This window comes from Butyricicoccus pullicaecorum (assembly GCF_002160355.1).
In the GTDB taxonomy this organism is placed as follows: Bacteria; Bacillota; Clostridia; order Oscillospirales; family Butyricicoccaceae; genus Butyricicoccus; species Butyricicoccus pullicaecorum.
Genome location: NZ_NFKK01000019.1, coordinates 1 through 57,671 on the forward strand (window position 1 = coordinate 1; position 57,671 = coordinate 57,671).

The 57,671-nt window shown below is 54.9% G+C and carries 57 protein-coding genes and 2 pseudogenes; 6 read left to right on the top strand and 53 right to left on the bottom strand.

Annotated elements, in window-relative coordinates; translation table 11 throughout:
* The 17 genes and pseudogenes from B5F17_RS12155 to B5F17_RS12240 form a co-directional block, all read right to left on the bottom strand.
* On the bottom strand, positions 1–433 hold a 433-nt coding region (locus tag B5F17_RS12155), incomplete at its 3' end, for a DNA cytosine methyltransferase (RefSeq protein ID WP_143287738.1).
* Positions 421–1,056 (bottom strand): hypothetical protein, encoded by a 636-nt coding sequence (locus tag B5F17_RS12160; RefSeq protein WP_087374206.1) that lies wholly within the window; start codon positions 1,054–1,056, stop codon positions 421–423. The genes B5F17_RS12155 and B5F17_RS12160, both read right to left, overlap by 13 nt.
* A gap of 2 nt (positions 1,057–1,058) precedes the next feature.
* The gene (locus B5F17_RS12165; protein ID WP_087374208.1) at positions 1,059–3,500 is read right to left on the bottom strand and encodes a VirB4-like conjugal transfer ATPase, CD1110 family; all 2,442 of its coding nucleotides are present in this window, start codon (positions 3,498–3,500) and stop codon (positions 1,059–1,061) included.
* A complete protein-coding gene (locus B5F17_RS12170) occupies positions 3,451–3,852 on the bottom strand; it encodes a PrgI family protein (RefSeq protein ID WP_087374210.1) in 402 nt (133 codons plus the stop codon). Before B5F17_RS12170 ends, B5F17_RS12165 begins: the two co-directional genes overlap by 50 nt.
* 5 nt (positions 3,853–3,857) lie before the next feature.
* A complete protein-coding gene (locus B5F17_RS12175; RefSeq protein ID WP_087374212.1) occupies positions 3,858–4,415 on the bottom strand; it encodes an MT-A70 family methyltransferase in 558 nt (185 codons plus the stop codon).
* Positions 4,416–4,427: 12 nt separating this feature from the next.
* Positions 4,428–5,294 (bottom strand): VirB6/TrbL-like conjugal transfer protein, CD1112 family, encoded by an 867-nt coding sequence (locus B5F17_RS12180; RefSeq protein WP_087374214.1) that lies wholly within the window; start codon positions 5,292–5,294, stop codon positions 4,428–4,430.
* Between the two features lie 66 nt (positions 5,295–5,360).
* A pseudogene (locus B5F17_RS12185) lies at positions 5,361–5,444 on the bottom strand (Maff2 family mobile element protein); the annotation flags it as partial.
* A gap of 91 nt (positions 5,445–5,535) precedes the next feature.
* Entirely contained in the window at positions 5,536–7,206 is a 1,671-nt protein-coding gene (locus B5F17_RS12190) for a recombinase family protein (RefSeq protein WP_087374215.1), read from the bottom strand.
* On the bottom strand, positions 7,207–7,404 hold the full coding sequence (locus B5F17_RS12195) for a hypothetical protein (RefSeq protein WP_002592708.1): 198 nt from the start codon (positions 7,402–7,404) through the stop codon (positions 7,207–7,209).
* A gap of 241 nt (positions 7,405–7,645) precedes the next feature.
* Positions 7,646–8,983, bottom strand: coding sequence for a virulence-associated E family protein (locus B5F17_RS12205; RefSeq protein WP_002584323.1), 1,338 nt, complete (start codon positions 8,981–8,983; stop codon positions 7,646–7,648).
* Complete coding sequence (locus B5F17_RS12210) at positions 8,952–9,596, bottom strand: CHC2 zinc finger domain-containing protein (RefSeq protein ID WP_002584324.1); 645 nt, start codon at positions 9,594–9,596, stop codon at positions 8,952–8,954. The genes B5F17_RS12205 and B5F17_RS12210 overlap by 32 nt, the downstream gene beginning before the upstream one ends.
* Positions 9,597–9,661: 65 nt before the next feature.
* Positions 9,662–11,242, bottom strand: a complete 1,581-nt coding sequence (gene mobQ, locus B5F17_RS12215; RefSeq protein WP_002584325.1) for a MobQ family relaxase — start codon at positions 11,240–11,242, stop codon at positions 9,662–9,664.
* Between the two features lie 196 nt (positions 11,243–11,438).
* The gene (locus B5F17_RS12220; protein WP_002584326.1) at positions 11,439–11,984 is read right to left on the bottom strand and encodes a P-loop nucleotide/nucleoside kinase family protein; all 546 of its coding nucleotides are present in this window, start codon (positions 11,982–11,984) and stop codon (positions 11,439–11,441) included.
* A 214-nt stretch (positions 11,985–12,198) separates the two neighbouring features.
* Entirely contained in the window at positions 12,199–13,659 is a 1,461-nt protein-coding gene (locus tag B5F17_RS12225; RefSeq protein WP_002584327.1) for an Lsa family ABC-F type ribosomal protection protein, read from the bottom strand.
* A 746-nt stretch (positions 13,660–14,405) separates the two neighbouring features.
* A complete protein-coding gene (locus B5F17_RS12230; protein ID WP_002584328.1) occupies positions 14,406–14,702 on the bottom strand; it encodes a DUF3847 domain-containing protein in 297 nt (98 codons plus the stop codon).
* Positions 14,695–15,036 carry a replication initiator protein A gene (locus B5F17_RS12235; protein ID WP_002584329.1) on the bottom strand — a complete coding sequence of 114 codons (342 nt, stop codon included), beginning with the start codon at positions 15,034–15,036 and terminating at the stop codon, positions 14,695–14,697. The genes B5F17_RS12230 and B5F17_RS12235 overlap by 8 nt, the downstream gene beginning before the upstream one ends.
* The gene (locus tag B5F17_RS12240) at positions 15,033–15,221 is read right to left on the bottom strand and encodes a hypothetical protein (protein ID WP_002584330.1); all 189 of its coding nucleotides are present in this window, start codon (positions 15,219–15,221) and stop codon (positions 15,033–15,035) included. Before B5F17_RS12240 ends, B5F17_RS12235 begins: the two co-directional genes overlap by 4 nt.
* Positions 15,222–15,704: 483 nt before the next feature.
* Between B5F17_RS12240 and B5F17_RS12250 the strand changes: the two genes are divergently transcribed.
* A complete protein-coding gene (locus tag B5F17_RS12250) occupies positions 15,705–16,511 on the top strand; it encodes a helix-turn-helix domain-containing protein (RefSeq protein ID WP_002584331.1) in 807 nt (268 codons plus the stop codon).
* Between the two features lie 118 nt (positions 16,512–16,629).
* Here B5F17_RS12250 and B5F17_RS12255 read toward each other — a convergent pair whose 3' ends face one another.
* The 23 genes and pseudogenes from B5F17_RS12255 to cls all read right to left on the bottom strand — a co-directional run bounded on the left by B5F17_RS12255 (position 16,630) and on the right by cls (position 36,042).
* Positions 16,630–17,121 (bottom strand): nucleotidyltransferase domain-containing protein, encoded by a 492-nt coding sequence (locus B5F17_RS12255; RefSeq protein WP_002584332.1) that lies wholly within the window; start codon positions 17,119–17,121, stop codon positions 16,630–16,632.
* 51 nt (positions 17,122–17,172) lie between these two features.
* Complete coding sequence (locus B5F17_RS12260) at positions 17,173–17,550, bottom strand: TnpV protein (RefSeq protein ID WP_002584333.1); 378 nt, start codon at positions 17,548–17,550, stop codon at positions 17,173–17,175.
* Complete coding sequence (locus B5F17_RS12265) at positions 17,510–17,872, bottom strand: helix-turn-helix domain-containing protein (RefSeq protein ID WP_319017596.1); 363 nt, start codon at positions 17,870–17,872, stop codon at positions 17,510–17,512. Before B5F17_RS12265 ends, B5F17_RS12260 begins: the two co-directional genes overlap by 41 nt.
* 71 nt (positions 17,873–17,943) lie before the next feature.
* Positions 17,944–18,096, bottom strand: a pseudogene (locus tag B5F17_RS12270) (Maff2 family mobile element protein); the annotation flags it as partial.
* A gap of 32 nt (positions 18,097–18,128) precedes the next feature.
* On the bottom strand, positions 18,129–19,898 hold the full coding sequence (locus B5F17_RS12275; protein ID WP_087374217.1) for a VirD4-like conjugal transfer protein, CD1115 family: 1,770 nt from the start codon (positions 19,896–19,898) through the stop codon (positions 18,129–18,131).
* Positions 19,895–20,377, bottom strand: coding sequence for a PcfB family protein (locus B5F17_RS12280; protein WP_087374219.1), 483 nt, complete (start codon positions 20,375–20,377; stop codon positions 19,895–19,897). The genes B5F17_RS12275 and B5F17_RS12280 overlap by 4 nt, the downstream gene beginning before the upstream one ends.
* A 5-nt stretch (positions 20,378–20,382) precedes the next feature.
* The gene (locus B5F17_RS12285) at positions 20,383–21,282 is read right to left on the bottom strand and encodes a DUF6017 domain-containing protein (RefSeq protein WP_087374221.1); all 900 of its coding nucleotides are present in this window, start codon (positions 21,280–21,282) and stop codon (positions 20,383–20,385) included.
* A 272-nt stretch (positions 21,283–21,554) separates the two neighbouring features.
* The gene (locus B5F17_RS12290) at positions 21,555–21,758 is read right to left on the bottom strand and encodes a helix-turn-helix domain-containing protein (RefSeq protein WP_087235317.1); all 204 of its coding nucleotides are present in this window, start codon (positions 21,756–21,758) and stop codon (positions 21,555–21,557) included.
* A gap of 521 nt (positions 21,759–22,279) precedes the next feature.
* Entirely contained in the window at positions 22,280–23,350 is a 1,071-nt protein-coding gene (locus B5F17_RS12295; RefSeq protein WP_087374223.1) for an FUSC family protein, read from the bottom strand.
* A complete protein-coding gene (locus B5F17_RS12300; protein ID WP_087374225.1) occupies positions 23,337–23,783 on the bottom strand; it encodes a MarR family winged helix-turn-helix transcriptional regulator in 447 nt (148 codons plus the stop codon). Before B5F17_RS12300 ends, B5F17_RS12295 begins: the two co-directional genes overlap by 14 nt.
* Before the next feature lie 171 nt (positions 23,784–23,954).
* Positions 23,955–24,446 (bottom strand): FUSC family protein, encoded by a 492-nt coding sequence (locus B5F17_RS12305; RefSeq protein ID WP_016147954.1) that lies wholly within the window; start codon positions 24,444–24,446, stop codon positions 23,955–23,957.
* Entirely contained in the window at positions 24,443–24,949 is a 507-nt protein-coding gene (locus B5F17_RS12310) for a YbhB/YbcL family Raf kinase inhibitor-like protein (protein WP_087374227.1), read from the bottom strand. Before B5F17_RS12310 ends, B5F17_RS12305 begins: the two co-directional genes overlap by 4 nt.
* Before the next feature lie 84 nt (positions 24,950–25,033).
* Positions 25,034–25,399: a winged helix-turn-helix transcriptional regulator gene (locus B5F17_RS12315; protein WP_016147956.1), complete on the bottom strand. Its 366-nt coding sequence runs from the start codon at positions 25,397–25,399 to the stop codon at positions 25,034–25,036.
* A 79-nt stretch (positions 25,400–25,478) separates the two neighbouring features.
* The gene (locus B5F17_RS12320) at positions 25,479–26,078 is read right to left on the bottom strand and encodes an ABC transporter ATP-binding protein (protein ID WP_087374229.1); all 600 of its coding nucleotides are present in this window, start codon (positions 26,076–26,078) and stop codon (positions 25,479–25,481) included.
* Entirely contained in the window at positions 26,075–26,995 is a 921-nt protein-coding gene (locus tag B5F17_RS12325) for an ABC transporter ATP-binding protein (RefSeq protein WP_087374231.1), read from the bottom strand. Before B5F17_RS12325 ends, B5F17_RS12320 begins: the two co-directional genes overlap by 4 nt.
* 14 nt (positions 26,996–27,009) lie before the next feature.
* Positions 27,010–27,834, bottom strand: a complete 825-nt coding sequence (locus B5F17_RS12330; protein WP_087374233.1) for an ABC transporter permease — start codon at positions 27,832–27,834, stop codon at positions 27,010–27,012.
* A complete protein-coding gene (locus B5F17_RS12335) occupies positions 27,831–28,826 on the bottom strand; it encodes an ABC transporter permease (RefSeq protein ID WP_087374235.1) in 996 nt (331 codons plus the stop codon). Before B5F17_RS12335 ends, B5F17_RS12330 begins: the two co-directional genes overlap by 4 nt.
* Before the next feature lie 12 nt (positions 28,827–28,838).
* On the bottom strand, positions 28,839–30,434 hold the full coding sequence (locus B5F17_RS12340; RefSeq protein WP_087374237.1) for an ABC transporter substrate-binding protein: 1,596 nt from the start codon (positions 30,432–30,434) through the stop codon (positions 28,839–28,841).
* Complete coding sequence (gene larC, locus B5F17_RS12345; protein WP_087374240.1) at positions 30,431–31,801, bottom strand: nickel pincer cofactor biosynthesis protein LarC; 1,371 nt, start codon at positions 31,799–31,801, stop codon at positions 30,431–30,433. The genes B5F17_RS12340 and larC overlap by 4 nt, the downstream gene beginning before the upstream one ends.
* Positions 31,802–31,803: 2 nt before the next feature.
* Entirely contained in the window at positions 31,804–32,565 is a 762-nt protein-coding gene (larB, locus tag B5F17_RS12350) for a nickel pincer cofactor biosynthesis protein LarB (protein ID WP_087374241.1), read from the bottom strand.
* 16 nt (positions 32,566–32,581) lie between these two features.
* Positions 32,582–33,337 carry an ATP-dependent sacrificial sulfur transferase LarE gene (gene larE, locus B5F17_RS12355; protein ID WP_040332846.1) on the bottom strand — a complete coding sequence of 252 codons (756 nt, stop codon included), beginning with the start codon at positions 33,335–33,337 and terminating at the stop codon, positions 32,582–32,584.
* A 554-nt stretch (positions 33,338–33,891) separates the two neighbouring features.
* Positions 33,892–34,404: a GNAT family N-acetyltransferase gene (locus tag B5F17_RS12360; RefSeq protein WP_162608176.1), complete on the bottom strand. Its 513-nt coding sequence runs from the start codon at positions 34,402–34,404 to the stop codon at positions 33,892–33,894.
* A 111-nt stretch (positions 34,405–34,515) separates the two neighbouring features.
* Positions 34,516–36,042, bottom strand: a complete 1,527-nt coding sequence (gene cls, locus B5F17_RS12365) for a cardiolipin synthase (RefSeq protein WP_087374246.1) — start codon at positions 36,040–36,042, stop codon at positions 34,516–34,518.
* A 216-nt stretch (positions 36,043–36,258) separates the two neighbouring features.
* Here cls and B5F17_RS12370 point away from each other — a divergent pair, with 216 nt between their 5' ends.
* Positions 36,259–37,458, top strand: coding sequence for a M24 family metallopeptidase (locus B5F17_RS12370; RefSeq protein ID WP_087374274.1), 1,200 nt, complete (start codon positions 36,259–36,261; stop codon positions 37,456–37,458).
* Between the two features lie 377 nt (positions 37,459–37,835).
* Here the strand turns inward: B5F17_RS12370 and B5F17_RS12375 are convergent, their stop codons facing one another.
* Positions 37,836–39,623 (bottom strand): Na/Pi cotransporter family protein, encoded by a 1,788-nt coding sequence (locus B5F17_RS12375; RefSeq protein WP_087374247.1) that lies wholly within the window; start codon positions 39,621–39,623, stop codon positions 37,836–37,838.
* Positions 39,624–39,808: 185 nt separating this feature from the next.
* On the opposite strand from B5F17_RS12375, the gene B5F17_RS12380 reads away from it, so the two are divergent.
* Genes B5F17_RS12380 through B5F17_RS12390 form a run of 3 tightly spaced genes read left to right on the top strand, consistent with a single transcriptional unit; the run spans position 39,809 to position 41,735 of the window.
* The gene (locus B5F17_RS12380; protein ID WP_162608177.1) at positions 39,809–40,483 is read left to right on the top strand and encodes a gamma-glutamyl-gamma-aminobutyrate hydrolase family protein; all 675 of its coding nucleotides are present in this window, start codon (positions 39,809–39,811) and stop codon (positions 40,481–40,483) included.
* Positions 40,480–40,824: a hypothetical protein gene (locus tag B5F17_RS12385; protein WP_087374251.1), complete on the top strand. Its 345-nt coding sequence runs from the start codon at positions 40,480–40,482 to the stop codon at positions 40,822–40,824. The genes B5F17_RS12380 and B5F17_RS12385 overlap by 4 nt, the downstream gene beginning before the upstream one ends.
* Before the next feature lie 38 nt (positions 40,825–40,862).
* The gene (locus B5F17_RS12390) at positions 40,863–41,735 is read left to right on the top strand and encodes an EamA family transporter (RefSeq protein ID WP_087374253.1); all 873 of its coding nucleotides are present in this window, start codon (positions 40,863–40,865) and stop codon (positions 41,733–41,735) included.
* Positions 41,736–41,789: 54 nt separating this feature from the next.
* Here the strand turns inward: B5F17_RS12390 and rpoD are convergent, their stop codons facing one another.
* The 5 genes from rpoD to hflX all read right to left on the bottom strand — a co-directional run bounded on the left by rpoD (position 41,790) and on the right by hflX (position 47,879).
* Positions 41,790–43,013 (bottom strand): RNA polymerase sigma factor RpoD, encoded by a 1,224-nt coding sequence (rpoD, locus tag B5F17_RS12395; protein WP_087374255.1) that lies wholly within the window; start codon positions 43,011–43,013, stop codon positions 41,790–41,792.
* A 3-nt stretch (positions 43,014–43,016) separates the two neighbouring features.
* Positions 43,017–44,783 (bottom strand): DNA primase, encoded by a 1,767-nt coding sequence (gene dnaG, locus B5F17_RS12400; protein ID WP_016147974.1) that lies wholly within the window; start codon positions 44,781–44,783, stop codon positions 43,017–43,019.
* 27 nt (positions 44,784–44,810) lie between these two features.
* Positions 44,811–45,803, bottom strand: coding sequence for a deoxyguanosinetriphosphate triphosphohydrolase (locus B5F17_RS12405; protein WP_087374257.1), 993 nt, complete (start codon positions 45,801–45,803; stop codon positions 44,811–44,813).
* 169 nt (positions 45,804–45,972) lie between these two features.
* Entirely contained in the window at positions 45,973–46,617 is a 645-nt protein-coding gene (locus B5F17_RS12410; RefSeq protein WP_087374259.1) for a YigZ family protein, read from the bottom strand.
* Positions 46,614–47,879 (bottom strand): GTPase HflX, encoded by a 1,266-nt coding sequence (gene hflX, locus B5F17_RS12415; RefSeq protein ID WP_087374261.1) that lies wholly within the window; start codon positions 47,877–47,879, stop codon positions 46,614–46,616. The genes B5F17_RS12410 and hflX overlap by 4 nt, the downstream gene beginning before the upstream one ends.
* Positions 47,880–48,055: 176 nt before the next feature.
* Between hflX and B5F17_RS12420 the strand changes: the two genes are divergently transcribed.
* Complete coding sequence (locus B5F17_RS12420) at positions 48,056–49,810, top strand: S-layer homology domain-containing protein (RefSeq protein ID WP_087374263.1); 1,755 nt, start codon at positions 48,056–48,058, stop codon at positions 49,808–49,810.
* Positions 49,811–49,919: 109 nt separating this feature from the next.
* Here the strand turns inward: B5F17_RS12420 and rpmE are convergent, their stop codons facing one another.
* From rpmE to B5F17_RS12455, 7 genes are all read right to left on the bottom strand, one after another.
* Positions 49,920–50,123 (bottom strand): 50S ribosomal protein L31, encoded by a 204-nt coding sequence (gene rpmE, locus B5F17_RS12425; protein ID WP_016147979.1) that lies wholly within the window; start codon positions 50,121–50,123, stop codon positions 49,920–49,922.
* 103 nt (positions 50,124–50,226) lie between these two features.
* The gene (locus B5F17_RS12430; RefSeq protein ID WP_016147980.1) at positions 50,227–50,685 is read right to left on the bottom strand and encodes an S-ribosylhomocysteine lyase; all 459 of its coding nucleotides are present in this window, start codon (positions 50,683–50,685) and stop codon (positions 50,227–50,229) included.
* A 75-nt stretch (positions 50,686–50,760) separates the two neighbouring features.
* On the bottom strand, positions 50,761–51,471 hold the full coding sequence (locus tag B5F17_RS12435; RefSeq protein WP_087374266.1) for a lysophospholipid acyltransferase family protein: 711 nt from the start codon (positions 51,469–51,471) through the stop codon (positions 50,761–50,763).
* 13 nt (positions 51,472–51,484) lie between these two features.
* Entirely contained in the window at positions 51,485–52,864 is a 1,380-nt protein-coding gene (locus B5F17_RS12440; RefSeq protein ID WP_087374268.1) for an MATE family efflux transporter, read from the bottom strand.
* Positions 52,865–52,997: 133 nt separating this feature from the next.
* Positions 52,998–54,314 carry a chloride channel protein gene (locus B5F17_RS12445; RefSeq protein ID WP_087374269.1) on the bottom strand — a complete coding sequence of 439 codons (1,317 nt, stop codon included), beginning with the start codon at positions 54,312–54,314 and terminating at the stop codon, positions 52,998–53,000.
* Between the two features lie 191 nt (positions 54,315–54,505).
* Positions 54,506–56,014, bottom strand: coding sequence for an IMP dehydrogenase (locus B5F17_RS12450; RefSeq protein WP_087374271.1), 1,509 nt, complete (start codon positions 56,012–56,014; stop codon positions 54,506–54,508).
* A gap of 168 nt (positions 56,015–56,182) precedes the next feature.
* Positions 56,183–56,722 carry a hypothetical protein gene (locus B5F17_RS12455; RefSeq protein WP_087374273.1) on the bottom strand — a complete coding sequence of 180 codons (540 nt, stop codon included), beginning with the start codon at positions 56,720–56,722 and terminating at the stop codon, positions 56,183–56,185.
* Between the last annotated feature and the right edge of the window lie 949 nt (positions 56,723–57,671).

Consider the following 57,671-nt stretch of genomic DNA (forward strand, 5'->3'; position numbering starts at 1 on the left):
CGAATGGGAGAACAGCGTATCCCGCTTTTGCCAGGTCAAAAATCGTTTTGTCGAGCCCCATATTGATGAAGCCAGCAACATTTTCCCCAAGCACCCAACGGGGCCGCAGTTCGGCAATAACTCTGCACATTTCCGGCCACAGGTAGCGTTCATCCGCAAAACCCTTCCGTTTTCCCGCGGTGGAGAAGGGCTGACAGGGGAAACCGCCGGAAATGATGGTGACTGTTTCAAGTCCTGTTTTCTCAAAAAACGCCTCCTTCGTAAATGTGGTGATGTCCCGGAACTTCGGCACATCCGGCCAGTGCCGCTCCAGGATAGAATAGGGGTAGTCCGCCCATTCACATTGGCAAACGGTCTCAAATCCGGCTGCCTCCGCCGCAAGGTCCAGACCGCCGATGCCGGAGAACAGGCTCACATGAGTCAGTCGCTCCATACCTCATCCCCTTCAAGGCCGTCATCCTGGGGTTCGTCCTCCACTTCCTCCAGGGGGATCAGGTTATGGCGCTTGATGATGGCCTCCTCCAGGGTATCATGTGCGACGCCGCTGCCCTCCGGGAGCCCCAGGCTGCGGTAGATCCGCTTCATCTCTTTCTCATAATTGACGGCCCGCTTTTTCAAACGGAGAAAATCCTTCTCCGTCTCCGCCTCCGACAGGCAGCGGGCCAGGGAGTGATAGAGAACGATCAGGTTATGGATGTCGCCCACCAGCATACGGAAGCCGCTGCCGGGGATAATGTACTCATCCTTATACTTCTTGGGCTTCGGCTCCTCCTCAGGGACGGCCTCCACCTCGTCCAGTTCCTTGTCCATGAGCCCCTTCAAATCCTTAGGGTCGCCGAACACCAGGTAGCGGCCGGGGATGCCCCAGCTCTGGAACTTCTCCTCGGCGATCTCACCGTACCGCTTCGCCGTATCCAGCACATGGAACACATCCTCCTCATCCTTGATGCGGCCAGCCAGAAAAGCGAGCTGGTGGAGGAGCCCATACAGGTGGACCTCATCGTTGATGTGGGAGAGATAGGTCTTGCCGTTGATGACATACAGTTTGTTTTTCATATTCACGCCTCCGTTTCCGCCGCGTGCTCCACCTCGCTGGGTTTGGTGGTGAGCAGCTTGTAAAGCTCCGTGTCCTTGGGGAAGTCGTCCGCAAAGGGCAGGATCACATTGTTGAAGAACAGCAGCCCATGGCCCGGCTCGGAATTGGTCACATAGGCAAGCTGTTCCGCTGAAATGCCCAGCCGCTCCGCCAAAATCTTGCGGTCGCCGGCGGCCTGGTTGAGCATATAGATGAAATCGCTGTTTTCCAGGATGTTCTCGATCTCCGGGGAGGAGAGCAGGTCCTTGGGGTTCTGGGTCGCCCCGGTGGGCACCCCGCCCCATTTTCTAAACCGTTTCCAGATCTCCGCCGAATAGGCCGCCGTCTGCTCCTCCTTCAGCAGGAGGTGGAACTCGTCCACGAAATACCAGGTGGAGCGCCCAATGGCCCGGTTGATGGTGACGGTGTTCCACACCGCATCCTGGACAATGAGCATCCCCGGCTTTTTCAGGTTTTTGCCCAGACCCTTGATGTCAAAGCAGACCAGCCGGTTGCGGATGTCCACGGTAGTGCGGTGATTAAAGAAGTTCAGCGAACCGTTCACATACAGATCCAGCGCCTGGGCCACCCGGTCGGCCTCCGGGATGCCCTGCGCCAGCAGCGCCTCCATCAGGTCGCCCAGGATGGGCATATTCTCCGGCCGGGGGTCTGCGAAGTAGGGCTGGTAGATCTTCTGCACCGCCCGGTCGATGACCGTTTTCTCGATGGCCTCCAGCCCCGTCTTGCTCCCCATGATGAGCTCGCAGAAGGACAGGACAAAATCACTTTTCAGCGCCAGGGGGTTCTCCTCGTCTGAATAGTTGAGGTTGATGTCCAGCGGGTTCACATAGTCGGTGCTGGACGGGGACAGCCGGATCACCTGCCCGCCCAGCCGGCGCACCAGGGGCGAATACTCGTCCTCCGGGTCGCAGATGATGACATTATCTTTTGTGGTCAGGATGATGAAAGTGATCTCCCGCTTGCAGCTCATGGACTTGCCGCTGCCCGGCGTGCCGAACACCAGCCCGTTGGGGCTTCTGGACTGTTTGCGGTCCAGAAGGATCATGTTGTTGGAGAGGGCGTTCAGGCCGTAGTACATGGCGTCCCCGCCCATAAACAGCTCCTGGGTGACGAAGGGGACGAACACCGCCAGCGCCGAAGTGGTGAGACTCCGCTCGATTTTGATACGGTTGAGCCCCAGGGGAAGGCTGCTCATCAGTCCGTCCTCCTGCTGGAAGTCCAGCCGGGTGAGGAGGCAGTTGTAGGTCTGCGCCACGCTGGCCGCCTGGGACACGGCAATCTCCAGCTTCTGCTTGGTCTCCGCCATGTGCATGACCAGGAAGGTCAGATTGAACATTCGCTCATTCCTGCTTTGCAGGTCCTGGAGGATGGTCTTTGCCGCGCCGCCGTAGGTGGCAAGGTCGCTGGGGAGGATGTCCATGTCGTAGCCGCTGCGTACCGCCCGCTTCTGCTCCGCGATCTTCATGGCGTCCAAATCCGTGATCTTGCGCTTGACCATCTTGATGGCCTCGTTCTGGTTGATGCCCCGGATGTGCATGGTCACCAGAATGTTTCCCTCGGTCTCCATGAACTCCGCCAAAATGCGGTCGTGGATCTCCGGGGCGGTGATCTGCAAAAAGCTCACCGCCCCGTACATCTCGCCGATGCGGAAGGTGCGGGTCTCCCCGAAGTGGAAGGAGGACGGGGCGATGAAGTCCTTGACCGAAAGGCCGCTGGGCGCCAGCCAGTCCCAATCAAAAGCGAACTTCCCGCCCTCCGGACGGCGGCCGTCTGCCGGGTGGAGGATGCCGTGAAGCAGCTCCAGCCGCTCCTTCCCGTCCAGCACATGGGCGGCGGCCCCCATGACCTTGAAGCGGTTGAGGGTGTCGGTCTCGATGCGGGCGAAGCGCGCCCGCGCCGCCGCCAGGTTTTCCGCCTCGATGGTCAGGGTCACATACTTGGTTTTCACATAGCCGTTGCTGCCCCGCTCATACTGGAAGCGGAGTATCCCGGCCGCGTCCTCCCGGACAGGGTCCAGGTCGTCCCCCTGGGGACGGATGCCGAACAGGTCCTCCTCCGGCCCATGCTCCACATACCGGCTGCTGAGCGACACCTGCACCCCAATGGTGGGGTCGTAGCCATTGTAGAAATCGCAGAGGTGTTCAAAAATATCCCGCTGATCCTCCGGCGAAGCCAGACGGTAGTTGACGCCCTCGAAGGCGATGGTCTTGGAGAAGGCCCCGCCATCCAGCCGGCACAGGCCGTCGGGGAATATATTGCGGAAAGGGATGCTGTCCTGCACCGTATGGGCTTTCCCATCGCCCTTTGCCTGCCGGATCACCGCCTCGATCTGCCTGCGCTCGTCACGGGTCAGCTTACGTCTGAGCTTTGCCGTTTTTCCGGGTCTTGCGGTTTTTGCCTGCAATCGCTCTCACCTCCTGTTCCAATTCGTGCTGCCGCACCAGGGCGGAGTACAAGTTGTTGGTTTGGTAGATCCGCACCTTTGGGCGGATAAACTTGTTCTGAATGAGGTGCCCAAGGAACACCTCCAGGGGCTGCCCGTTCCGCTCGTACATGGCGAACAGGAAGAAGGGCAGCATGACCAGGATCATGCACAGAGCCGCCGTGGTGGTACCCAGCGCGCCCTTGGCTAAGAAGAAAAGCGGCACGCCAATCAGCGCCGCCGCTCCGAAACAAATCACCTGCCGCTTGGTCAGCCCGAACAGGACCTTGCTCTGCACCTTGCTCAGGTCCTTCGGGATCGTTACATAGGCCAATAAAATCAGCTCCTTTCCGCAAGTTGAATGTCGCTTGCTACTTCATTTCCCCATACATCCCAGCCGGGGGTCGCCTGCCGGGCGAACAGCTCGATCCGTGGGACATCCCCCATCAGGGCCTCGATCCGGCGCCGCGCCTCGTCAGGCTTTTTGCTGTGCTCCTCAACATGAGAGAGGATGACCTGCTTGATGTCCCTGGCCGCCCGTTTCGGGTGCCCGCGGGTCGCCAGCAGGCAGATCTCCGCGTTGGCGCGGGTCCAGTATCCCATCCCGGTGAAAATGTTGTCTGATTTGCGGCACTGCTTTACCCACACGAAGGCCACCGTCTTGAAGGTGAAGCCCCAGGCGTCCATAACGGCCCAGCCCTCCCGGAGCATGGGGAAGGTGATCCAGAGGAACAGGGCGCAGTCCCTGGCCGCAAGCCGGGACACAGGCAGCGCCTTGATGGCCTCTATACTCATGGTGGGATAATGGCTTTCTGCGCTCCGGCCCGCGCCTTTCTTGCTCCATACTTTGTAGGACCAGGGTGGGTCCGCGTAGATGACATTGTATTTCTTCTCCATACCGGCCCCTCCCTAATGCGCCCCGAATAGGGACTTGGCGAGGCTGCCGGTCTTAAAGAGGGTGAAGCACAGGAGAACCGTGTACCCCATGCACCCCCAAATAGCGCCGGAAATGTTGTCACCGCTGAGCGAAATACCTTCCACCAGCACCGCATAGATGCCCACACAGATCATAATGAGGAACGCCTGGAAGCCCAGGGCCAGCAGGGAGCGGAGATAGTTCTGCCCCGTGTTGCCCCACTCCCGGTTCACCATTGTGGCAAAGGGGATGGGACCTATTGAGGTCACCAAATACACCTCTACCATCCTTCCATAGATCACCAGGAAGATGCAGATGGAGAGGATCTGCGTACACAGCCCCACGAAGATGCTCTGGAACCACAGCCCCAGCAGGGCGCCGATGCTCCAGTCCGCGAGCTGGGTTTCCAGGTCGGCGGTCACGCTGGATATGTCGATGCCCGCATCCGAAATAATGACGCCGGCGCTCTGGCTTACCACGTTCTGCGCCACATCGAACACAGCCATGACGATGTTCCAGGTGTTGGTGACAATGAGCACCGCGCAGAAGGTCTTGAAGATCCACTTGAAGAAGATCCAGGTGTCAAAGTCGTGGAGGTTGTTCTTTTCGATGATGAGCTGGATGAGCTCATAGCACATGACAAAGGTGAGGACGATGCTGGCGATGGGAATGATGACGGTCTCCGAGAGGTTACGGACCATGTTGAAGATACCGCTGTTCCACGCGGCGGGCGTCATGCCCACCTCCCCGGCGATCTCGCCTACCTTGGTATTCAGGGTATCAAACATCCCGGTCAGGTTGGATATGATACCGTCAATGAGCAGTTCCTGGAACCACTCCTGTATCGCGTCAAAGATCAACGGGGATCACCTCCTTTGCGGGAGGCCCCGTGTACCGGGACCTCCCGCGGGTGTTATGGGGAGCCATCAGCCCAGCAGGCCGGACAGCAGCGGGATCAGGGTGATGCCGATGAGGGCGACACCCCCGCCGGCCATGAGCTGTTTCATCCCCAATTAGGTGTAAAAACTCTGCTCGATGGCGGGCGGCGGCGTACAAAAAATCTATATGGTGTTGTTAAGAGAACCGTCCCGGCGGGACAGGTCAGGCAGTGACCTGTTCCACCTCCGGGATGGGTTTGAGATTAAAATGAATTTCGATAGAAATGTGTCTTGTTTTATCTTCGTCAATGCGCTCATGCACAACGATTTCTTTGATTAAGCGGTTGAGGGTGGCTGCGTCCAGCTCTGTGATGTTGGCGTATTCCTGAATGGCTTCCACCCATTGTTTTGCATCATTGGCAAGCTGGACTTCATCGGACAGCCGCTTTCTGCCCTCGGACACTTTTGTTTTAAGCTCCGTCTGCTCGGTCTGTGTCTTTTCCAGCATGGTGTTGAAATTCTGCTCACTGATACGCCCTGCAATCATATCCTCATAAAGCCGCATGACCATTTTGTCCAGAACCTCAATCCGTTCCTCGTCCCTTGTAAGGGAGCGTTCCATTGCTTCCCGCTGTTCCCGCTGCTCGGCTTCACAGGTATTGGTCAGGCGGTCGGCAACCGCTTCCCCGTCCATCAGGGCAGCTCTGGCACATTCCCGGATTTTCCGCAGCACATGGCTGTAAAGGGTGTCATAATCAATCCGGTGCTGGGTGCAGTGGTTCTTTCCAAAGGCATTGTAGGTCTTGCAGGAGTAAATCCGCTGGGGATGTTTAGCGTTTGTGTAGCGTACCGTCAGCGACTTCCCACACTCGCCGCATTTTAACAGTCCGGCAAACAGGCTGATTTCATTGGTCTGCCCCGGACGCTGGCGGGATTTCAGCTTGTTCTGCACAATGTCAAAGCTCATGCTGTCAATCAGCGGTTCATGCTGTCCCTCCACCACAATCCAGTCCTCCGGCTTCTTTTCCCCAATCGTGCCGATTTTGAAGCGGTAGTCCTTTTTCTGGGAAGCAATCGCCCCGGTGTAGACGGGATTCATCAAAAGGTCTTTGATAACGGAGAAGTCCCACATATACCGCCCGTTTTCTGGGTCTTTCTTTTCCCATTTGGTGCGGGTATTGCGAAGCCCCCGTTCCCGGTTCCACCATGTAGGGCAGGGGATTTTTTCTTTCTCCAGCCGTCTGCGGATATAGTTCGGACCATGACCGTTCAGGGCATATCTGAAAATCAGCCGCACAATCGGGGCGGTTTCCTCGTCAATGAGCAGATGGTTTTTGTCCTCCGGGTCTTTCCGATACCCAAACGGGGCAAGACACCCGGTAAACTGTCCTTTCTGCGCTTTCAGAAGATAAGAGGAATGGACTTTCTTGGAAATATCCTTGCTGTACATCTCGTTCAGGATATTCTTGAACGGGGCAATGTCGTTGTTATCCCGCAGGGTGTCGATGCCGTCATTCATGGCGATATAGCGGACACCGTTTCTTGGGAAAAAGTCCTCAATCAAATGCCCGGTTTGCAGATAATTACGCCCCAGTCGGCTGAGGTCTTTCGTGATGACAAGGTTGATCTGCCTGCGCTCAATGGCTCTCAACATTCTCTGTAGGTCAGGACGCTCCATGTTAAGACCTGTGAAGCCATCGTCCTGATAGACTGCCACAACCTCCCATCCCTGCTTTTCGCAGTATTTTTCCAGCATATCACGCTGGTTTGCGATACTGGCACTTTCGCCTTGCAGGTCATCGTCCTTTGACAGCCTGCAATAGACCGCCGCACGATAACCCCCGGCAAGTGCCGAACCGATTGTTCTGTATTCCATTTCGTTCATCATAGCCATTTACCCACACAATCCAGACGGTATCTGGCTCTTTTGAACCTCATCTTCATTATAGCCTATATCTTTCTTTTTAGCAAGATATTCTTTTGCATTTGTCTTTCCGTATTTCTGGGAAATCAGGCTGACGAACACATCAGTGGCGTCAAGCTCCCCGTCAAATACAGTGGTCACATGAATCTCTGTTTTGTTTTTTGCCATAGGCAGTTATCCTCCATACATGAAAATAGCCAGACAGAGGGTGTCGGCAACGAAGTCCGGCAACGGACTTCAAAAGACCTTGCAAACAATCTCAATCTGGCGATGGTTACTATTTATACTTTTCTTTTATTTTTTTGTTGTTTTGGTTGTTATAAGGGAGAAAAGCCCGGAAATAAGGGGTTTTTCCCGGCAACCGGCTCGGCAACGGGATAACAACAGGGGGTGCAACGGGCTGTCCTTTTCAGAATGGAAGCTCCATCTGTTCTGTGACCTCCACAAAACCGTCCATCGTTTTTTCAGACGGGTTGCCGGAGTCCGTTGCCGGGTTTTCACGCTCCCAGCCCTTTTGTCTGCCATATTCGGAAAACATTCTTGGGTTTGGGAAGTACCGCCAGCTGGAAATGCACTGGTTCATAATCTCGTTGATTTCCCGGATTTCCCATTGCTTCGGCTCGTCAAAAGCATGGTTCAAGGCTTCCTTATAGAGCTGCTTGGAGCAGACCATGCTCCCGGTGTATTTATCAAGATACGCCTGTATCATCCCGGCTTTGGTGTCCTCCGGCATAAAATCCCGCTGGTGTTCTTTGAGATACCGCTGCATGGCGGGGCTGAAAGCCAGCTTGAACCTGCCGCTTTTATAAATCTCCATCGCTTCCGCCCACATCTGCCCGATATAGGCTCTGGAAGCGGCTTCATCCTCCAAAATGTGAACTTCCGCCTGCTCCGGGTACACCATGACCGGGATAAAGCGGCGGTTGCCGGAACGGTCAAGGGGCAGGAAGTCAAGGGCATTGGAAGTGCCGCCAAACACGCACTGACGGGGGCGGTCTGCCGGGTGGGTTTCATAAGGTATCTTGTAGACCTCTTTCTGCCGGCTTAAAAATGACTTGATTTCCTCAATGCTCTTGGCGTTGGCGGTTGCCATCATTTCCGACATTTCAATAATCCAGTGACCTTGCAGCTTGCGGTACACATTGTCATCGTCCAGCTTCCGCAAATCATCGGAGAACCACTCGTCCCGGACTGCCAGCAGCCGGAAGAAGGTGGACTTTCCAGCCCCCTGACCGCCTACCAGACAGAGCATGATTTCAAACTTGCACCCCGGCTGAAAGGCTCGTGAGATTGCACCCAGCAGGAACAGCTTCAACGCTTCATAGGTGTAATCGTCTGCGTCAGCCCCCAGAAAGTGCCGCAGGCAGAAGCGGATTCGCTCTGTCCCGTCCCACACAAGGGTATTGAGATAGTCCCGGATGGGATGGTACTTGTTTTCATTCGCCACAATCCCGATGGCGTTATCAATCTTTTTCTCATTGGTAAGCCCGTAGGTTTCTTCCAGATAAAGAAGCAGATACTTCATGTCCGTATCGTTCAGGGCGGTGCTTTCTCTGTGAAAACCGATGGGCTTTATGATGTCCTTGCGGTCAGTCAGGATGTTGTATGCGATAGCCCCTGAAAGCAGAGGGTCACGTTGGAATACGGTCAGGCAGTTCCGTATGCTCTGACGGACACCGCCTTTCTCGGTGGTTTCCAGCCCCGCCTTGATTTCCTCAACGCTCTGGGGCGGCTGCATGGCGTTCATAGTGTTTTTTAGTTCTTGCTGCGTCTGCGGCTGCAAGTTCTGCCATTCGCTGTTCAAGCTGTATCACATCCTTTCCGTAGTCCGTAATCAAATCCGCTTTTTCCTCTGTTTCCCCGAACAGCAGCACATCCAGCAGATATTCCACTTGGGCTTGCTTCTGTAAGGCTTCCACAAACCGGGGATGAAAGGCTTCCTCCGGGGAGTGCGGGGCGTAGTCCGTTCTCCATGCCATCAGCAGATGGAGATAATCGGCAAGAATACGGAAGCAGCGATTCTTTGCTTCCTGAAACTGTTCCTCCGGGGATTTCTGCCGGGTCTTGGGCTTTTTTACCTTTCCCGGCGGTTTCCAGTCCTCATAGGAAAGCCCGAAGTCCTGTGCCAGCTGTACGGCGGCTTCTTTCTTTCCCAGCCCATACAGGGCGGCGGCAAAATCAATCACATCCCCATCCGCACCGCAGCCGAAGCAATGGTAACGCCGATCCAGCTTCATGCTTGGGGTTTTATCGTTATGGAACGGGCAGCAAGCCATCCCGTTCCGACCTACATGGATTCCATAATACTCCGCAGCCTGTCTTGTTGTGACGGACTGCTTCACAGCTTCGAATACATTCAAATCTATCCCTCCTTGAAAATAAGAAAAGCACCTGACATTCTCTAATTGAAAATGGCAAGTGCCTGTTAAAGTTCCATATCCTGTTGTCTGTGTTTCTCCTGTGCCGGGGCGGTTCTTTGTGCTTTTTTCTCGTCAGTCTTATCCTGCAAGACTTCTTTGATGGGCTGCTTCTTGGGCGGCTCTTTGCTTTCCTCTGTGCCGGGTGTGGCTTTCCGTACCCAGTAGCGGATGTCCCGCAGCTTCTTCAAATCCTCCTGTACCTCGGTCAGTGGTACTTTCAGCTCTGCGATTTCGCTGAGAAGCGTTTCCTGCTCCTGTTGCAACTCATTTTTCGTTTTATCCTTATCGTCCGGGTGCTTGGCAAGGTAGTCAGCGGCTTTCTCATACCGGGCAACCTCCGGGTGTTCCTGTTTGAATTTCCCCTTTATTTTCTTAAAAAATATCTTCTGGTACTTCTCATAGACAGCCTTACATTCCTTGCAGTCTGTCCGGCTGGCAAGAATCCCGTCAATCACTTTGCTCCGGGCTTCCTTTGGCTTCATCTGATTGCGGTAATCTGCGGCTGATTTCCCGGAAGATTCCAGAAACGCTTCTAAGTCCTCCACAGTGGAAAGCCCCTTTTGCCGGAGATAGGACAGGGCTTCGCTGACTGCCTTTAAGTCCTGTGAAGTTCCCCGGTTCTGTCCAGCCCTTGTCCAGTCCTTCCGTTCTTCCTTTCGTATCTCCATATACTTCATCAGCAGATTGGGAAGAAGTGTCGCTTCCTCCGCCGCCTTTTGTGCAAGCAGCTCCTTCCGTTTTTCTCCCAGCTCGGTAATCCAGCCTTTGAGGTTTTGGATAAGCTGCCGGATGGACTTCATCAGGCGGTTGGCGGCTCTGATTTCCCGGTTCAGGTTGCCGATATTCGTCTGGATACCTCGCTTTTCCATCTGCCGGACAGCAGTCCCCTCATGGACAGTGGGGACTATATCAAGCCCCTGTCTGGCATAGGAACGCAAGTCCACACGCTCCGGGCGGTCATTGGCGTCCAGATAGCGGTTCTGGATAACCTCCCATTCATGCCGCCAGATTTCACAATACTTCTGGTCGTTCCAGTCCACCGTATCCTCCTTGTGGCTTTTCCACCTGCCGGACGGCAGCTTTATCCGTTCCCCATTCTCGTCAAGGTCATAAACCTTGCGGCTCTTGGGAAGCCATTTTCCATGTTCATCCATTGCCCGCATGGTCAGCAGGACATGGGCGTGGGGATTGTGTCCCGGCGGATGGGGGTCATGGATGGCAAAATCAGCAATCATGCCTTTGGAAACAAACTGCTGTTCACAAAACTCCCGTACAAGGACAGCGTACTGGTCGGGCGGTATCTCTCTGGGAATGGTAAGCACCCACCGCCTTGCAAGCTGGGAGTTCCATTGCTTTTCCACCGCTTCGGCGGCATTCCATAAAGTATTGCGGTCTGCATATTCCTGTGGAGCATTTGCCGGGAGCAGGATTTCATTGTGGACGATACCACGCTTTTCCGGGTAGTGCTTTACTTGCTGGTCGTATTCACAGAACAGCTTTTCGCCGCTTTGGTAAGCAGCGGCGGCAACCGCAGACTGCCGCTGGCTGCGCTGAACAATCGTGATTTCGTTGTGTGGACAAGGCATTTCGTGTCCCTCCTTTCGCTAATTGGTGGATGGGGTGGCGTTTTACCACCTCATTTTGGGCAGAAAAAAAGCAGGAGACCTTTTTCAGATTTCCTGCTCGGTGTGCCACTGTGTGAGCGGCGGGTATTTAGTTGTAAAAGTTCGGGACAAGTTGACCCGATGTAAAGCTAACAAACTGGAATTGCACCAAAACAATCTAAGACAACAACGCTGCCCTACTTGCGATTTTTTCTTGTACTGCGGAAACAGTTTCTTGAATGGAATAAGTGGTCGTATCTATAACATTCGATTCATATATTCCCAGATTGCAAAATTGCTCCCACATGGTTTCTACCAATTCGATATTTGTCTTTCGGTCTAACTTTGAGCGTTCAACAGCTCGCTTCAAGGTTTCTTCCTTACTTGCCCTTAAAATAATATAATGCACCTCATAATGTTCCCGAACAAGACTTTGCCACGGCTTTAAAAACCACGGTCCGATAATACCGTCAACAATTACATCATATCCACCACGAGCATATCGCTTCGCAGCTTCTAAAAACGCTTCAATGACAATCAAATTTTGCTCATTTGATTCTGGCAAATGCGGTGGTATTGCCCCTTTACTCAAATAATGATAAAAGTCATCTGTGTGCATATGCACAGACTTTTCCAAATCTGATTCTTTTGCAACAGCAGATGCCGTTGTAGTTTTTCCTGTCCCCGGCGCACCTGTGATTACAATAATTCTACCTTGATTCATCTATATTTTACCTCCACAAATTACGATTTTCTTAATTCTACAAACTGGAATTTGAGTCTCTGTAAAGCTGGAATTAACCCATACAATTATTTTAATTTAGAGGTTCTTACGCAATTATCCGTATTTTGTAATTTTTCAATACTGGAATGCCAGTGTAAATCAGCATTCTCCATTTTTATTAAAGCGAAAAACGTAAAATTGCGGAAGAACCAATTTAGATATTCACAATTTTACTTGCCACAGTATCTCGAAAAACACTGTCATGTTCTACCAGGAGCATGGTCGGGGCAAACTCCGTTATGAGTTGTTCAATCTGCATACGTGAGTACACATCAATAAAGTTGAGCGGTTCATCCCATACATACAAGTGTGCCTTTTCACAAAGGCTTTTCGCAATTAGGACTTTCTTCTTTTGCCCGCCAGAAAAGTCTTTAATATCCTTTTCAAACTGTACACGCTCAAAGTCCATTTTCCTAAGAATTGCCTTGAACAAACTTTCATCAAGGTTGTTTTCTTCTGCAAACTCGGAAAGGGTTCCACATAAATACGATGTATCCTGTGGCACATAAGAAATTACAAGCCCAGAGCCAAGTGTTACTGTACCCGTATAATCTATGGACTGCCCGACTACCAACTTTAACAGGCTACTTTTGCCACTGCCGTTCTTTCCATCAAGCACAATGCGTTCTCCCTGTCTTATTTCAAACGAAACGGGTTCACAAACTGAAATGCCATCATAATAAACTACTACATTCGATAATGATGCAAGCAAATCTGTATGGTAATTAAGCGGTTGTATCTTGAGGGCTTCTGCGGTTTCCATATTTTTCAGCAATGCTGATTTTTGTTCGATTGTCTGTTGTTGTCTCGCTTCTATAGATTTTGAACGCTTCATCATTTTGGCGGCTTTATGACCGACATAACCTTTATCTGCTGCCCCAATTTTGGAAGCTTCTACACGTTCAGACCATACTGCAGCGCGTTTTGCCGACTGCTGTAATCGTCTGATGTCCTTTTGCAAACGTTCGTTCTGAGCCAGTTCAAATTCTTGCTGTCGCTCAAAATTTGACATCCATGATGAAAAGTTTCCTCTTTGCACTTCGATATTCGCTCGGTTAATCGATAGAATATAGTCAACACAATCGTCAAGAAAGCGACGATCGTGAGAAACTAAGATGAATCCCTTTTTCTTTTTCAGATATGCCGCCACACTTTTTCTCGCTTTGGCATCCAAATGGTTGGTAGGTTCATCAATCAGTAGGAAATGCCCTTCATTAAGAAAAAGAGCGGCAATCAAAACCTTTGTCTGCTCTCCGTTGGAAAGTGTTTCAAAAGGTCGCCAAAGCACATCGACATCAACATCAAGATAAGAAAGTTCTCGCATAAGTTCCCATTCTTCCGCAAGTGGGCAAATCTCCTGCAATATATCCTCTGTAATACGATTCTTATCTGAAACGGGATAAGGAAAATAATCAAACTGTACGGATGATAGGATTTTTCCACTATACTCATATTTCCCAAGCAGAAGATTCAGAAAGGTTGTTTTACCTCGTCCGTTTCTGCCCACAAAACCAAGCTTCCAATCGGTATCAACCTGGAAACTGACATTTTCAAAAACATTATCATAACTTGTCGGATATGAAAACGTAAGGTTTTCAATTTTAATCATTGACATAAATATTATCCTCCTTTGCATGTCATACGATACAAAGTCGGTTCGGTGAATGTTTACTACGTATAGATTTCACCAAAAGGAACCGACACTATACGGAGTGAATCATGTGTAACTATCTGTTCTGCACTATTCATAAAGCACCTCCAAAACAAAATAAGAGCCACAAGAAAGTTTATCCTTGCAGCTCGTCATAGCATAAAATAACACCACTAAGCAAAAGTGGCAACAGCACTATATTGAGTAAGATAGACATATAACTTTCTTGCAATAGACACAATAATGCCAAAGTATAGCACTACCGCATATTTTGATTTTATTTGCAAGAAAAGTTAATCATCTTCCCACCTCTTTCTAAATTTCAAAATATTATACCATAAATCGCAGGCAAATACAAGTGGTTATAAAAATTTAACAAATCGCTTATAATACAATCATATAACTTTACGCATTCCTTACTGACCGTAAAATTCCGATTTATTGCTGACTTTATTATACTTTATTGCCTATCGAAAAGATAGCATATTTTATGAAACTTGTCGGCTGGGAACAGCTTGCAGCGCAAGGTCTCCCCAGATGGCAAGTCCACAAAAGGGTAGCTGGCGGCAGCCAGCGCAGGGGAAGCGTAGCGTCCCCTGTTTGATTTGGAGCAGACCATGACTGCGGAAAATCACAGCCCCCCGGCGAGGAGCCTTCGGAGAACGCAATGCACCAACCTCTGGGTGGTGTATAATTGCGCCCTTAGTAAACTAAGGGGTTTCCGGCTTCTCACGTTCCAGCAGTTTCTTCAATAGTTCCTGCGTGTCCTGCCTGTGAAAAATGAGTGTCAACAACAGCATGACATCATCATCTGTCAGGCGTTCCGGCTCTTGCAGAAAACTTTCCAGCATACCGCCACGAGTACAGAGCCGGTGTGTCCGTTCTTTTCGGGTAAGCTGCTTTAGCTGGTGCTGCAATGCCTTTTCATCATTGATGGCTTTCCGCAGTTTCTTTTCACTCTTTTCCAACTCTCGGTTGAGCTTTTCCAGCTTTGAGGTATCAGGCAAGGGCAGCGTCCTCCTTTCCCGGTATCAGCACATAAATCCTGTTTGGTTCTCCAACGCCCTGACGCACTCGCATGATCAGTCCGGCGGTTTCCAGTTCATTCAGAGAACGCTTGACCGTCATGGGGCTGCGGGACAGGACTGCGGCAATGGCTGTGACAGGGAAGCAGATAAACAGGATTCCGTTCTCGTCCTCCTGTCCGTTGGATAGCATAGCGTCCAACATCCGGCAGTACATGACCTTTGCGGTGCTGCTGACTGGAAATCCTGTCAACGCTCTGGGAAAGGGCATACAGGGCGGCAACGGTGTGCCTATCGTCATAAATTCAAAATTCATTCGGTGTGTTCCTCCTTTTTCTTTGCTCTTTTGGATAAATAACGGGGGCAGTCAACCACAACCGCCCGGAAGCTCTGCTTGCACCCATGCTTGCATTTCCGGCATAATTCGTTGTAAGTGACACGCCCCCGGTCATTGAGGTAAAAAGAAAGCTCATGCTTCCTCTTTTTGCTCATTCTCGGCATATTGCGTTTCCTCCCGTTTTAGTGTATAGTTTCGGGGCGATTTTCGGCAAAATTACGGTCATAGAGCCGTCTAAAATCTCCAGAAGTATCAGCAATAGGGTAGACTATCCCCCTATCAGATTGTCGTGTTTCGGTATCATTTCGGTATCAGTTCGCCAGTTCTCCCCGGTGTCGTTCCTCCCCTGAATCTCACAGCGGCGTATTGCTCCCTTTGGTACGCTCGTTTCGGTCAGGGTTCCTCCATATCCCTGCCAAAAGTCATGGCGCTACATCGCCGGGGAAGCATATCCCACACAGGCTGGTCATTCGATTGGAATAATCCATCGATGAACTACCTGTATCATAGAACATTTTTGTGCCCTGTGCCGTATGTCCACAAAGTAGGAATTAAGGGTAAAAATCAGAAATTTCCACGATTGCGGAAAGTATGATATAATCCAGTTAAGCGGCAGTAATGAAACCGCCGGAAAGGAGCGTGCGCCCATGAAAGGAGCGACAAGCATACAGGAACGCCTTTGGGAACTCCGCAAGGACAAAGGCTTAAATCTGGAAGAATTATCAGAGCTGACGGGCATTTCCAAATCAGCTCTTGGCAGTTATGAAAAAGAGGATTATAAGGAAATCAATCATGGCAACCTTATCACGCTGGCAGACTTCTATGGGGTTTCCGTTGATTATCTGCTGTGCCGGACAGAGAACCGGGAGCAGATCAACACGCCACTAACAGAGCTGCATTTGAATGATGAGATGGTGGCACTTCTGAAAGGCGGTCGGATTAACAACCGTCTGCTCTGTGAGCTTGCCACTCATAAGGACTTTATCAAGTTTCTTGCGGACATTGAGATTTATGTAGATGGGATTGCCACCATGCAGATTCAAAACCTCAACGCCCTTGTCGATACTGTCCGGCATGAAATCATTGAACGGTATCGCCCCGGCGAAGACGACCCGCATTTGAAAGTGCTGCAAGCCGCCCATATCAGCGATGATGAATATTTCAGCCACATGGTTCTTGATGACCTCAATCTCATTATCCGGGATATTCGGGAAGCCCACAAAAAGGACAGCGAGAGTGCGCCCCAGACCACCGTTGCCGATGAATTGAAAGAAAATTTGGAAGCGGTTGAAAATTTCAAGGGCAGTCGGGATGAAAAGCTGGTTGTCCTTTACTGCAAGCAGCTCGGCATCAACTATAAAAATCTGTCAGACGAAGAATTTCGCTGGCTCATTCGGATTCTACAAAAATCAAAGAAAACAGGAACTCCTATCAGTCAAAGGAAAAAACGGTAAAGAAAAACCGCTGTTGCATGGTTGTGTTTGCTTCCATGTAGCAGCGGTTGGTGCTATACTTATTCAGTTAAAATTTCAAAGCGATAAAGTGGAATTTATCTTAGAAATTACAGCAATGTTATTTTGATAAACTTTCAAGAATTGAAATATCATGCTTATCTTTATCTCTTAATTCATAACCTGAATGGAAAACTCTTTGGCCTTTTAAGGATATACAAGGAATTGTTTTTCCTTCAAAAAAAGCACTACCAAAGTAATCTTTTTCAAACTCATACCAGCCACCCTCTAAATCAGCTTGTTTTGAAGTTCCGTCCTCACTTAAAACGAACGGGTGAATGTCTAAGTAACCAAGTTCATCACTATATAACTCTATTCTAACCGGTTTCCAGTCTGTATCAATTTTATAGCCCAGATTCAAAAGCACATTTAACAATTTTTCCGTATGTTGAGCATCAAAATTTATATCTATATCTCTATGAATTCTTGTTTGTTTACCAGCTAAAATATCTACACCCCATCCGCCATCCAACCAGTATGTAATTCCAGTATTTTCGAATAATTCTATTACTTTCATTAAATCTTCTTTTGTTGTTATTTCTTTTCTACCCATACAAAGTCTCCTTTACAACTTCTAATTTGTAATAATCATTCTACCATACCGTTATGAATAAATCATCTCATGTAAAACAATTTCTTCTGCCCGGTTGTGAATGTTATTGCAACGCTGCACCCATTCCATTTGACGGGTACGCTTCAATTCCTCGGTCACGCCCTCGGCAGCTTTCATCTGCTCCATGATGGTGTCTAACCGTTTCTGTGCCTGTTCGTTCAGGTCTGCAAGATATGTCCACAATTCCCCGGTCAGGGTCAATGTGTGTAATCTGGCTGGGCAGACTTCTCTTAAATATTCCCGGTGCATCCGTCCGTACTTTCCGATGGGGCGGTGTTCCTCCGGCAACTTCAAGTCCGGGATGTAGTAATCTCCAACAAGGATATAATCAATTCCGTTTTCTTTTATTCTTGGTTTCAATTCGCTCATGTTCCTTACCTCCTGTGGAAGCAGGCTCGTCTGGTACTAACTCAATCACATCGGTAATCTCACAATTCAGCGTTTCGCAGATACGGGCTAATGTATCCATGCTGATGTGCTTTCCCTCTTTGCTCATGTTGGCAATCATATTTGTTGTCATACCAGCGGCAAGCCTTAAATCCTCTTTCCTCATATCACGCTCTAACAGTGTGTGCCAGAGTGGTTTATAGCTGATGTGCATATTGTTTTCCTGCCTTTCTATCCATACCACCGGGGCGGCTGCCCCGGCAGGAACTTTTCTCTTATTATAGCACCAATCTTGTGTAATCACAATTTATTCTTGTAGACTGCCGCTGATACCGTCTGGATTGTGCTTTTCCTTTCTTTTTGTTCCCTTTAATTAGCCATGAACTGCTTGATTCCCTGGGATTTACTGGCAGGGTTGTCCTGCCCGTAACCTTCCAGGAGGTTGATGCCGCCCCACACGCACAGGCCGCCGCCCAGGGCGATCACCAGAGTCTGCAACACATCGATAGCGTTAGTGAAAAAATCCATAAATCATATTTCCTTTCTTCGGTGTAGAATTGTTATTGAAGGTCCATTGCTGTCAATTCGTACATCTCGAAAGGCTCATCCGGCTTTACGATGGCCGGTTTGCGTTTCATGTACCGTTCCATATCAAAGAGGTATTTCTTGTCGGCGTCGGCGGTGTACTTGTAGTTGGGGTGCTTCGTCAGGTCGTACTTGTCCGAGAGGAAGGGACGCACGCCCCGCAGCATGAAGATACACTTGCCTCCGTCCATTACCGCCAATTCGTCCTGGGTCATCAACTCCTTTCCCAATTTCTGATAGGTGAGGCCGTGAGAAACCTGGCTGCCCCGGTTCTCCGATTGATTGAAACTGTCAATCGTTTCTTTCCCCAGCAGCTCCGAAATTTCTTTCAGGGTGGATTTCTCCTTGCCTCCCAAAAACAAGGTGCTGTCGCAGTTACCCACGATGGTATCCGCCGCGTCCTTGTAGATGGTCTTTAACTGGCTTTGGCTCTGCAAAATAATAGAAGCCGATATTTCACGGCTTCGGATGGTAGCAATCAATTTCTCGAAGTTTGGAATTTGCCCAATATTCGCAAACTCGTCCAGCAGGCACCGCACATGGACCGGCAGGCGGCCACCGTAGAAGTCGTCCGCCTTGTCGCACAGGAGGTTGAAAAGCTGGGAGTACATGAGCGCCGCCACGAAATTAAAAGTGCTGTCCGTATCCGAGAGGATGACAAACAGTGCCGATTTGCGGTCGCCCAGGGTATCCAGCTCCAGCTCGTCCTCCGCCATGAGGTCCCGCAGCTCCGCGATGTCAAAAGGCGCCAGGCGGGCGCCGCAGCTAATCAAAATGGATTTCAGGGTTTTGCCCGCGGCCATTTTGAATTTGCGGTATTGCTTCACAGCGAAGTGATCCGGGTGCTCCTTCTCCAGCTTGGCGAACAGCAGATCCACGGGAGACTGAAATTCCTCGTCGTCCTCCCGCGCCTCGCTGGCGTTGATGAGGTCCAGCAGGGTGATGAAGTTGCGCTCCTCCGGTTCCGCCTCGTACCAGATGTACCCGATGAGGGCGGAATAGTACAGGCGCTCGGCCTTGACCCAGAAATCTTCACTGGACTTTTCGCCCTCCCCCTTGGTGTTGAGGATCAAGGCGTTCACCAGCTTCAAAATGTCCTTCTCGCTGCGGATGTACGCCAGAGGGTTATATCTCATAGATTTTTTGAAATTTATCAAATTTAGGCTTTTAATGCGGTATCCCTTGCGATCCAGCAGGGCGCCCACCTCGTTCAGGATGGTGCCCTTGGGGTCCGTGACCACATAGGAGGAATGGCACTGGAGCAGGTTGGGCTTGACGAAAAACCGCGTTTTGCCTGAGCCGGAACCGCCGATGACCAAAATGTTCTTATTCCTGGCGTACTTGGGCTCTTTCGGGCGGCTCGACATGGTGATCCGCTCCGTCTGGGTGAGAAGGACATTCTGGGAAAAGTCCGGGTCCACATAGGGGGCGATGTCGGCCGGGGTGCCCCAGCGGGCGCTCCCGTACTCGATCCCCCGGCGGTATTTCTTCGCGTTCTTGCCCTTGGAGTAGACCGCCAGCCGGATCAGCACCGCGCCGGCGGCGCCCACGCACAGGTCCAGCAGATGGAAGCTGGGCGCCAGGCTGGCAAAGGCCGCCGAAAAGCCCTGCCCGATGTGGAGCAGCTTCTCCGAGGCGGCCGCCCCAGGGGAAAGCCGCACCCCTTGGCAGAGCTTGTCAAAGAGATACACGAAGATGAGATACGGGAGGTTGAGGATGATCTGCTTTTTCAGCTTGTCGGTCATCGCGCCACCTCCCGGTCCTTGGTCTTGACCTTCTCCCGTTCCCGGTGCTTGGTCTTGGCCTGTTCCTGGGCCTGGACCAGCCGCTCCCGGATGGTGGGGCGCTTCTCCCGGTTCAGGGTCATGGCCGTGAACTCCTTGAAAGCCGGTTGGAGCTGGTCCTTGTCCTTCGCCTTGAAGAACACATAGTAGTGCGGTGGGTCGGTGGTGGGGTCCTTCTTCAGGGCATAGTCGATGTCATACTTCTTCGCCACCGCCGAAAACGCCTTGATGTTCTGCTCCGTGATCTCGATGTTGGTCAGGGAGGCCCCATGCTGTTTGAGCTGGTGCAGGGTCTGTTTCCCCTGGTGTAAGCTGCGCTGGGAGGGCTTCTTCTGCATCTCCTCCAGCACCTTCTTTACGGCCTTTTGGAGCAGGTCCGCGGTCATCTTGCCGGTCTCCACCGAGAGGGAGACCACGCCCTGGGTGATTTCTTCCTGCACTCACATCACCTCCGATCTCCGCCGCCGTACATATCGTGGCTCACCAGGGAAGTGTAGTAGCTGTCGATGGTTGCCGGGGCGTTATATAAAGCGGCCAGCAGGTATTTCTTGATATTGCGGACATAGGTGGTGTTCTCCCGCATACGATCCAGCACATACTCGATGTGGGAGCTGTCCAGCTTCAGGAACCGGGACTTGACCACCTCCGCCGGGTAGTCGTCCCCGGCAATACGGATCATCTCCCGGTTGGAGCAGACCGTGTCCACCATGAGCTCCACCAGCTCGTCCAGGCGGTTCCGGTCAAGGTGGTGGTTCTGGATGAGGCAGTCATACTCGATGTTCTCCAAAATCAATTCCCGATAGCTCTCCCGCTCCCGCATCCGGTCCCGTCCTTTCTGGTCCGAGCCCCTGGGGGTTTGGGGGATTGATAGGACAGGATTTGATCCTTCCGTACTTGATAGATCTTTTTTTGATTTTTCTTTACTTGATCTATTAGTATTTAATTGTGCGGGGTTTTCCTGTTCAGGTTCTTCCAAGACAGGGGAAGCCTGTTCAGGATTATCCAAGACTGGATTTTCCCGTTCAGGTTTTTCCGGTTTAGGTTCCGGCGGTCTGGGCTGCTCCAGGATGGTGTACTCGATGGCGCCGAGCTGGCCGTTGGGGTTGCGGACCCGCTGGCGGATCACATAGCCGTGTTCCTCCAGCTCCCGCACCCCGGCGCAGATACTGTCAACGCCATCCTTGCAGATCCGGGCCAGCCCCTTGGTGGTATAGTCCCACTCCTCCGGCAGGGAGAGCATGAGGGAGAGAAGGCCCTTCGCTTTCAGCGAGAGCGACTTGTCCCGCAGGTGATGGTTGGACATCACCGTGTAATCGCGGGTTTTCTCAATGCGGAATACCGCCATGTTGGATACCTCCTTCCGTTGATTTTGAAAAGTGTTCGTTTCGGTGGTTTTGCGCCCCTGTATCACCGCCCGGCCTCCCATGAGGGAAAGGATATGGGCGGCCTCGTTTGCGCCGCCCACAGACGAAAAACAAGGGGATTTCCCACCCGTTTTCATACAGTTTTGAGTGCCCCCGGCAGGGCATAAAAAAACGCCACAGGTTTGTGTTACCTATGGCGTTGCCCCGGCAGATGTCCGGTCTGTATTCAGTTGTTCCCTTAAATTTTGGGGACTTACTCCTCGTTCTCCTCCATCCCCAACCAATCCTCAAAAGATTTTCTGGAAATGCGGATCATGTTTCCAATCCGGATCGTCTGAAACTCGCCGGAGTTTGCGAGTTTATAGGCAGAGGATTTTCCAATGCCGAGAATAGCGGCGATGTCCTCCACGGTGTAGGTTCTGTTTTTCGGCGTCTGCTTTCCGCCCGATGCACTCATAATCTGCCTCCTGTTTCTTGTCGGCATTTTGCCCATACCTGCCCGGTTTCCCTGATGGGAAAGGCCCTGTCAGACACCATCCCTGCTAAGAATTTGCTAATTTGACTTTCTGAACGCCCCGTCACGAGGCGGCATCACAGGGATTTTTGTGCAGATTGACCAGTAACCAGGCGATACAATTTCGGATAAAACAACAAGGCAAATTATGAAACGGACGATGTACCAAGCGGCACGCCATACTCCTAAGCGGTAGGCCGGAGGTTCGAATCCTCTCAGGGACGCCAAATCAAAAAACTGAAAGCACCCTACTATGGTGCTTTCAAAAAATCAGAGAACGGTGTGATTTCATAGTCACACCGTTCTTTTTCGTCGTTTATTTTCCTTTTTATCCTTCTGTAATCTGCATTCGTAAATATATTTGTATCTCCCGCAAAAAGAAAGTCGTCATCCGCAGTACATTTTCGTGCTGCAAATAACGACTTCCTTGCAATTCATCAAGTTATTGATATGTCATGATCTAATCATCCCTGATTCTCCTGTGCATCGTGCAGTAATCTGACTGCAGCCAGTCGATGGAAGATCGCTGCAAACACCAGCGCAAAGGTCACGCCCAAAACGGTATCCACAATACGCAGGATGACCGCTCCATGCAGTCCATAAATTCCGGTTCCCAGCATGAGTGCACCAAAGCAGTTCATTGCGGTCTTATAGCGATAATCTACACAAAATCCCAGACACAGACCACCCAGCGGTCCCATCAGCGAATGCATGGATTCCGGCAAGATCTGATACAGGACAAAAAATGCACACGAGCCGGCAATCACGCCCACAATACGCTGCCAAAAACGAGTCGCTGTACTGCCGCAGTACGGATATTCCGACAGCAGCGAGGCGCAGGCAAAGCCCATCCACATAAAGCGCTCCACGTCAAACACCTGTCCGGCAGTCAGAATCAGGCTCACACCGAGTGCCATACGCAGCTGCCACAGATGCGCCTGCGAAGTCAGGTCAAACTTTCGAATCACATGATGGAAACGGACGGTTTTGTGTTGATGACGATGCTTGAAAAACAGAATCGCACCGCAGATGACGTATCCCACGATGGCCAAAAGTACACGCCGCACAAGATCTTCCCCGAATACCGGGTTTCCGGTCAAATAAATATAAGCAAAGTTGTACAGGCCGCCGTTTCCCATTTCAGGCCGCTTCGTGGTCATGTAGAGCAGCGCGAAAAAGGCTGCAAAGTGCAGCGGAATCAGCAGTACCGGTGGCAGCACTGCCGCCAGACTGGGCACAAATACCAGGATAGCCAACACAGCTGCCAATGTAATCAGGGAATCCCCGACACAGTATTCAAAATTGACAAAACGAATGCCCAGCATCATACAGAACAAGGCAACAGCCAGCGGGGTATTGTTCGCACCAAAAATACCGGACAACAGGCTGATAAACACGATGGCAAAGGCTACGATCAGTGCAGAGCGCACCGCCATTGCCACCCAGTAATATGTTTTCTCCTTCCTTGTCTCACACGCGGCAATTTTCCGCTTGAGTATGGAAGGGTCCATCTGCAACGCATCATAAAACTTCATGGTCAAGTGTCTTTTCCTGCCCTTTCTCAATCTGTGCAGCCAATCTGTCTGCGTAATACATAAATGCCTCAAAATCCTCGCGCGAGCTGCGCCATAGGTCATAAAAAGGCTGCAAAATGCTCTCATATCCTTTTTTGAGCTCGGCAAGCCCGGTTTCAGTGATAAACAGCTGATAGCTGCGCTCGTCCGTCGTCTGCCGCTCTTTGCGGATGCAGTTCTTCTCATAGAGCGACTTGAGGCACCGGCTCACCGCCTCTTTCTTCATACCGCTGCTCTGACTGAGCAAAACGGGCGTATTCTGTTCCGGCTTGAGATACAGATGTGCCAACAGCTCACATTCACTGGCTGTCAGCAAAAATTTACGCACGGGCAGCAGCGAACGCATGATTTTTTGCATCTGCTGCTGATAGTGCATCATATCGGTCCATTCCATGTTGTCTTTCAGTCCTCCGACATTTAGTTAACCTTGTTAATTATAATTCCTTCTTCTCGTCCTGTCAAGTGATCGGATGTATCCCGGTTTTGGCAGCTCTTCAACAGACATAAAAATACCCGTCCAGTTCCAGTTTGAAACCAGACGGGTATCTTATTTTTTATCACAGTGCTATGCTTCGCTGCCCCACGGGATCATATTGACCACCAAAGCGGTGATAATGCCGATCGTGGTGTCCAAAATGCGATTCAGGGCAAAGCTCACCGGACTGGCATCGGCCTGATGGGTGACCGTGACGCACAGAAAGACCACGCACATCAAAAATGTGCCCTTTTCCTGTCCAATCCAGACCGAAAATTTGATAATCGGGATGAGTAGGAGCGACAGCACGGCATAACGCAGCACCTCGACCGGAATATAAAAGACATACCGCTCAAAGAGCAAAAACAGCATGCCCCAGATGCCGCCGATGATGGTCGCAATCTCGCGGTTTTTGGCCTGCCAGATGCTGTCCTGCTGGCTGCGCTGCATGCACAAAATGGCTGCGATCGCCGCGTAAAACGGCACGCCGGTCTTTCGGATGGTGTCGAGGACGAAACACAGAAAGACCGCAATGACGGTTTTCCAGATACGTCCCCCAACCCGAACCGGAAAGCCCATCATATTTTCTGATAGCTGCCCTTGAGAGTGTAGCTGTCCAGAATGTGACCGTCCATCGCGCGGTGCAGCTCATTGAGCAGGAAACCGGGTGCAAGGTCAAGCGTGCAGTCGAGGGCGTAGACGTGCAGCTCGTAGATATGGTCACGGTCGGGCGGCATCATGCCGCCGTAAAACGACGACTGCGCACGGCTCTGGCTGCCGCCCTGCATGCTCGTCCAGCTGTTGCTTCCCTGCACAAAGTCGGTCGCGGTCTGACTCTCGTTCTCGTGCAGTTCAGTGCGCGTGATATTGGCAGCCAGCCAGTGAATCCAGGCAAAACCACCGGTTACAGGATAAGCGTCCTTATCTTCCAGAACCAGAGCAAACGATACCGTTCTCTCGGGTGCCTCCTCGATCTTGAAGGGCAGCGAGTACGTGGGCATACCGTGATCGTTAAACTGGGTGCCATGTCCGCCAAAACGGTCACCAATCACACCGTTGATGATACCTTTGCTTGTCACAAACATAATAAAATACCTCCATGCGGTTTTGCTTGTCAACATCATAACCGCTTGGAGGCTTTCTGTAAATTACCCACTTTTTTGTTGGTATCATCCGGGCAGGATGCCCTTTTCGATCAGCACATCTTCTTTGCCGTGAGATTTGAGGTATTTGATTCCGATTTGCTGCATGATTTTGAGCGCTTCGAGCAGCTCTCTTCCCTGCTCCTCGGTCAGCGAATACTCGACCCGCAGCGGATAGCCGTCAAAGGTCTTTTTCTCCACAAAACCATAGTCAATCAGCTCTTTTAGGTGTTCGAGCAGCATTTTTTGTGTGATTCCGTCAATGTCCTTTTCCAGTCTGGACAGTGAAGTCGGACCCAGCCGCAGCCGCCACAAAATGATCGGCTTCCACTTTCCCTTAATCATATCATGCACCAGCTCCAGCGGGCAGGTGAAGGCATCTCGCATTTTCAAGGTCAATCCCTCCTTCTGCTCTTATGATATCCGAATACTGGCACAAACGCAATGAAAACATGTTGCATTTGGGTCTTTTTTACCCTTCGAGAGACACAATCCGCGTACACAGATGGTCGAGCAGCGCACTGTTATGGCTGACGATGACCAGTCCGATGTCCCGCGCCTGTGCTTCTTCCAGCAAAAACTGCCACAGCTGCGCCTGTGTGACCAGGTCGAGCATGGCCGAGATCTCATCGCACAGCAGGAACTTGACCGGTACGGCCAGCGCACGCGCAATGCAGAAGCGCTGCAATTCTCCGCCCGACAGCTCCCGCGGGAAGCGGTCGAGCCACGCGGGCTGGATGTGCAGGGCGTCGAGCAATCGCTGGTCAATAGGCCCGGCCTCGGTCAGCGACTGCCGCAGACGGATACGCGGGTCGAGTGCCAATTCGGGATGCTGCCAGATCATCTGCACCGGGCACGCACCCGGATAGTCGGACAGCGGCTTGCCGTCCAGCGTGACCGTGCCGCGCTTCGGCTGCATATATCCGGCAAGCAGCTTGCACAGCGTGGTCTTTCCCCTGCCGCTCGGTGCGAACAGTCCCACCCGCTCGCCGCTGTTGACCGTCAAATTCACATTGTCCAGCACGGTTTTATGTCGATATCCAAAGCCAATCTGGCTTGCTTGCAGGATCATGTCTCGTCCTCCCCATCATACAGGCAGCGGATGTGCCCGGTATCGGTCTGTCGGTACGGAATGTGCGCACGCTTGCGGCAATCCGCGCGGCAGATGGGACACCGGGGCGCAAACTGGCAGCCCTGTGTGATCTCTCCCGGATAGGGCTGGGTGCCCGGAAGTGTGTGGAATCCATTCTGCGGCAGCGCCTGCCACAGCGCGCGGGTATAGGGATGGCGCAGTCGGTCGGGTGTAGTCTGTTCGATGGTCTCACCTGCATACAACACGACGATCTGATCAGCAACCGTCAGCGCAAGTTCCAGGTCATGCGTGATGAACAGTACCGCCGCGCCAGCCTCGGCCAGCTCGCGGAAATGTCCGAGCATACGCCGTGCCGACCGCGCATCCAGTCCGGGCGTCGGCTCGTCCGCAACGACCAACCGGGGACGCTCCATCGCGGCAGTCGCAATCAGCACCCGGCGCGCCATACCGCCCGACAGCTCGAACGGATACATCTGCTCGGTCTCCGGTCCCAGTCCGTACCGTTTGAGCCCTTCGCGGCATTTCTGTACAGCCTCAGCTGTCCGGCTGCCCCGTCGAATCTGGGTGCCGACCTGCATGAGCGGGTCCAAACAGGTCGTGCCCTGCGGGACGAGCACGATCTCCTGTCCGCGCAGCGCCTGTGCCCGTTTTGGCGTCAGCGGCTGCCCGGCATACAAAATGCGTCCGCTCATGTGGCTGTTATAGGGCAGAAGTCCCAGAATGGCGTGCGCCAGCAGGCTTTTGCCCGAACCGCTCGCGCCCACGACCGCGACCACCTGACCGCTCGATATGGTCAGCGACAGGTCATGCAGGACGGTGAGTTCGTGCTGATGCAGGCCTGTGGTGTACTGGGTAAACGAGAGCGACAAGCCCTCGACGCGTAAAATGTCTTGCACTGTGTCCTCCCTCCTTACCGCTGTGCGCTGGACGGGTCGAGCAGCCGTCTGAGCCGGTCACCGATAGACGCGAACAGCAAAACGGTCAGCATGAGCGCCAGACCGGGGAACAACGCCAGCCACCAGCGTCCGGTCGTCAAATACCGCATGCTTTCGGACAGAATCACACCGATTGCGGGCTGCTCGGGCGGCAGTCCAAAGCCCAAAAAGGTGATGCTGGCCTCGTGCAGGATGGCATGCGGGAACTGGAGCACCAGTCCGACGACAAACTGCGGGAGCAAATGGGGCAGCATGTGGCGCTGGATGACGCGCCAGCGCGAGACGCCCAGCTTGCCCGCGGTCAAAATATACGGTGCCTGCCGCAGCTGGATGACCTCGCCGCGGATGACACGGGCGAGCGACGGCCAATGACTGAGCGCAACGCCCGCGACTACGCCAGTCAGTCCCCGTCCGAATGCCAACGCAATCAGCATGACGAGCAGGATGTGCGGCACGCCCATGGTCAGGTCGATCAGCCAGCTGATCACCGCGTCCGCCCGTCTGCCGAGCGTCGCGGCAGCCAGTCCGAGCACGAGTGCGAGTACAGCACTCACGCCAGCGGTCAGCAAGCCGATGCGGATGCTCAGTGACAGTCCGGCCAGCGTGCGTGCCAGCATGTCACGCCCCAGCCAGTCGGTGCCAAAGAGAAAATGTGCACTCGGCGCGGTATTTTTGCGTGCAAAATCGGTCACAAGCGCCTCGTCTGACAAGATCATACCGGAAACCGTGACCAAAATCAGCACCAAGACTGCCGCACCAAGGGTAAAACAGGTCTTTTTTCGTTCGTTCCAAGCTTTCATAGACCGCGTGCCGCCCCCCTTCGGATTCTCGGGTCGATCACGCCGTACAGCAGATCGGCAATCAGATTGCCCGCAAAGACCACCGCGGCTGTGATGACGGTAATGCCAAGCAGCAAGGGCAGGTCACCGCCCAGTCCGGCGGTCACAGCCGCCTGTCCCAGTCCCGGATAGGAAAAGACCTGTTCGACCAGCACCGAGCCGCCGATGATCTCGCTGATCGAGCCAAATTGCAGCGTCAGCGCGGGCAGCGCGACACCGCGCAGACCGTGCCGCAGCACGATCGACCGGGTGGATTCTCCCCGTGCACGGGCGAAAAAGACGTAATCGGACGCCAGAACGTCGATCATCTTTTCCCGCGTGTGCAGGGCGATATTGGCAACGCCCGTGATGCTGAGCGTCAGCACAGGCAAAATGGCGTGCCGGACGCGGTCGGCCATGCTGACCGCTGCCTGTTCCATGCCGATGGGCACGGACAGGCCGATAGGCAGCCAGCCCAGCCAGACCGAAAAAATCAGCATCAGCACGATGGCCAGCCAGAACGCCGGGGTGCTGGAAATGAGCAGACAGTAGCCCCGGATCAGGCGATCGGGCAGCCGTCCGTGAAACGCTCCGGCAAGCACACCGAGCGTCAGCCCCAGCACACCGGACAGCAGCCATGCAGCGGTTAAAATCCCGACCGACGCGGCCAATCGCTGTCCGATGACGGTCAAAACCGGCTGTCGGTACAAGAGAGAGGTTCCGAAATCGCCGTGCAGCACGCCGGACAGCCAGTTCAGATAGCGTTCGGCGGTTGGCGTGTCCACGCCCCAATAGGCGTTCAGCTTGTCGATCTGCTCGGCACTCATCGAGCCGAGCGCGGTCTGTCCGATGTTGGTCTGTAAGGGGTCAAGCGGAAACAGCGACATGAGCACAAAGGCTGCCAGGCTGACGCCAAGCAGCAAAACTGCCATGCGAATCAGTTTTTTCCCGGCAAACTGCAAACGGTGCTTCATGTCCTTCCTCCTTTATTTACTCCAAGTCCACGCGTCCACGTTATTGACCAGCGACCAGCCGTGTCCGTGCGGGTGAATCTTCTGCTCGGCAATCTGCAAGCCTTCGCGCACCCAGTACAAGTGATCGACGTTGACCAGCCAGACCCACGGGATGTCGCCGTCCTGAGTCACACCGGTCGTGCCGTCCCACTGAGCCTTCTGCCACAGGGCATAGGCAGTTTCCAGATCGTCACTCGCCAGCGCTTCGTCCATATATTGGTCGACGGTCGGGTTGGAATAGGGCGAGTAGAGCGCGGTGTCCGAGCCCTCGCGGGTGTGATAAATGTTATAAAGTTCCATCGGCGTGTGCGCACCCCAGCCCCAGACAAGGGGTTCGGACAGGGCTCGGTCGTAGGCGGTATCCCAGCCCACGCCCTCAATCTGTACCGAAATGCCGAGTTCGGCCATCTGATTGGCAAAATCAGCCGCCAGCGCCTGACGTACCGAGTCGTCACTTGCGTACAGGACGGTCATTTCTGCCTTGACGCCGTCCTTTTCGCGCACGCCATCCGCGCCCATCGTCCAGCCGGCCTCGTCGAGCAGCTGCATGGCAGCTTCGGGGTCGTAAGAAACTTCGGATGCATCGCTGTACCACGGCATCTGGTTGCACACGCTGTACGCCGGGGTGCCGTGACCGGCGAGCACGTTGTCGATCATCTCCTGACGGTCAATGCCCAGATTGATCGCGCGGCGCACGCGCACATCGGCGGTCAGGTCATTGCCCACCGTGCGGCCCTGCGCGTCGGTCGTGCGCGGCGTGGCAGGCAGGTTGAGTCCGCGGTTGTCCACCGTCTGATAGGCTTCGAGCGTATAGCCGCTCACGGTCTGATCGGCGTAGGTCGCGGACGTGTAGGACACGTCCACCTGTCCGGCCTGTGCAGCCAGGAACGCTGCGTCCTCCTCCATAAACAGGATGGTGACCGTCTTCATCTTGGGTGCTTCGCCGTAGTAGTCGGGGTTGGCCTCCAAAATGACCTGCTGGCCGCGGTCCCACTGCTTGAGCATGTATCTGCCCGAACCGATGGGATTTGCACCGTAGGTCGCACTATCGTAAGCATGCTCAGGCAGGATACCCACGACCGCCATGGTGTACGGCCAGATGGAAAATGCCTGATTCATGTGGAACTGCACGGTCGTGTCGTCGATGGCCTCGGCAGAATCCAGCATGGTGAAATCGCTCACCGTGCTCTGTGCCTTAACCGTGTTATAAGTAAATGCAACATCGGACGCGGTCAGCGGCTCGCCGTCGGTGAACTTGACGTCGTCCCGGATGGTGACCGTCCAAGTCAGACCGTCCTCCGACACAGTGTAGCCGGTCGCAAGGTCGTAACCGATGGTCAGATCGGGATTTGTGACCGTGAGCGTGCTCTGGATAAGCGGCTCGTGAACGTGTTCGCCCGCCCCCCAGCCGTAAGCCGGGTCAAAACCGGCAGCCGGTTCGGAATTGACATCGAGCGCGATCACAACCGCATCGTCTGCATGGGTCGTTTCCTGTGCGGTCGGCTGCGCACCGCAGCCTGCAAGCAGGCAGAGCATCAAAAACAGGGATAGAATCTTGCGGATTTTCACGCGTTTTCCTCCTTGTTCAGCGCCTGCCGAACGGCCTGAGCGACAGTATCATAGGACAGTCCGGTTTTGCGCGCGATGGCGGCAACGTCCTCAAATTCCGGTTTTGCATGGGTGATGCCAAATCCCTCAGCAACCTTGACGCGCACTTTTCCCCAGGCTGTGGATACTTCACGCGCAGACGGCTGCAAAAAGTATTTTTCGCAGCGGCGCACGCGCAGGCCGTTGGTGGTGGTCAGGGCAAGCACCCGCTCGGCCATGCGTGCGGTGTCCTTGTCCTCGCACAGCACGGTCAGCACCTGACCGGCTCTGCCCTTCTTCATGGTTCCCGGAACGGTGTATACGTCCAGTGCACCCGCGGCAAGCAGCTGTTCGCAGGCCAGAGCCAGCGCTTCGGCGGACAGATCGTCCAGATTGCAGACAAGTTCAGTGATGGTGCCGTTTGTCTGCGCTTCGCTCTCACCCAAAAAGGCGCGGATGCAGTTCGCCTGCTCCTCAAATTGCTTTGTGCCGATGCCGATACCTACCTTTTGGGTGCGCATGACCGGCATTTTTTCAAAAGCGTCGGCAAAATGGGTCAGCAAAGCCGCACCAGTCGGGGTGCACAGCTCACCCTGCACACTGCCGCCATAGACCGGAACCCCAGCCAGCAGATTGGCGGTTGCCGGTGCGGGTACGGGCATGACGCCGTGTGCGCAGCGCACCGTGCCGCTGCCCACATGTATCGGAGAGACGACCACGCGGTCAACACCCAGAAGGTACATCGCGTAGCACACGCCGGTCACGTCTGCGACGGCATCCAGCGCACCGACTTCGTGATAGTGCACGTCGCCCACCGGGCAGCCGTGCGCCTTGGCCTCGGCCTGTGCAATGGCATCGTAGACCGCGCGGGCGTGCTGCTTGACTGCGTCCGGCAGGTTCAGACCGTCGATGACTTCTGCGATATGACCGGGGGTTGCATGGTGGTGATGGTGGCCATGTTCATGCGCGTGATGGTGGTCATGTTCGTGGTCATGGTGATGGTCGTGGTGGTGCTCATGTTCATGGTCATCGTGATGATGATGGTGATGCTCGTGATCGTGATCATCGTGGTGGTGATGATGGTGTTCATGTTCATGATCGTCATGGTGATGATGGTCGTGCTCATGCGCGTCCGGCTCGTGTTCCTCTTCCCCGTGTACGGTCACGCGCATGTGCGTACCTGCGATACCGCAGGTCTTAGCCGGTTCGGCAGTCACCTGCACGCCGTGCAGACCCAATTCCTGCATTTTCTGCAAAAATGCGGGCTGATCGTCCAATAATTCATAGAGTGCAGCCATCAGCATATCGCCCGCTGCGCCCATGTTGCATTCCAAATACAGCGTTTTCATTGTCAGTCCTCCAATCCTTCCATCTGGTTGATGCGGCTGGCCAGATAGCCCGCGCCGAATCCGTTGTCAATGTTAACCACACTGCACCCGGATGCGCACGAGTTGAGCATGGACAGCAGCGCAGACAGGCCGCCGAAGCTCGCACCATAGCCCACGCTGGTCGGTACGGCAATCACCGGACAGTCAACCAGACCGCCGATGACCGAGGCCAGCGCGCCCTCCATACCGGCAACCGCAACCACGCAGCGTGCGTCCATGAGCTCGTCCAAACGGGACAGCAGGCGGTGCAGCCCGGCGACGCCCACGTCGTACAGGCGCACCACATGATTGCCCAGCACTTCCGCCGTCAGTGCAGCCTCTTCTGCGACTGCCATGTCGCTCGTGCCGCCGGTTGCAACCACAATCTTGCCCCGGCTGGCGTGTGCGTCCGGGTAGGCGATGGCAAGGCGCGGAATAGGGTGATAGTCGACCGGGATGGCCTGTGCGACCGCCTCAGCCGCCTGTGCCTCCAATCGGGTGATGAGAATGTTTCTGCATCCGCGCTCGCCCATGGTTCGCGCAATGCCGATGATCTGCTCGGCGGTCTTGCCCGCGCCGTAAATCACCTCGGCTGCACCTTGGCGCACGCTGCGGTGAAAATCCACCTTTGCATAGCCCAAATCCTCAAACGGCTGGCGTTTGAGTGCGGTCAGCGCTTGTTCCGGGGTGGTATTGCCGTCTGCAACCTGACGCAGCAGCTGCAAAATCTCGTGTTTGTTGTCCAAAATCGACGCTCCCCTCTTATCTCGACGCGCGGCGCGGGGTCAGATCGAGGACAACCGCGTCAAAGTCCGCACCCAGTGCGGCGATAATCTGCTCATATCGCGCGGCCGCCTGCGCGAGCTGCGCCGCAGTCATCTCCAGCCGTGCGGTATTGCCCGCAAGCCGGACGCGGAAGTCGGTGAATCCCAGTTCTGCGAGTGCCTGCTCGGCACGCTCAATTTTGGTCAGCTTGTCCTGTGTAATCGGGGTTCCGGTCGGAACACGGGTCGCGAGGCAGGCGTAGGCAGGCTTGTCCCAGGTAAACAGATCGGCCTGTCTGGACTGCTCGCGCACCTGCGCCTTGGTCACGCCGCACAGGCGCAGCGGGGACAGCACCGAGAGTTCCTTGAGCGCACGCATACCCGGTCGATCGCTCGCATCGTCCGATGCGTTGGTGCCGTCGAGCAGAACGGTATAGCCATCCGCGCGGACGCGCTCCCACAGCGTTGTAAACAGTGCGTGTTTGCAGTGGTAGCAGCGGTCGGCACCGTTCTCCACGGCCTTGGGTACCGACAAAATATCAACCTCAATGACGGTCATCGGAATGTCCAGCTGCTCTGCCAGCTTTTTGGCGTCCTCCAGTTCAAAGGCAGGCTGAAAGGCACTGTGTACATAGTAGGCGCGCACGTCACAGCCATACTTTTTGGCTGCCCACAGCACGAATGCCGAGTCGACACCGCCCGAAAAAGCGACTGCTGCCCGAGGATATTGGGTAAAAAAGGCTTGTAAAGTCATAAAAATCACCCTTTCATAAAAAACAAAAGGCATCTGCTCTCGATTGCTCTGAGCCCACGCCTCCTTCATCTGCGTTCCTTTGCCATAGTTCTGATATCAGAACTATGGTTCTATATTCGACTTTATTATACCATACCGGCAGACAAACATCCAAGAAGAATCTTCGGCGTGTGCGCCGTTCATGGCATCATTGCGAAAAAAACGAATCACAGCTATTTCGCTGTTATGATACCATATAGAGTGCACTCCATGTCAATCCCCTGGCCTGCCGAAAGGCGTACAAATACCGGGTTTGAACACACAAAAACCGCCCTTTTTGGGGGCGGTTTTCACTTATGCCGACTGTACGGCATTCCGTTAGGCTTTCTTATGATACTTGCGAACCAAATAAACCACCAGCGCACCAATGCCAATGATCGCGACGATGTTAAGTATGGTGATCAAAATACTGTATCCATCCAGTGCCACGTATGTCATCCCGGTTCATCCCTTTCACAGGTATCGTTTTATGGCTCTATTATATCCTATGGTTTTGGTCTGTGCAAGTGCGGGATTTACGCGCTCAGGTGCAGAGAGCCGCGGATCTCCTCCAGTGCGCCCGGGTGCAGCTCGACGGCCTGCACGTACCGGTCAGGAATCTTGGAGCAGTTTTCAATGCCGAAGTCGGTCACCGGTCGGAAACCGAAACGGCTGTAATAAGCCGGGTCACCCACCAGAAAAGCAGCGCGATAGCCCATATCTGCTGCCCGCGTGAACGCCTCGCGCAGCAATGCGCCGCCGATACCCTGACCGCGCAGGTCTGCACGCACGCACAGCGGAGACAGATACAGTGCCGTGCACGCGCCCTCCTCGGTCTGTACGGTGCGCTCGGTGAGCAGAACGTGACCGACCAAGCTGCCGCCCTGCTCTGCGACCAGCTCGAGCGCCGGGACATAACCACGGCTGCTGCGCTGGGCGATCACCCAGTCCTGTTCGCACCCGTCCGAGATGCGCGACTGCGCAAACGCCTGCCGAATCAGGCGGTAAACCGCGCGATAATCCCCAATTTTGATTTGCCGAATGTGCATAGTTCCTCCCTTTTGCATCCCCCTCGGATGCGCCAAAAAACGGCACAGCGACGCGCACTATGCCGTTTGTCGATGGACTTTATTATAACACATTTTTGCCCGCTTGCAAAGTCAAAGCATGGGGGCAAAGAGGCGCAGAATGGAGGCCGCGATCGAGGCCAGCCACGGAACACTGCGGAACCACTCGTCATCGATCTGACGGCTCAGTCCCATCGTGTCGAGCACGTCATCGCGAATCTCATTGATGGTCTCGCCGCCGTACAGCACGGTGCCGCACTCAAAGTGCAGGAAGAACGAGCGAAAATCCATGTTCATCGTGCCGACGACTGCAACATCATCGTCCGAGAGGATCATTTTGGCATGCAGGAAGCCCGGTCGATACTCGTAGATTTTAACGCCTGCCCGGTGCAGCTGCTGGTAATACGAGCGCGTGACGCGGTAGACCAGCTTTTTGTCCGGGATACCCGGTGTGATGATACGCACGTCGATTCCCGACTGGGCAGCGACGGTCAGCGCGGTGATCATCTCGTTATCCAGAATCAGATAGGGCGTTGTGATATAGACGTACCGCTGGGCGCGGTTGATGATGTGCATGAACACGGTCTCGCCAACGTTGCGGTCGTCGAGCGGACTGTCGTAGAACGGCTGCACATAGCCGTCACCCGAGCGCACAACGGTCGGCATATAGCGGTCACGATCAAAGAAGCGGTCTTTGGTCGTGTACTCCCACATTTGCAGGAACATCTCGGTCATGTTGGCAACACCTGGGCCCATCAGACGGACTCCAGTGTCCTTCCAATGGCCAAAGCGTATGCGCTCATTGATATACTCATCGGCCAGATTGATACCGCCCATGAAACCAATGTTACCGTCCACGACGCAGATTTTACGGTGGTCACGGTTGTTGAGATAGGTGTTCAGGGTGGGAATAAAGCGATTAAAGCGCACGGCGTGCAGCCCTAACGAGCACAGGTATTTGTCATAGCTGTGCGGGAGTGTGCCGAGGCAGCCCGCGTCGTCATACATGACGCGCACTTCACAGCCTTCCCTGACCTTGCGTACTAGGATATCCAGCAGGGTATCCCACATTTTACCGGGTTCGATGATGAAATACTCCATAAAAATGAAGTGCTGCGCCGATTCCAGTGCCTCGCACATGGCGGCAAACTGCTTTTCACCAACCGGATAATAGGTCGTTGCGGTATCGCCCCAGACCGGCATGGCGCTTTCGTTCTGGATATACCGCGCACCGCGGGTATAGCGCGGCAGTGCGGCAGCCATCTCCTCGCTTGCAGGCGGCTCGGGCACGGCAGAAAAATCCGGATGGCGCAGGCGCTGACGATGTCGCGCGCGATTGCGATTGAACGGGGTATTACCCCAGAACAGATAAAACAATCCGCCGAAAATCGGGAAGAGTAAAATCAGTACAATCCAGGGGATTTTATATGCCGGATTATCATATTTTCGAATCAGCCAGATGACAATAATCGCACTGAGGATGGTGCACATGCGATAGACCCACATCCAGCTCAGGCTGACAAAGGCAATCACACAGATCACTACGGCCGCCTGAAGTGCCAGCAAAACACCGCCGACAAAGCGCCGGTCAGCGATCAATTTCTGTAACTTTTTCAGCATAACCCCTCCAAAACCATTATTTTTCTCCTGATATCATCATAAACCGACATTTGTCAAAAGTCAATCAAACCCGTGTAAAGTCTGTTTAAATTCCCCTCCGGCGCTGCATTCCCTATAAGAGGTGGTTTTTTCGTTGTAATTTCCCGCCGCTCTGCTATAATGGAAGAAGAATTTCAATTTCTGCCGGGAAAGGCAGAGGCAGAAGGAGCTGTGACCATGCTAACCCACAATAAAGTCCCTAAATCTGAGCTTGACGCCCGTTTGTCCGCTCTGCGTGCGGCACTGACCGCGCGTGACCCGGCTTGGGAAATGGTACTCATCAACAACAAGATCAGTTTGTACTATCTGACCGGAACCATGCAGGATGGCGTTCTGGTCATCACCCCCACCGAGGCGACCTTCTGGGTGCGCCGCTACTTCCCCCGTGCGCAGGAAGAGTCCCTGTTTGACGATCTGCGCCCGATGAAGTCCTTCCGCGTGCTCGAAGGCAGCTATTCTGTCCCCGCCTGCGCTTATCTGGAGTGCAAGACCGCGTCGCTCGAGTGGCTGGGAATGGTGCGCAAGTATCTGCCCTTTGCCGACTATAAGAACATCAGCCCGATTCTGGCCGATCTGCGCGCGCACAAGAGCGCATACGAGCTGGACTGCATGCGCCGCGCCGGCGCCATCCATGCCGAAGTGCTTGAGCGTGTCACGCCCGGTCTGCTGCGTGAAGGCGTGAGTGAGGCCGTGCTGTGCGCAGACATCTATCGCGCTTTCCTCGAACGCGGTGCAATGGGTATCTCCCGTTTCAATCAGCTGCTCGGTGAAGATGTCGCCGGTCTGTGCGCATTCTCGGAAAACGGTCTGCGCGTGACCGCATTCGACGGCCCGGACGGCAACGCCGGTACCTGCATCGCAATGCCTGCCATCGGCGACAATCGCCGCCTGCTGCAAGAGGGCGACCTCGTTCTGCTGGACATCCCGTCGGGCGTGGACGGTTACCACACCGACAAGTCGGTCGTCTACTTCTACGGCGATCTTGACCGCCATCCGGCTGCCGACCGCATCCGCCGCGCTTACGCCTTCTGTGCCGAGTTCGAGCGCAAGGTCGCCGAGCGTATGGTTCCCGGCGCAATTCCTGAGGAAATCTTCCTGGAACTGTGGCCGACCATCCCCGCAGAGTTTGCCGAAGGCTTCATGAATGGCGGCAAGTTCCTGGCGCACTCGATCGGTCTGGTCATGGACGAGGCTCCGGTTATCGCACGCGGATTTAAGGCTCCGCTCGAAGCCGGTATGACCTTTGCGTGTGAACCCAAGATTGCCCTGCCGGGTGTCGGTGTGGTTGGCACGGAAAATACGTATGAGGTCGTTGAACAGGGCGCCGCTCGTTCGCTGACCGGAAATATTCTGGATTTGCAGTGCATTCGAGAGTAAAACCCGCCCGCAGGCGAAATAAAGTTTGGATCAAACCTTTTCAAAGGTTTGCGGGTTCTCAGGGCAGAGCCCTGAGTCGCACTCCGCAGAGTGCGAAACTCCCCTTTTGATTCCGGTCTTTTGACCGGAATCAACCAAAATAAAAAAATAAAAGCGCGTCCCGCAGGACGCGCAAAGCTCTAAAAAGACCGTCCTATCGGACGGTCTTTTTCTTATGTTTGTTTTGATTGAAACCCGGGTCGGACACCGGGTTTCAAGAGGGGATTTCGCCATCTGTGGATGGCGACCAGGTTCCACCTGGACGGGCCAGCCTGCGCGGCTGGATCGCGCCGGGTCACAGACCCGGACCCGTTTGTTGGGTGCGTCGTGAAAATCCGTTAGAGCACCGGCTTAGTTGCTTCCAGGCCGCTCAGGTATTTCTTCTCGAAATACTCAACCGCCTCACGGAACTCGGGCGATGCCTTATACGCATGCTTACTGAAATCATGCGTATCAAAGCCCTTCTTACCCTCAGCCAGCTGAATGGTATAAATCGCGATATTCGAGCAGTGGTCGCCGATCTTCTCCAGATCGTGTACCACCTCGAGGAACGGCAGACCGGTCTGAATCGAGCACAGTCCAGCGTTCAGTCGTTCAATGTGACGATCCTTAAGGACTGCCTTGAGCATATCGACAACTTCCTCAATCGGCTCTACCTGACGTGCAATCGAAGCCGATTGCTCCAGATAACCATTTACGGTCTTTTCCAGCAGCTCGCTGACGGCATCTGCCATGATCTTGAGCTCGGCTGCCGCTTCCTCAGAAAAGTGACCGCCGGTCTCGCGCAGCGAGGTGACTGCGTCGAAAATGTTCTGCTCATAGTCGCCGATCTTCTCGAAGTCACTCAGAGAGTGCAGCATCTCGGCGTGCTGACGGCGCAGACCGCCCGGCAGATCGGAGCGAATCTGTACCAGATACTTGGCAATCTCAACCTCTGCACGGTCGAGGAAGCTCTCATGCTCAAGGAAAAGCTCTGCATTCTGCTGCACGTCGCTAAACAGCGGGTCCATTGCAAGCGCATAGTTGCTCAGCGCTGCAGTACCCATGTCTGCGATGCAGTGCTGTGCCTGATCGAGTGCGATGGAAGGCGTTGCCAGCAGGCGCGGCTCCAGCTTTGCCAGCGGGTCTGCCTTCTCCTCCTGTGCCGGGATGGTGTGCTCGGCCAGGAAGACCAGAACACGGGTAAACGGCAGGAAGAGCAGCGTCACAACGACGTTAAACAGCGTGTGGAAATTTGCAATGCCGGCCTTGTCGATGGCCTCGCTCCAGAAACCAAAGCCGACCGTGTACTGAAACGCGTAAACCGCGGTCAGGAAGATGATCGAACCAATGAGGTTAAAGTAAAAGTGTACCATTGCCGTACGGCGTGCATTCTTGCTGCCGCCGATGGACGACAGGAACGCGGTGATACAGGTACCGATGTTCTGACCAAGAATAATCGGGATCGCAGCCGAATAGGTAATAGCACCGGTCGTAGACAGCGCCTGCAGAATACCGACCGAAGCCGAAGACGACTGGATGATCGCGGTTACACCTGCGCCGACCAGGACGCCCAGGATCGGGTTGGAAATGGCAGCGAAGATCTGCGAGAACTGCGGCATATCGGCAAGCGGCGCAACCGAGCTTTCCATGGTCGCCATACCGATGAACAGCACACCGAAACCGATGAGGATGTCAGCAATGCTGCGGCGGCGCTTGCTCTTGCTGGTCATCAGCAGGATAATACCGATCAGCACCATGATATACGCCAGATTCTTGGGCTTCAAGATCTGCATGAGGAAGGTATCCCCCATCGTGCCCGAAGAGTCCAAACGTAAAATCTGTGCGGTGATCGTGGTACCGATGTTCGCGCCAAGGATAACACCGACCGACTGCTTGAGGGTCATAATACCCGCGTTTACAAAGCCGACGACCATAACCGTCGTAGCCGAAGACGACTGGATAACAGCGGTTACAACCATACCCATGAGCAGCGCCGAGAAAATATTGCCCGTCATCTTTTCGAGCGTCTTCTCCAGCTTTGCACCGGCAGCCTGTTCCAGGCCGTTGCCCATCGTCGTCATGCCGTAAATGAACAGTGCCAGGCCTCCGGCCAACTGCACAATGTTCATCAAATCAAACCCCATGATTTACTCTCCTTCTCTGATCCGGTTTTTTGATTTGTTTCGCATTTTTTTGATTTTATTTCCTCGAATTTTACCAATCTAATTATATCTTTTTACTTTTCAAGATGTCAACCTATTTTCGCAAACTTTGTTCTTACAAAATTTACAAATCTTTTTCCTTGCGTAATCTCCGGGAGGTGCATTTTATGCAAGATTCTGTTATACTGATTTCGACCGCAATCGAGCCCGGCGCTCGCTCGTCCAAGCGCACCGCGTCCACGCTGTACGGGGACGCACTGGCACGCGCCGGACTGTCCGGTGTTCTGTACGCAGGCGGTGACCCCATCGTACTGGCAGGCCGCTGCGACGGGCTGCTGTTATCGGGCGGCGGCGATCTGGAGCCCGCGCTTTACGGTCAAGTACCGCAGTCGCATCGGCTGTCGCTCGACCCCGTCCGTGACACCGAAGAACTGGCGCTGCTGCGCGCGTTCTGCGCCCTGCGCAAACCGGTCTTGGGTATCTGCCGCGGCATGCAGGTGATCAACGTCGCCTTCGGCGGAACGCTGCTCCAAGAGGTCGCCGGTCACGACGGCATTCCCCACCCGGTTACAACCGTCGCCGGTACGCACACCGCCCGCCTGACCGGCGGGTTCTTCAAAGCGAGCAGTTACCACCATCAGGCAGTCGGGCAACTCGGGCACGGTCTGTGCGCCGCGGCCTACGCCGCCGACGGACTGATCGAAGCGCTGGAACACCGCTCGCTGCCCATTCTGGGCGTGCAATGGCACCCCGAGCGCATGATTCCCGGTCTGTGCACCGATGTTCCGGCCGATCACAGCGCACTCTTTACTTATTTTATCCAAAGGAAGCCCAAACCATGAAAAATTACCGCGTCGTCAACCTGGAACTGACTTTACCTGCCGTGCGCGACATGCCCGAGCGCATCACCCGCGAGGTGCGGCAGGCGCGTGCGCATCAGATTCGCGTCATCAAATTCATCCACGGTTACGGCTCGACCGGTCGAGGCGGCAAACTGCGGCTGGCAGTCCGTCAGACACTGACCCGCGCCTCTCAGGCCGGGCAGATTGCCTGCTGCATCCCCGGTGAAAAACTGTCCATCTTCGACGCAGACACCCAGCGTGCCCTGCGCCTGTGTGATGAACTGCGCCGCGACCCCGATCTCGACCGACACAACAACGGTGTGACCATCGTCGTTCTATAATTTTTATCCCGCAACAAAAAAGAAAGAAGGCTTTTCCCATGCTTTGGCTTGTTATGGCTGTATTGTCCGCATTTTTCGCCGGTCTGACCGCTATCTTAGCCAAATGCGGCATCAAACACACCGATTCCGATGTCGCAACCGCCGTCCGCACACTGGTTGTCCTGATTTTCTCCTGGATTATGGTGCTGATCGTCGGTTCCCTGCCCACGCTCTCGTCCATCGCGCCCCGCTCGCTGCTGTTTCTGGTGCTGTCCGGACTGGCAACCGGTGCATCTTGGCTGTGCTATTTTAAGGCACTTTCCCTCGGTGACGTGAACAAGGTCGTACCCATCGACAAGTCCAGCACCATCCTGTCGGTTCTGTTCGCCATCGTCTGTTTCTCCGAGACCGCACATCTGGCCGTCAAGCTCATCGGCACCGCGCTGCTGGCCGTCGGCATTTTCCTGATGATCGAGAAAAAGCAGTCGTCCGCCGTCCAGTCTGCCAACAACCGCTGGATGCTGTATGCCGTCGGCTCGGCTGTCTTTGCCGCGCTCACCTCCATTTTGGCCAAGGTCGGTATCTCGGGTGTCGAATCCAATCTGGGCACGGCCATCCGCACCTGTGTCGTACTCATCATGGCATGGCTTGTCGTCTTTCTCAAAGGAAAACAGAGCGAAGTCCGCAAAATTGACCGGCACGAGCTCATCTTTATCCTGCTTTCCGGTCTGGCGACCGGCGCATCCTGGCTGTGTTACTACTACGCCATTCAAAACGGCATCGTCAGTGTGGTTGTCCCCATCGACAAACTCAGTCTGGTCGTCACTGTCGCTTTTTCCTACGTCTTTTTCCACGAAAAACTCAGCAAAAAGGCCTTCTTCGGTCTGTGTCTCATGGTCATCGGCACGCTTGCGATGGCCATTTGGAGCTAAAAAAATACCTCCCGCACGGTATCTTGCCATGCGGGAGGTTCTTTTATATTTGGTTTAGTTCAGGAAATCCTTGAGCTTCTTGGAGCGGCTCGGATGACGCAGCTTGCGCAGCGCCTTGGCCTCGATCTGGCGGATACGTTCACGGGTGACGTTGAACTCCTTACCAACCTCCTCGAGGGTGCGGGTGTGACCGTCCTCGATGCCGAAGCGCAGACGCAGTACCTTTTCCTCACGAGGCGTCAGCGTCTTGAGCACCTCGACCAGCTGCTCCTTGAGCAGCATGAAGGATGCTGCCTCAGCCGGTTCGGGCGCATCGTCGTCCGGGATGAAGTCGCCGAGGTGGGAGTCTTCCTCCTCACCGATCGGGGTCTCGAGCGATACCGGCTCCTGTGCGATCTTGAGGATATCGCGCACGCGGTCAACCGGCATGTTCATTTCGGCTGCAATCTCCTCGGGAGACGGGTCATGACCCAGCTCCTGAAGCAGCTGGCGGGATACGCGGATGACCTTATTGATGGTCTCAACCATGTGTACCGGGATACGGATGGTACGTGCCTGGTCAGCAATCGCACGGGTGATCGCCTGACGAATCCACCAGGTTGCGTAGGTCGAGAACTTAAAGCCCTTGGTGCAGTCGAACTTCTCAACCGCCTTGATCAGACCCAGATTACCCTCCTGAATCAGATCCAGGAAGAGCATACCGCGGCCAACGTAGCGCTTTGCAATGGATACAACCAGTCGCAGGTTGGCCTCTGCCAGACGCTTCTTGGCGTGCTCACCGGCCTTGACTGCCTTGTTCAGTGCGGCAATCTCGTCCGCGCTGACTGCGACCGCACCCGGCTGGGTCATTGCGTCCAGCTTCTCAGCTGCCTGATTGCCCTCGAGCATCTTCTGTGCCAGGTCGATCTCTTCCTCAGGGGACAGGAGGTCAACCTTACCGATCTCCTTGAGGTACATACGTACCGGGTCGTCGATTGCGAAGCCCTCGGCAAGCGCCGACGTGTCCACCAGCTCTTCTTCGGGCACTTCCTCGACTGCCGATGCCTCAAACTCTTCGTCGTCGTCACCGAGCGGTACGTCGAGCACGCCTGCGCCCTCGATCTCGATGCCCTCGTTCTCGAGCATCTCGTAGACCTTATCGATCTGGTCGGTCTCAAGCTCCAGCGGCGACAGCGTATCCGCGATCTCCTTGAGGGTCAGTTTACCGTTCTTCTTACCTCTTGCCATCAGATCCTTGACGACCTGCATCTGCTGCGCGAGCTGTTCTGCACTTGCCATATCTTATTTGCCTCCCATTTTATCTGCTTTCATTTTGGAATAGGTGATCATCGGGTCTTCCCCACCGGATGTCGCGGCCTGCTCCAGCTGCCGCTGGGTGCGCCGCTCGTCCATGATCTTTATGTAATCGTCGAGTGCCTTCTGCCGCCGCTCGGAACCCTGCGGACGGGATAAAATCTCGGACAGCAAGGCAAGCTCTCCGTCATCCAGGTAACCCTCATACCCGCTGACCGACACCGGTGCGCCTTGCTGTTCCAGTTCCAGCGCACGGGCGTAAATCTTTGCGAGTACAGGGGCGGAAAAATCCTCCGGCCGCAGGCGCTGAGCCAGCGGGGCTAAGAGGGATGGATCGGTAAAAATCAGACCCAGAATGCCTTCCTCTGCACGTCCCGCACGGATGTCGGGATAGTGCAAAGCGCGATCCTTGGGCTGTGCGTTCTGCACGGCGGCGCGAATGGCGCGGTGTTCTGCCGTGCGCTCGCGCTTGTTGCGCTGGCCGATGGCGCGTTTGACCTCGATTCTGAGTGCGTCGGTTGTGACACCGGCCATCTTGGCCACCCGTCCCATGTAGACTTCGCGCTCGATCTCGCGCGGAATGGCCGCCAGCATCCAGGCTGCCTGCTTGAGAAACTCGATGCGCTGGTCGTCCTCGGTCAGGTCGAACTTAGCCGCAATCTGCTCCAAACGGTAGGCGTTATGTCCTTCGCTCTGCTCGATCAGCCTGCGGAACGCCTCGGCGCCCTTGGCCTTGATGAACTCATCGGGGTCTTTTGCGCCCGGAATGCGCAGGACGTTGACCTGCAAATCGGCACGCTTTAAAATATCGATGGCGCGCTGGGCGGCGGCTTGTCCGGCACCGTCCGCGTCATACGAAATGATAATCTTTTTGGTGTAACGCGCGATCATACGCGCCTGTTCGTCGGTCAGCGCGGTGCCAAGGCTGGCAACCGCACTGTCAAACCCAGCCTGATGCAGCGCGATGACATCCATATAGCCCTCGGCTAAAATGAAATAGTCATTCTGCGTCTTTTTGGCCAGATTGAGCGCAAACAAATTGCGTCCTTTATGGAAAATCCGGGTGTCCGGGGAGTTTAAATACTTGGGTTTTGAGTCGTCCATGACACGGCCGCCGAAGGCGATGACCTGTCCGCGCACGTCGATGATCGGAAACATGACGCGCCCACGGAACTTGTCATAGATCGCGCCCTTCTCGTTCTTGACCACCAAGCCTGCGTCCAGCAGTTCGTCCTTGGTGTAGCCCTTCTTCTGCATCGCGTCCATCGTTGCATGGAAGGAGTCGGGCGCATAGCCCAGACCAAAGCGGTTCATGGTCTTGCGCGACAGTCCGCGTCCGGCAAAGTATCGCTGTACCGGCGTATACTCCGGTCGCCACAGGGTGTCGTAGTAAAATCGCGCCGCGTCCTTCATCAGCGCTAACAGACGCTCGCGCCGGCGCGCGGTGCGCGGGTCGATGGTGTCCTGCGGGACTTTCAGGCCGCAGCGGTCGGCCAAAAACTGTACCGCGTCGCGAAATTCCAGTCCCTCGGCGCGCATGACAAAGTTAATCACGCCGCCGCCCGCGCCGCAGCCAAAGCAGTGATAAATCTGCTTGTCGGGCGAGACCGAAAACGACGGGGATTTCTCGTTGTGGAACGGACACAGGCCAAAATAGTTGGCACCCTGCCGTTTGAGGCTGACATAGCGCGAGACCACATCCACAATGTCACTGCGTGCAGTCAGCTCGTCCAAAAATGCGTGATCGATCGGCATTGTGTCCACCTCCCTTGAAAAAATATGCTATGTACGGTTCCAGGAGCGCGGCAGGAAGAGATCCTTACAGCACGCGATGGCGTAGCGGTCGGTCATCGAGGCCAGATAGTCGCACACGATGCGTGCGCGGCTGTCGCCGTCCTCGGTCAGCCGCTGATAAGCCGCCGGAAGCGTATCAAAATGGTTGATATAGTGATCGTACAGGGTGCGCAGCATCCACTCGGCGCGTGCGTCCTGCGCGGCCGACTGGCCGTCATACACCCGCTCGAACAGAAAGCGCCTGAGCGCCAGCATGGCCTGTTCGATCTCGGCATCCATGCCGATTTCGCGGTTTTTGACCCCGTAATCGATGACCGCGCGCACCAAGGTATCGATGCGCTGGCCGTGGGTTGCGCCCAGAGCGTTCTGGATGTCCTGCGGGATGTCCCGCTCGGCCAGAATGCCTGCGCGAATGGCATCGTCAATGTCGTGATTGACGTAGGCGATGCGGTCGGCAAAGTGAATGAGCCGACCTTCCGGGGTCTGGGCATGCCGCCCTCCGGTGTGGCACAGGATGCCGTCCAGCACCTCGTGCGACAGGTTGAGCGGTTCAATCCGGCGCACCATGCGCACGCTCTGTTCGTTGTGACGAAAGCCCTCGGGACAAACCGCGTTCAGCGCACGTTCTCCGGCGTGGCCGAGCGGCGTGTGCCCCAGATCGTGCCCGAGTGCGATGGCCTCGACCAAATCCTCGTTCAGCCGCAGCGCCCGTGCGATGGTCCGCGCGATCTGCGAGACCTCAAGGGTGTGCGTCAGCCGGGTGCGATAGTGGTCGCCCTCGGGAGAAATGAACACCTGTGTCTTGTTGGACAGCCGCCGGAATGCCTTGGAATGGATGATCCGGTCGCGGTCACGGGCAAAACAGGTGCGGATGGGACAGGGCGCAATGGGCTGTTCCCGACCAAGTGAGCGGTCGGAAAAAGTCGCCCAATCACACAGTAAACTGTGCTCCAGGGCTTCGGACTGCTGACGGATGGTCATGGTCTGCGCCTCCCTTCCGAAAAATCTCTCCATAATATATATACGCAATGGATGGCCGAAAAACTTTTTTTCCAGCCCATTTTTTCGGGATTTTTTCATCTTTGTACAGGTTGTACAAGGAGACCCGCTTTTTCGATGGAATGTCCGGTTGTCCTGACGGTGATTTTGCTCAGCGGATACGTCGTCCGCGGAAGGCAACCTCCATCTCCTCGGCGTAGACCGTACCTGCGGTCGCGTCGGCCAGGGCCGCGTTGAGTGCGTCCAGACCGCCGACCGGCTGAATGACGGTCAGCGTCACGTCCGCGCCGTAGTCGGTGTCCTCGACCGTGCAGTCGTGTGCAGGCAGTACCTGCTGCACAACACCGAGCAGATTGTACGGGCATGCGATGAGCAGGGTGGAAAACCGGCTCATCTGCTGGATGCCTGCGGCAGCGACCGCAATCTGTGCGCCCTTGGTATAGGCGCGCACCAGTCCGCCCGTGCCCAGCAGAATGCCGCCGAAGTAACGGGTCACAACGCAGCACACGTTAACCAGTCCCTCGTGCCGCAGCACGTCCAGCATGGGCATACCCGCCGTGCCCTGCGGCTCGCCGTCGTCCGAATAGCGCATCAGATTGCCCTCGCGCAGGATGTAGGCGTAGCAGTTGTGCGTCGCATCCCAGTAAGTCTCGCGCATCTCCTTGATTTTGGCAGTTGCTTCCTCCGGGGTCTCGACCCGCCACAGGCGGCCAATGAACTTGGAGCGCTTTTCTACAAAGCTATCCTCTGCGTAGGCTTCAAACGGGATAAAATAGTCCTTTTCCTCTGCTGTCATGCCTCTTCCACCCGATATTTCTGCATCTGTCCACACAATTTATCGTCCACAATGACGGTTACAAGCGTACCAGCTTCGCCGTACTCGATGGACTTGACCTGACCTTCGCGGTGCAGCACGTCAAGCGCTGCGCCGTCGCTGTACGGAATGCACAGGTGCATCTCGTGCTTGCCGCGTCCGAGTGCCTTCTCGATCGCTGCCAGCAGCGCCTCAGTGCCCTCGCCGGTCTTGGCCGAGAACAGCACGCCGTCGCGTGCGACCGGCAGTTCGTCGCACTTATCGGCCTTGTTATAGACCATCACGCGCGGAATCTCCTGTGCGCCCAGCTGCTCGATGACCTTGTCTACAGTCGCGGCGTGAATCTCCCAGTTGGGATCGGACACATCCACGACGTGCAGTAGCAGATCGGCGTAAGCCAGCTCCTCAAGCGTCGCCTTGAAGGCCGACACCAGATGATGCGGCAGTTTGCGGATAAAGCCTACGGTATCGGACAGCAGGATCTCCTGGGTGTCCGAGATGCGCTTTTTGCGCGTAGTCGGGTCCAAGGTGTCAAACAAGCGGTCATTGGCCTCGATGCCCGCGTCGGTCAGCAAATTGAGCAGCGTGGACTTGCCCGCGTTGGTATAACCCACGATGGCAACCAGCGGCAGCTCGGTCTTTTTGCGCTGACGGCGCTGAACGGCACGCACCTGACGCACCTGCTCGAGATCTTCGCGCAGCTTGTCAATGCGTCTGCGGATGTGTCGGCGGTCGGACTCCAGCTTGCTCTCACCGGGGCCACGCGTACCGATACCGCCGCCCAGTCGGCTCATGGCATGACCCAGACCAGCCAGACGGGGCAGAATATACTGATATTGTGCCAGCTCGACCTGTAATTTACCCTCACCCGTGCGGGCACGCTGGGCGAAAATGTCCAAAATGAGCGCCGAGCGGTCGAGCACGGTCTTGTCGGTCATCTCCTCGAGCACGCGCATCTGCGAGGGCGAAAGCTCGTTGTCAAAGATGATCAAATCTGCCTCGTTGGCCTCTGCCAGCTCCTTGACTTCCTGCGCCTTGCCCTCACCGATGAAGGTACGCGCATCGGGCGCCGGTCGGGTTTGCAGCGTCATCGCCACGGTCTCCGCGCCTGCGGTCTCGACCAGCGCCGCAAGCTCGGCAAGGGTCTCCTCGTCGGCGTTCTCATCCATGCCGAAACTGTGGCATCGCAGGCCAACCAGCACGGCGCGCTCCTTTTTCGGCTTGTCAAATTCCATTTCCATCATGTGCTACACATCCTTTCCCGGTCTGTGTCGGTCTCGATTGGCTCCCCTTCCGGGTCGTCCCCTCTTGACAAATTGTTCTCGCTCTATTATTGTATTAAGTACATGGTACAGTAATACACAAAAGGGCAGACCGTCCCCCGTCCGGTCTGTGCACCGAACAGAAAGGAGATCAACCCATGAAACGACTTATTTCCGGTCTGCTCACCGCGGCGCTGTGTCTTGGCAGTGTGCCGACCGCGCTGGCCGTCACGACGACGCAGACGGTCACGGCTGGGGCTTCGTCCGACCAGACAAGTGCCCGCCGCGCTGATTTACAGACCCTGCTGGACACCCTCGCCCAGCATCCCGACCTGTACCACGCAAACAGCAAGCAGGTCTTTGATGCCAAGGCAGCCGAAATCCAGTCCGGTCTGGCGCAGATGTCCGATGTCGACTTTGCCCTTGCCCTCTGCGAACTGGCCGCACTGGCGCAGGATTCGCACACCAGCGTGTCCATCGGCTCGCAGATCAGCGGTCAGGTGCGCGTGCTGCCCATCGGTGCGACCGTAGTCGACGAGGGCATTCTGCTCACCCGACTGCCGGAAGCAAACAAATCCGCGCTAGGCGGCATTCTCACCGCAATAAACGGTGTATCCATGGACGAAATCTACCAGAAGATGATGCCCATGTTAGGCGGCGATAATGCGGTCTATCAGCACCGGAAATTCTCGCAGGCGTTCTATATCTATGAAATTTTAGCCCATTACGGCGTATTGTCCGACCCGAACGGCATTGAGCTGACCATCCAGCAGGGTGATCAGGTGCAGAAAATCACCGTGGACGCGGTCGACCGCACCACCCTGTCCAAAATGCAGCTTGCACGTCTGGAACGCAAGGCTCCGGCAACGGCTCCGGACAAAAAGAAACTCTATTTTGCAAAAGCGCTCGATGCGCGCACGCTGTACATCCAGTACAACAGCTGCAAGGAAGACCCCAAACTGCCCATGCAGACCTTTACCCAGCAAATTGTCGACCAGCTGGACGACAAGGGCTATGATCGAGTCATCCTCGACCTGCGCGGCAATGGCGGCGGCTCGGACGGTGTCATCATTCCGCTGCTGCACGTGCTCGAAGAGCGGCACAAACAGGACGGTCTGGCGTTCTACACCTTGATCGGTTCGGGCACCTTCTCGTCCGCACTCATCAACGCGGTAGAGTGCAAGCAGGCAGGCGCAACCATAGTCGGTACGCCGTCGGGCGGCAGCGTCGATCACTTTGGCGCGGTGCGTCCGTTCACGCTGGAGCACAGCGGCTTGCAGGTGAGCTGCTCAACCAAGTTTATCGACCTCGCCCCGCTGCTCCCGGCAGCACAGTCCTATGACGTGCAGCCGTTCGAGCCCGATGTGCTCGCACCGCAGACCCGGGCAGACTACCTTGCAGGTGTTGACTCGGCTGTGCAGGCCATTCTATCCCGCACCGATGATGCCGGACAGCCGGCAGCAAACCTCAGCCGCGGCGCACTGGCCGTACAGCTCGGTCGGGATTACGCTGCACGCACGGATACTGCACTCAATAACCCGGACACTTCGTTCGGAGATGTGTGCATCATCGCTTACGATGCGCCCTATATCAGCTGGGCGGCACATGCCGGTCTGATGTCGGGCGACAGCGCAACCGTCTTTGCCCCGAACCGTGCAGTCACCCGGCAGGAACTGGCCGTCGTGCTCTCGCGGTACGCTGCGCTGTGCGGCCATCCGCTGACGGTGGACGGTACAGTGACCATCACCGACAAGGCCTCGATTGCCTCCTGGGCACAGGATGCCGTGCAGGCGCTGGTCAGCCGTAAGGTACTGACGCTCACAGACGGCGCGTTCGCACCCAGCCAGACCGTGACACCGGCACAGGCTGACGCGGCAGTCCGCGCGCTCGATACGCTTATGGATCAAATGTAAGTTCGACTGTTTTGGAAGCCCGCCGGGATACATCCCGGCGGGTTCTCTGTTTTTTCCGTTCTCAGCAATAGAAAAGCCATCGATCACGAGCGCAATCGATGGCTTTGCATTACTTGTCCAGATTGAAGCGCTTCTTGAAGCGATCAACACGTCCGCCGGTATCTACCAGCTTCTGCTTACCGGTGAAGAACGGGTGACACTTCGAGCAAACGTCAACGACGATGTTCTCCTTGGTGGAGCCAGTCTCAATGACATTGCCGCAAGCGCAACGAATGGTCGTCTGCTTATAATCGGGATGGATGCCCTGCTTCATGTTGTTTCACCTCTTTCCGGTTATGCCTTACAGTCGTAAAAATATAATATCATACCTTCCACGAGATTGCAAGCATTATTTGAATTTTTTTGCTGGAAAAACTTTATTTTTTGTAGACAAGATCGGCCTCTGTCCATCCTTTGAGGACGGGCTGCATGGAACGTGCGATCTTCTTAGCGCCTTCCAGGTCGTGCAGCAGGTAGTTACCGCACTCAATGCGGCTCACGCCAGGCACGTCGCCGGTGAAATCGACGACAAAGTCCATGGTTTCCTGTACCAGACGGATGGCGTCCGACGGCTTCATGTCGCGCACGAGGAAGTAGAAGCCGGTCTGGCAGCCCATCGGGCCTGCGTAGATGATCTGGTCGGCAAAGTCCGAGTTGCGCACGTAAGTGGCAAACAGATGCTCAAAAGTATGGGATGCTGCGGGCTCGAGGTACACGCCGCCGTTCGGGGTGACCATGCGCACGTCGTAGGTGGTGATGTCCCCGTCGATGCGCGAAGTGTACATGCCCGGGGTCAGCAGGTCGTGGTTGACCTCAAAACTTGCGATTCGCTTCATAATGAATACGCTCCTTTGCTGATTTGCGTTCTGATTGTATTATAATTCGCCGCGTACAAAATGACAATCGATTTTTTACGGCAGAACCGATACGATGGTATCATGCACCTGATCGGGAAGGCTGCGCACCTGTTCCCGGCTCAGATCGGCGGTCGGAACGGGCGGATGGATGGTGACGCGCACGGTCGCCGGACGAATCCAGAAGCCCTGCGCCTCCATCAGGCGATAGGAACCGTCGATGGTGACCGGCACGATGGGCGCACCGGCACGGGTGGCAATGCGGAAGGCACCGCCCTGAAACCTGTGCATCGGGCCGCCGCGCGAGCGTGTGCCCTCAGGGAAGATAGACACGCTGCGTCCGCTCTCGAGCAGGCGTTCCCCGTCCACAATGACCTGTGCACCCGCTCGGGGTGACGAGCGATCAACGAACAGGCAGTGCAGATGCCGCATCCAAGCGCGCACAAAGGGCAGCTTTGCAAGCTCCTGCTTGGCAATCAGTCCGTGCGGCTCGTGCAGAACGGTCAGCAGGATGGGAATGTCAAAGTTTCCCTGATGGTTGGCGACGTAGACCGCGGGTTCTTCGGGCAGGTTATCCTGTCCGGTGACCTCGACCTTTGCCCCTGCCAGCCGCAGCAGACGCCGCGCCCAGCGCCGGACAATGCCCTGCACCAGCTCATCGGCGTGGGCATTCCGTCCGCGCTTCTCCAGCCACCAAATATAGCCGCTGACCGGAATTGCGGCCAGCAAATACAGCCAAAAATACACAAACCAGATCACAGTCCGCATGGTTTTTGCTTCCTTACTGCGCCTTGGGCGCTAAATTTTTGATTTCCTTTTGATAGATTCGAGCCAGTACCGCGTAGGAAATCACAACCGCGATGTACTCGGCAAACGGGAAGGCGTACCAAGTCGCACCCAGACCGAAGAAGTAGCCGAGCAGGGCTGCAACCGGCAGAATAATGCACAGCTGACGGCAGAACGAGACGACGAGCGACGCCAGACCGTGGCCGATCGCCTGAAAAACGGTTGAATTGATGATGCCGAAGCCCGCACCGAGAAAGGACAGGCTGATGATGCGCAGCGCGGGAATGCCGGTCTCCAGCATGTCCGCAGTTGCTGCCGGGTCATTCGCCGGGGTAAAGAGCATAATCATCTGCGCAGGGAAAATCTGGAAAATGACCGTGCCCACGCCCAGAATGACCAGTGCCGAGATCAGTGTGATGCGATAGGCATTGAGCAGACGATGTCGGTCGCGTGCGCCGAAGTTGTAGCCCATAACCGGCAGTGCACCCTGATTGAGTCCAAAGACCGGCATGAAAATAAAGGTTTGCAGCTTAAAGTAAACGCCCAGAATGGTAACTGCAGTCTCGGAGAACTGAATCAGGATGGCGTTCATGCCTGCCGTCAGTACCGAGGACAAACTCTGCATGATGATACCGGGCAGACCAACCTGATAGATCGCACCGATCATGCGCAGGTTGGGCTTCCAGCCGCGCATACGCAGCGCGAGTACCTTCTGATGAACGAACACGCCCCACAGACCAATCAGCATACCGACGACCTGACCGATAATGGTTGCGAGCGCTGCACCGCGAATGCCCATCTCGGGGAATGGTCCGATGCCGAAAATAAGCAGCGGGTCCAAAATGATGTTGACGATTGCACCGGTCAGACCCTGACACATCGGAATAATCATATTACCGGTCGACTGCTGAATCTTCTCGCACATGATGGAAACCATGACAAAGATACTCAGTCCAACCGCGATGTGCGAATAGCTAACCGCCTGCTCAAGGACGGCTGCATTCTCGGTAAAACCGGAAAGGAACGGGCGGCTGCCCAAAAATCCCAGCAGGATAAACACGATACCGCCCACAATGGACAGCACCACGCCGTGTTCTGCCGCATTGTCGGCCTTTTCCTGATCCTTTGCACCCAGGCAGCGCGCAATCAGCGAGTTGACACCGACACCGGTGCCGACTGCGATTGCGATGACCAACTGCTGAAGCGGAAAGACCAGAGAAACGGCGGTCAGTGCACTGGCCGAGTATCGCGCGACGAAAATACTGTCGACGATATTGTAGAGCGCATTGATGAGCATGGAAATCATAGCCGGCAAGGCCATGCTGAAGATGAGCGGTCCCATGCGCATGGTGCCCATTTTCTGTTGCGACTGCAAAAAAATCCCTCTTTCTGAAATATAACTGTTTACCTGTCCCCCAGACAGGCGCAATGTCTATTCTACCCGACGAGCTGACGCTTTGCAAGGGCGGATTTCCTCAATTTTGGATTTCTTTTGTCAAGGTTCGATCTTATTCGCCCGATTGACGCGCGATGAACTCGGGACGCAGCTTGGAGTACATGATTTTCTGTGCGCTGTACAGTCCGGAGTAACCGGAGAACATGTACGACACCGCGCAGCCCAGCGCAAACAGCAGCAAACCGTCGCCGCCGAACAGCTCGTAGGCCAGCAAAATGGAGGTCAGCGGGCAGTTGGTCACGCCGCAGAACACGGCGACCATACCCACACCGGCTGCAAACGAGCCGGACAGGCCGAGAAAACCACCATAATAGCATCCGAAGGTCGATCCGACAAAGAATGCCGGGACGATCTCGCCGCCCTTAAAGCCCGCACCCAGCGTCAGCGCGGTCAGCACCATCTTAATCAAAAATGCCGCCGGGTGCGCGTTGCCGGTAAACGCACGCCAGATTACCTGCATGCCCGCACCGTTGTAATCCCGTGTGCCGAGCAGCAGCGTGAGTACGACCACGATGCAGCCGCCCACAAACACACGCACGTAAGGATGGGGCAGATAGCGCGCATACAGACGCTGAATGATGCCAAACACCTTACAAAACAGCACCGCAACCAGTGCGCACAGCAGGCCGAGCACGATAACCTGACCGAGTGCCAGCGGGGTCAGCTGCGGAATGCCGTAGACCAGAAACGCCTCGGGCACGCCGCCCAGCGCACGTGCGGTCATCAGCGCAACCAGAGAGGCCAGCAGGCATGGGAACATCGCCGCGTAGTACATGACGCCCACGCTCACGACTTCCATCGCGAACACAGCTGCCGCCAGCGGTGTGCCGAACAGAGCGGAAAAGCCTGCCGCCATGCCGCACATCTTGAACACGCGCTCGTCCTTGTCGTCCAGACGCATCAGACGGCCAACCGAAGCCGAAATCGAACTGCCCAGCTGGAGCGCTGCACCCTCTCGACCGGACGAACCACCGAACAGATGGGTGAGCACGGTTGCGATGATGATGAGCGGTGCGGTGCGCAGCCGAATGGGCGCGTTATCACGCACCGAAATGAGCACCAGATTGGTGCCGCCATCGCGCGCCATGTCACACGCGCGATACATCCATACAATGAAAAGGCCGATGACCGGCAATCCAAACAGAATATAGGGATATTCTCCGCGCCACTCGGTCACGACTGCAATCGCGTGGTGAAATCCCACACCAACCACGCCGACCACGACACCAATCAGGCACGAAAAAAAGATCCATCGTATAAAAGTCCATGCATTCCGCACGGTACGATGGGAAACGCCGTCGGCCATCTGCTTCCAGATTCCTGTCTGCTGCTCGTTCTGCTCTACCACCTGTTCATCCATTTCATCCATTCTGTGCGCCCCCTCTCTTCCGACCGTCCCGGCTGTCGCGATTTCCCCCGCCGTCGGTCTTTTCCCGGCATATCTTGTGCTTTCATGGTATCATATTCGCCTCAAACTGGCAAGATATGTCTGGCTGCAAGCACAAAGAAAAACCCGCTCAGATAAGAGCGGGTTTTTTTAAGACGCATCGCGCATCAGTCTTACTTGTGTGCCGAAACTGCGGTATCCTTGAGCACAACATCGTGTGCGCCGCCCTCGACGATCGAGGTCGCGGAAACCAGCGTAATCTTTGCCTTCTCCTGCAGCTCGGAGATGGTCAGCGCGCCACAGTTGCACATGGTCGAGCGAACCTTGTTGAGCGTCAGGGTGACGTTATCCTTCAGCGAGCCAGCATACGGTACATAGGAGTCAACGCCTTCCTCGAAGGACAGCTTCTGTGCGCCGCCCAGGTCGTAACGCTGCCAGTTGCGCGCACGTGCCGAGCCTTCGCCCCAGTACTCCTTCATGAAGGTGCCGCCGATGTTGACCTTGTTGGTGGGCGACTCGTCGAAACGGGAGAAGTAGCGGCCGAGCATGATGAAGTCTGCGCCCATTGCCAGCGCCAGGGTGACATGGTAGTCGTGTACGATACCGCCGTCCGAGCAGATCGGGATATAGATACCGGTCTCCTTGTAGTACTCGTCGCGTGCTGCTGCAACCTCAATGACTGCGGTTGCCTGGCCACGGCCGATACCCTTCTGCTCACGGGTGATGCAGATAGAGCCGCCGCCAATACCGATCTTGATGAAGTCCGCACCAGCCTCTGCCAGGAAGCGGAAGCCCTCGCGGTCAACGACGTTGCCTGCGCCGACCTTTACGGTGTCGCCGTAGTGCTCGCGAATCCATGCGATGGTACGCGACTGCCACTCGGAGAAGCCTTCCGAAGAGTCGATGCACAGTACGTCAGCGCCAGCCTCGACCAGTGCCGGTACACGCTCAGCGTAGTCACGGGTGTTGATGCCCGCGCCAACGATGTAGCGCTTGTCCTTGTCGAGCAGCTCGAGCGCATTTTCCTTATGAGAATCATAGTCCTTGCGGAATACCATGTATACCAGATGCTGATTCTCGTCTACCAGCGGCAGGGAGTTGAGCTTATGATCCCAGATGATGTTGTTTGCTTCCTTGAGGGTGGTGTCTGCCGGCGCCGTGATGAGCTTTTCAAACGGCGTCATGAAGCTCTCAACCTTTTCCTCGGTGGACATACGGGAGATGCGGTAGTCACGGCTGGTTACAATGCCGAGCAGCTTGCCGGTTGCGGTGCCGTCGTCGGTAACTGCAACGGTCGAGTGACCGGTCTTTTCCTTCAGTGCCAGAATGTCGGCCAGGGTCTGGTCGGGCTTGATGTTGGAGTCAGAAACGATAAAGCCAGCCTTGTATGCCTTGACGCGTGCTACCATTGCGGCTTCGCTCTCAACCGACTGCGAGCCGTAGATAAAGGAAATACCGCCTTCTCGTGCCAGTGCGATCGCCATTTTGTCATCGGAAACTGCCTGCATGATCGCAGAGACCAGCGGGATGTTCGCATACAGTGCGGACTGCTCGCCCTTCTTAAACTTTACGATCGGCGTGCGCAGACTTACGTTTGCCGGTACGCACTCAGAGGAGGAATATCCCGGTACCAACAGGTACTCGCTGAACGTACGAGAGGGTTCGGAAAAATAATACGCCATAATGTCTTCTCCTTTACCGCATATTGCTGATTTTTGTTATGTATCATTATACCGTTTTGGACATACAAAGTAAACCCGCGTTTTGTCAAAATTTGCGGGTGAAAGCGCCCTGTCAGGCTATGCAAAACGCCGTTGGGCATTCAACCAAACAAAAATCCGACCGTTTGCTTACGCCTTTTCGCCTTGCAGACTGTATCGGATGCGATCCTCGATTACCTGGCTCGGGTTATAAACTCCATTTTCCGGCACTTCCTGCGAGGGAACTATATCCAAATATGCCAGATGACCCACGAACTCCGAGGGGACATTTTCAAAGATGAGCAGCGTTGCATTATACTCGGTATCTTCGACTACGGTTGCGGGATAGATCGTCTCGCTGTCCGACACCAGAAAAGCCGCGCCGGGCGGGGTGTTCTGATCGCGCACATAGATGACCGGGGTCGTACGGCAGACAACCGACAGCGCCTGCGGGTAATAGTACGCCGTGTACATAATGCTCGACTGGTTCTCATCCTTACTGTCTTCCCAGATGACCTGACGCTCCAACTCGCGTCCGATTTTTTCGGAGATCGCAGTCATATGCTCGGTGTAATAGTCGCTTCGTATATCATGTACCTTTTGACTGAAATAAAACAATGGTATGGCAATTAAAATTACCATCAGCAGCGCCTGCGCAATATGTCCTTTGTGATCTTTCAAAATTGTCATATCAATCTGCCACCTTCTATCAACTGCACTCCATTTTTATTTTATTGTATCAGCCCGTCCATCAAATGTACATCCCGATTTCTCACAATTTATTGCTTTATTTTTTTCACACAGGCCTTGCGACAGCGATATCAGACGCATATAATCAGTAAAAAGACTTGTTTTACCGGTTAGGAGGATGTGTTTTGCCGACTTGCAGCGCGTGTCAGTTTTATGTCAGCAGACGAAAGCGGTCAGAGAGCAATGACCGCGTTTTGGGTCATTGTACCATGCCAAGAATTAAGATTCGTCGACCGGATGCTCCGGCCTGCCTTCGCTTTGTCCCAAAGGATCCCCGCCCGCAGGCGAAATGAAGTTTGGATCAAACCTTTTCAAAGGTTTGCGGGTTCTTAGGGCAGAGCCCTGAGTCGGACTCCGCAGAGTCCGAAATCCCCTTTTGATTTTCCCGTCCCCCGCAAGGGAAAATCAACTAAAATTTAATTTTCAGCGCTCGCCGCAGCGAGCAAGACTCTTTGCGCGCTAAGCGCGCTCATGAAAAACGCCTAAAGCGTTTTTCCCATAGCGGCTGGTGCCGCACCTCGTTCTCCGTTCATGACTTGGCCGAACGAGTCGGCCACAGCCTTACGGGAAAATACCCCACCGGGGTATTTTCCCGTAAGGCTCCTTAGAAGGAGAACGAAGGCCAAAGGATGGACAACCTACGGTTTTCCTCCATCGCTAAAAAATATTCCACTGGAATATTTTTTACGGTACGCTCGAAAATCGCGTACCGCCGCTCACCTCGAGCACGCACGCCTACGGCGTATTTTAAGGCGCGCTCTCGTCCCTTTGGGAACCCGTCTTCCTTCCTCGTCAGGGTTACTGTGTGCCGCCGACAGGGTGGGAATGTACGAGCTCCGCATAGCGGGAGCGTGCTGTCCGGCGCTCCCGTTTGTGCTGGGACTACGTT

Coding starts and splice junctions, on each gene's coding strand:
- B5F17_RS12305 (WP_016147954.1), bottom strand. CDS start 24,446: ATGATGGGCTTTCCGGTTCGGGTTGGGGGACGTATCTGGAAAACCGTC.
- B5F17_RS12330 (WP_087374233.1), bottom strand. CDS start 27,834: ATGAAAGCTTGGAACGAACGAAAAAAGACCTGTTTTACCCTTGGTGCG.
- B5F17_RS12285 (WP_087374221.1), bottom strand. CDS start 21,282: ATGGCGGTATTCCGCATTGAGAAAACCCGCGATTACACGGTGATGTCC.
- cls (WP_087374246.1), bottom strand. CDS start 36,042: ATGCTGAAAAAGTTACAGAAATTGATCGCTGACCGGCGCTTTGTCGGC.
- B5F17_RS12175 (WP_087374212.1), bottom strand. CDS start 4,415: ATGGAGAAGAAATACAATGTCATCTACGCGGACCCACCCTGGTCCTAC.
- B5F17_RS12255 (WP_002584332.1), bottom strand. CDS start 17,121: ATGGGTAGAAAAGAAATAACAACAAAAGAAGATTTAATGAAAGTAATA.
- B5F17_RS12240 (WP_002584330.1), bottom strand. CDS start 15,221: ATGCCGAGAATGAGCAAAAAGAGGAAGCATGAGCTTTCTTTTTACCTC.
- B5F17_RS12360 (WP_162608176.1), bottom strand. CDS start 34,404: ATGCACATTCGGCAAATCAAAATTGGGGATTATCGCGCGGTTTACCGC.
- mobQ (WP_002584325.1), bottom strand. CDS start 11,242: ATGCCTTGTCCACACAACGAAATCACGATTGTTCAGCGCAGCCAGCGG.
- B5F17_RS12300 (WP_087374225.1), bottom strand. CDS start 23,783: ATGGAATGGACCGATATGATGCACTATCAGCAGCAGATGCAAAAAATC.
- B5F17_RS12290 (WP_087235317.1), bottom strand. CDS start 21,758: ATGAGTGCATCGGGCGGAAAGCAGACGCCGAAAAACAGAACCTACACC.
- B5F17_RS12445 (WP_087374269.1), bottom strand. CDS start 54,314: ATGGATGAAATGGATGAACAGGTGGTAGAGCAGAACGAGCAGCAGACA.
- dnaG (WP_016147974.1), bottom strand. CDS start 44,783: ATGCCGATCGATCACGCATTTTTGGACGAGCTGACTGCACGCAGTGAC.
- B5F17_RS12295 (WP_087374223.1), bottom strand. CDS start 23,350: ATGAAGTTTTATGATGCGTTGCAGATGGACCCTTCCATACTCAAGCGG.
- B5F17_RS12260 (WP_002584333.1), bottom strand. CDS start 17,550: ATGAGCGAATTGAAACCAAGAATAAAAGAAAACGGAATTGATTATATC.
- B5F17_RS12310 (WP_087374227.1), bottom strand. CDS start 24,949: ATGTTTGTGACAAGCAAAGGTATCATCAACGGTGTGATTGGTGACCGT.
- B5F17_RS12190 (WP_087374215.1), bottom strand. CDS start 7,206: ATGGCTATGATGAACGAAATGGAATACAGAACAATCGGTTCGGCACTT.
- B5F17_RS12160 (WP_087374206.1), bottom strand. CDS start 1,056: ATGAAAAACAAACTGTATGTCATCAACGGCAAGACCTATCTCTCCCAC.
- B5F17_RS12370 (WP_087374274.1), top strand. CDS start 36,259: ATGCTAACCCACAATAAAGTCCCTAAATCTGAGCTTGACGCCCGTTTG.
- B5F17_RS12320 (WP_087374229.1), bottom strand. CDS start 26,078: ATGATCCTGCAAGCAAGCCAGATTGGCTTTGGATATCGACATAAAACC.
- B5F17_RS12390 (WP_087374253.1), top strand. CDS start 40,863: ATGCTTTGGCTTGTTATGGCTGTATTGTCCGCATTTTTCGCCGGTCTG.
- B5F17_RS12455 (WP_087374273.1), bottom strand. CDS start 56,722: ATGACAATTTTGAAAGATCACAAAGGACATATTGCGCAGGCGCTGCTG.
- B5F17_RS12375 (WP_087374247.1), bottom strand. CDS start 39,623: ATGGGGTTTGATTTGATGAACATTGTGCAGTTGGCCGGAGGCCTGGCA.
- rpmE (WP_016147979.1), bottom strand. CDS start 50,123: ATGAAGCAGGGCATCCATCCCGATTATAAGCAGACGACCATTCGTTGC.
- larE (WP_040332846.1), bottom strand. CDS start 33,337: ATGACTTTACAAGCCTTTTTTACCCAATATCCTCGGGCAGCAGTCGCT.
- larC (WP_087374240.1), bottom strand. CDS start 31,801: ATGAAAACGCTGTATTTGGAATGCAACATGGGCGCAGCGGGCGATATG.
- B5F17_RS12405 (WP_087374257.1), bottom strand. CDS start 45,803: ATGACCATCCGTCAGCAGTCCGAAGCCCTGGAGCACAGTTTACTGTGT.
- hflX (WP_087374261.1), bottom strand. CDS start 47,879: ATGATGGAAATGGAATTTGACAAGCCGAAAAAGGAGCGCGCCGTGCTG.
- B5F17_RS12335 (WP_087374235.1), bottom strand. CDS start 28,826: ATGAAGCACCGTTTGCAGTTTGCCGGGAAAAAACTGATTCGCATGGCA.
- B5F17_RS12450 (WP_087374271.1), bottom strand. CDS start 56,014: ATGGCGTATTATTTTTCCGAACCCTCTCGTACGTTCAGCGAGTACCTG.
- B5F17_RS12205 (WP_002584323.1), bottom strand. CDS start 8,983: ATGAACGCCATGCAGCCGCCCCAGAGCGTTGAGGAAATCAAGGCGGGG.
- B5F17_RS12220 (WP_002584326.1), bottom strand. CDS start 11,984: ATGAATCAAGGTAGAATTATTGTAATCACAGGTGCGCCGGGGACAGGA.
- B5F17_RS12195 (WP_002592708.1), bottom strand. CDS start 7,404: ATGGCAAAAAACAAAACAGAGATTCATGTGACCACTGTATTTGACGGG.
- B5F17_RS12225 (WP_002584327.1), bottom strand. CDS start 13,659: ATGTCAATGATTAAAATTGAAAACCTTACGTTTTCATATCCGACAAGT.
- B5F17_RS12430 (WP_016147980.1), bottom strand. CDS start 50,685: ATGAAGCGAATCGCAAGTTTTGAGGTCAACCACGACCTGCTGACCCCG.
- B5F17_RS12410 (WP_087374259.1), bottom strand. CDS start 46,617: ATGACAGCAGAGGAAAAGGACTATTTTATCCCGTTTGAAGCCTACGCA.
- B5F17_RS12235 (WP_002584329.1), bottom strand. CDS start 15,036: ATGAATTTTGAATTTATGACGATAGGCACACCGTTGCCGCCCTGTATG.
- B5F17_RS12435 (WP_087374266.1), bottom strand. CDS start 51,471: ATGCGGACTGTGATCTGGTTTGTGTATTTTTGGCTGTATTTGCTGGCC.
- B5F17_RS12275 (WP_087374217.1), bottom strand. CDS start 19,898: ATGACCGACAAGCTGAAAAAGCAGATCATCCTCAACCTCCCGTATCTC.
- rpoD (WP_087374255.1), bottom strand. CDS start 43,013: ATGGCAAGTGCAGAACAGCTCGCGCAGCAGATGCAGGTCGTCAAGGAT.
- B5F17_RS12250 (WP_002584331.1), top strand. CDS start 15,705: ATGAAAGGAGCGACAAGCATACAGGAACGCCTTTGGGAACTCCGCAAG.
- B5F17_RS12420 (WP_087374263.1), top strand. CDS start 48,056: ATGAAACGACTTATTTCCGGTCTGCTCACCGCGGCGCTGTGTCTTGGC.
- B5F17_RS12385 (WP_087374251.1), top strand. CDS start 40,480: ATGAAAAATTACCGCGTCGTCAACCTGGAACTGACTTTACCTGCCGTG.
- B5F17_RS12380 (WP_162608177.1), top strand. CDS start 39,809: ATGCAAGATTCTGTTATACTGATTTCGACCGCAATCGAGCCCGGCGCT.